This is a genomic window from Pseudoduganella sp. GW821-FHT12E03, from assembly GCF_058807115.1.
Genome location: NZ_JBXAQJ010000007.1, coordinates 1 through 44,232, shown reverse-complemented (window position 1 = coordinate 44,232; position 44,232 = coordinate 1). Strand labels below are relative to the sequence as shown.

Below are 44,232 nucleotides of genomic sequence, written 5' to 3'. Positions count from 1 at the left end.
ACCAGATTCATCAAGAATGGCCTGATCCGGAAACGGTTCAGGCCATTTTTGTTTGCGCCGCCGCAGCATACCGGAGCACCGCCCGGGTCAACATGGTTTCCCGTAATCACTAACGAGGCCGCCATGCACAGCGAAAAACTGATGGTCCACCTGCTGCCCATCCTGGTCCGCAGCCGCAACGACATCCTGCCCTTATTGCGGAAACACGCCGGCGGGCACTCCCAGGCCGTCCTGCGCAACGACGAGGCCATGCGCACGCTGGCCGCCTTCTCCTATCGCGCCCTGCCCTTTCCGGTGCGCCTGCTGGTCAAGGAAGAAGCCTTCGCTGGCTTTGTCCTGCAATACCGCGACAAGATCATGGATGCCCTGCTGGCCGAGCCGGACAGCACGACAGCGGCAACTTGCGCTACCCTGCCATTGTCAACCACCTCGGCAACGAACCATATGGACTACAACGGACTGCAGGGTTGCCTCGCCTTTTTGCAGGAAGCAGAGCGCCTGAAAGACACCCTGCGCAGCGGCCACACGTCAAGCGGCCGGCGCGAAAGCACGGCTGAACACAGCTGGCGGCTGGCCCTGTTTGCCATGTTGCTGGAAGACCAGTTGCCGGGGCTGGACTTTGCCCGCATCCTCAAATTGTGCGTGATCCACGACTTGGGCGAAGCCATCCACGGCGATATCCCCGCGATCGACCAGACACCCGGCGCGCCGGACAAATCCGCCCGCGAACGGGCCGACCTCGCCACCTTGGCAACGCCGCTGCCGCCCCACTTGCGTGCGCAGCTGCTGGCGTTGTGGGATGAATACGATGCGGCGGCCACGCCCGAAGCGCGCATCGTCAAAGGTCTGGACAAACTGGAAACCATGATCCAGCACAACCAGGGCAAAAATCCCCCGCACTTCGATTACGCCTTCAACCTCGGCTATGGCACCCAGCACACGGCCCGGCACCCGCTGCTGGCCGCGCTGCGCGAACTGGTCGACACCACCACCCGCGCGCGGGCAGCCGGGCAAAGCGCCGCCTGAGCCGGCGCCCGGGCCCGCTTCTTGCAAGAGTTTGGCAGGTGCGCCATCACGAGTGGCGCCGCCGGCGTGCGCGCACCAAACAAGCGCATGGCCGCACCAGAATCAACCAAGGAGTTTCCATGTCTACCCCGCGCCGACCCGGCCATGTCGTTTTGATTGTTGACGACGCCCCTGAAAATCTTGCCGCCCTGCACGACACGCTGGATGAGTCCGGCTACACCGTGCTGGCCGCCACCAGCGGCATTGCCGCACTGGACCAGGCCAGCCGCGAATTGCCCGACCTGATCCTGCTTGACGCCACCATGCCCAACATGGATGGCTTTGAAACCTGCCGCCGCCTGCGCGCGCAGCAAGCCACCCGCAACATTCCCGTGATCTTCATGACCGGCGCGGTGGAAACCGGCGAGACCGCCGCCGCCTTCGATGCGGGCGGCACCGATTACATCACCAAGCCGATCCGGCAAAACGACATGCTGGCGCGCGTGGCGGCCCACATGCCGGCCGCGCGCAAGCTGAACCAGGCGCGCAACGCGATGGATGCGTTTGGCAATGCGCTGCTGGCGGTCACGCCGCACAATGGCCGCATCGTGTGGCAAACCCCGCTGGCGCGCCAATGGATGCAGGAATACTTCGCCCTGAAAGGCGCGGGCGGCGGCTCCGAATTGCGCACCATGCCGCTGGCGCTGGCGGCCTGGCTGGCCGCCACGGCGCAGGCGCGCCGCCAGGGGCACGATTATCCGCCGCTGTCGGTGATGCGGGGCGCGTCGCGGCTGGAATTCACCGCGGCCGATCTCAGCAATCATGAGCAATGGATGATCGTGCTGCGCGAAGAATCCGAGTGCGCGCAGGTGCAGGCGCTGATGGCGCTGTTCCGGATGACCATGCGCGAGGCGGAAGTGCTGCACTGGCTGTCGCGCGGCCGCACCACGCAGGATATCGGCTCGCTGCTGGGCGCCACGCCGCTGACGGTGGAATCGTATATCGCACAGATTTGCAGCAAGCTGCATGTCGATACGCGCGGCGCGGCGGCGGCGCTGGCGATGGAGCGCTTGCGGGCCGGGATGGCGGAAGCGCTGATCTGACCGATACGGCATGCGTGATCAGCGACGCTGGCACGGCGGCTTCCGCAGAGCGGAAACCGCCCTACGCCACTTTACCTTGGGGCCAGGCCCTGTATTGTCGATTCGTTTTGACCGTCAGCGCCTGGCGGTGATTCAACCTTGCGTGATCTGCGTGATCTGCGTAAAGCCCTCGACGATTTCATCGGCAGCATCGGGCCGCACCACCCGCGCGACTTCCTTGCCGTCGCGCAGGAAAATCAGCGTGGGCCACAGCTTCACGCGGAACGAGCGCCCCAGCACGCGCCCCGGGCCGTCTTCGACCTTGAAGTGCGGCACCTGCTCAAAGCCCTGGTACGCCTGCGCCAGCAAGGGCAAGGCGGCGCGGCAATAGCCGCACCAGTTGGTGCCGAATTCCAGCAGCGCCGCGCCCTGCAACCCATCGATCTCAGTGCGCGCCGGCGCAGTTTCTTGATAAACCGTTTCCATCATGTGTCCTCCCGCAGGTCCATCTTCTACGATTTACCCTTCAGGCCGGCGCACGCATCGGCGCGCTGCTTGCCCGCTATCTTGATGTGGTTGTCGTATTCGCCCTGCCCTGGCGCCTGTTCCACATAGCCAATACTGCGCACCGCGAGTTTCGGCTCGGTGGCCGCCAGCCAGCGCGGCACGCCGAAGTCCTTGCGCACATGGCCATTGCCGGCAATCAGCACCACATCGCGCGGCTGCTGCGCCCGCACCAGCTTGGCCATCCAGATATCGCGCGCAATCTGCGCGTTGACCATGCCCGGCACCATTTCATCGGGCAGCATGCCGCAATGGCCGGCGACGATTTCCTTGCGCTGTCCCTGCACGATATCGGCCGGCAGCGCGTCCTTCAATTTATAAGCAGCAATGGTGTCCGCATCGAATGACGACGCCACGCCGTCGCGCACCACTTTCGAGGCGTCAGCGCGTGACAGGTTGGCGGCAATCAGCGGCAACTGGTAACGCAGCGCCATGTCGATCAGGGGTTTATATTGTTGCCAGTCCCAGCGCGGCGATTGCATCACCAGGATCACGCACTGCGCATCGCGGCAATCCTTTTGCGCCTTGTTCAGCAAGGCCTGGTGTTCGCGGTCGAACTGTTCCATGGCGATGGCGGGACGCCAACCGGCTTCCACGCGCTGGCGCAATTGCTCATAGCGCAGCTTGTGGCCATCGGCGTTGTCGTGCACCTCGCCCAGCAACAGCACCTGGGGATTGCCGGTTTCAGCGGCAAGGCGGTTGCCGGCACAGCCGGACAACGCCAGGATGGCCGGCGCCAGCACCGCCATGGCCGCCAGCGGCTTGAAGGGATATCGCGGATTCATCGGGACTCCTGTCAGTGGCCCACTAGTATGCCGTATTGGCGTAAATATTGCTTTCAAAAAGGGCATGACCCGCCCACATCCCTCCACCGCCGAGCCGCCGCAGCACATCGTCAAGATCCGGCGCGACTACAACACGTGGGTCGCCAGCGAAACCATGGAAGATTACGCGCTGCGGTATACGCCGCGCTCGTTCCGCAAATGGCCGGTCTTCCGCGTCGCCAATACCGCGCTGGGTGCGATTTCCTTCCTGGTGCTGGAAGCCATCGGCGGCACCATTGCGATCCAGTATGGTTTCGTCAACGCCTTCTGGGCCATCCTCGCCGTCGGCCTGATTATTTTCCTGACCGGGCTGCCGATCAGTTATTACGCGGCGCGCCACGGCCTCGACATGGATTTGCTGACGCGCGGCGCCGGCTTCGGCTATATCGGCTCGACCATTTCCTCGTTCGTCTACGCGTCCTTCACGTTCATCCTGTTTGCGCTGGAAGCGGCCATCATGGCGTATGCGCTGGAACTGTATTGCGGCTTGCCGCTGTGGCTGGGCTACCTGGCCAGCGCGCTGGTGGTGATTCCGCTGGTCACGCACGGTGTCACCCTGATCAGCCGCATCCAGATGATCACGCAGCCGGTCTGGCTGCTGCTGCAAGTGCTGCCGTTTATCGCCATCCTGGTCCAGCGGCCGGACTTGCCCGCGCAACTGGCGGCGTTTACCGGCGCCTCGCCCGGCAATGGCCAGTTCGACCTGCTGCGGTTCGGCGCGGCCAGCGCGGTGGGCGTGGCGCTGGTCACGCAAATCGGCGAACAAGTCGACTTCCTGCGCTTCATGCCGCGCCAGACCGCGCGCAACCGCTGGCAATGGCATGCCGGCGTGCTGGCCGCCGGCCCCGGCTGGATCGTGCTGGGGATCGCGAAGATGCTGGGCGGTGCACTGCTGGCGCTGCTGGCGATCGACCATGGCGTGGCGCTGGCGCAGGCAGCCAACCCGAACCAGATGTACCTGGCCGGCTTTGGCCTGGTGTTCAGCCAGGGCGGGCTGGCCGTGCTGGCCACCACGGTGTTCGTGGTGATCTCGCAAATCAAGATCAACATGACCAATGCCTATGCCGGCTCGCTGGCCTGGTCGAATTTCTTTGCGCGCCTGACGCACAGCCATCCGGGACGCGTGGTGTGGGCCGTGTTCAATGCGCTGATCGCCGTGCTGCTGATGGAACTCGATGTGTTCCAGGCGCTCGACCAGGTGCTGGGCCTGTATGCGAATATCGCGCTGTCGTGGATCGCCGCCGTGGTGGCGGACCTGGTCATCAACAAGCCGCTGGGCCTGAGCCCGAAAGGCATCGAATTCCGCCGCGCCTACCTGTACGACATCAATCCGGTCGGCGTGGGGGCGATGGCGCTGGCGTCCACCCTGTCGCTGGCCGCGCACAGCGGCTTGTTCGGCCCGCATGCGCAAGCCTTGTCCGCTTTTATCGCGCTGGCCACGGCGTTCATCAGCGCGCCATTGATCGCCTGGACCACCGGCGGCCGCTATTACCTGGCGCGTCCCGCGCCGGCCACCCGGAGCGCACAAACCTGCAGCATCTGCGAAAAGGAATACGAAGGCGAAGACATGGCGCATTGCCCCGCCTACCAAGGACCGATCTGTTCCCTGTGCTGCTGCCTCGACGCGCGCTGCAACGACAGCTGCAAGCCGCACGCGCGCTTTTCCGCGCAATGGGAAGGCGCCATGAAAGCGCTGCTGCCACGCTCGGCCTGGCGCTATATCACCAGCGGGCTGGGACATTACCTGTTGCTGATGATCGTCACCGTGCTATTCCTGGCCGGCGTGCTGGGCCTGGTGTACCTACATGAGGAAGGGGTCTTGCGCGCCTCCGCGCCGGCGCTGTTGCCGCAATTGCAGCTGGCGTTCATCAAGATCCTCGGCGCGTTGGCGCTGGCCAGCGGCATTGTCGCGTGGTGGCTGGTACTGACCAGCGAGAGCCGGCGCGTGGCGCAGGAAGAATCCAACCGGCAGACCGGCTTGCTGATGCGTGAAATCGAACTGCACAGCCGCACCGATGCGCAACTGCAGCAAGCCAAGAAACAGGCCGAGCAGGCCAACCAGGCCAAGAGCCGCTACATCGCCGGCATCAGCCATGAAATCCGCACGCCGCTCAACAGCATCCTCGGCTATGCCCAATTGCTGGACGGCGACGCCGCCATTCCCGAACACCGGCGCCAGGCCATCCGCGTGATCCGCGGCAGCGGTGAACACTTGCTGTCGCTGATCGAAGGCACGCTCGATATCGCCCGCATCGAAGGCGGCAAGCTGGGGTTCGATGTTCGCCCGTTGCCGTTCCCGGCCTTCATCCACCAGATCGTGCGCATGTTCGAACAGCAGGCGGCCGGCAAAGGGTTGACCTTCCGCTATGAAGCGCCGGGGGACATGCCGGCGCTGGTACGGGCCGACCGCAAGCGGCTGAGCCAGATCCTGATCAATATCCTCGGCAATGCCGTGAAATTCACCCAGCACGGCGGCATTGTGTTCCGGCTGCGCTATGCATGCGACATGGCGATCTTTGAAGTGGCGGACAGCGGTCCGGGCATCTTGCCGGAAGAAGCCGAGCGCATCTTCGAACCGTTTTCACGCGGCAGCGCCAGCGACCACAGCGCCGCCGCCGGCACCGGCCTGGGACTGCCGATCTGCAAAATGCTGGTGCAACTGATGGGCGGCGAGCTAACGCTCACCAGCACCCCGGGCGCGGGCGCCACGTTCCAGGTGCGGCTGATGCTGCCCCGCATCCATGAGGCGGCGCACGCCGCGCCGCAAGAACCAACGCGCACCGGCTATCTCGGGGCGCGCCGCACGGTGCTGGTGGTCGACAATGAAAAGGTCGACCGCGAATTGCTGGTGCATATCCTGGCGCCGCTGGGCTTTACGGTGGAACAGGCGGTCTCCGGACCGGAATGCCTGCGCCAGTACGCGGCGTGCCGCCCGCACCTGGTGTTGATGGACCTGGCCATGCCAGGCATGGATGGCTGGGAAACCAGCCGCCTGCTGCGCGACGTGCATGGCGCGGCGGCGCCGATTGCCATCGTCTCGGCCAATGCCTACGACAAGGGGCTGGACAACCCGGCCGGGATTCCCGCCGACGATTTTTTCGTCAAGCCGGTCAATGTGGCGGAATTGCTGGACTGGATAGGACGGCGGCTGCAATTGCAGTGGACGGTCGATGAGCAAACGGCGGCGGCGCGCAATTTGGCCGACGTGGTTGATGCAGCTGATGCAACCTATACAGCTGATGCAGCTGATGTAACCTATACAGCCGGTGCGGCCGGCGCGGCCGGCGCGGCCAATCCCACCGGTGCCGGTGCCGTCGACGCCGGTGCCGGTGCCGCTGCCGCCGGCGCCACCGAACGCGCGCCCTCCGCGCTGGCCATCCCGCCCGCAAACCACTTGCACGCGCTGCGCCAGCAAGTGGCCGCCGGCTATATGCGCGGCATTGTGCGCCAGCTCGACCACCTGGCCACACTGGACCCCGGCTATGCGCCTTTCATTGACGCCATGCGCGGTCACGCGGCCGGCTTCCGGCTCGACGCCATGGCGCAATTGCTGCATCAAGGAGAACCACCATGCATGCCGAAGCAACACCGTTAGTCCCGCCCCACCGTCACAGCCACGTGGTGCTGATCGTCGACGACGTCCCGGAAAACCTGGCCGTGCTGCACGACGCGCTCGACGAATCCGGCTATACCGTGCTGGTCGCCAACCATGGCGCCGCCGCCGTGGCGCGCGCCAACGACATGGCGCCGGACATCATCCTGCTGGACGCCGTCATGCCCGGCATGGATGGCTTTGAAGTGTGCCGCCGGCTGCGCGCCGGCATCGCCACGCGCCACATCCCGGTGCTGTTCATGACCGGGCTGACGGAAACCGAACATGTGCTGGCCGCCTTTGCCGCCGGCGGCACCGATTATGTGACCAAGCCGGTGCGGCAAAGCGAAGTGCTGGCGCGCATCGGCGCGCACTTGCAAACCTCGGCCCTGATGCGCCAGGCGCGCAGCGCGCTGGACTCCTTTGGCAACGCGGCGCTGGCGGTGACACCGCACGACGGCCGCATCGTCTGGCAAACGCCGCTGGCGCGCCAGTGGCTGCAGCGCTACTTCGACCTCGATGGCCCGGGCGTGCCGGAAACCCCGCCCGTGCTGGCGCAATGGCTGTCCGCCGCCATCGCCGCGCAGCGCGCCAGGCGCGAGCATGTGCCGCTGACCGTGCAGCGGGGCCAGGCGCGGCTGGTGTTCAGCGCCACCGAAAGCAGCGACGGCGAACAATGGATGGTGGTGTTGCGGGAAGAATCGGATGCGGCACAGGTGCAGGCGCTGATGGCGCTGTGCAAGCTGACCTTGCGCGAAGCGGAAGTGCTGCACTGGCTGGCCAAGGGCAAGACCAACCGCGACATCGGCGACATCCTCGGCACCAGCCCGCGCACCGTCAACAAGCACCTGGAACACGTGTTTGCAAAGCTCGGCGTGGAAACCCGCACCGCCGCCGCCGCGCTGGCCATGCAGCGGCTGCGCGGCGCCATGGCGGAAGCCGCGCCGGCCCGCTAGTGGGTCACTTGGCAACAGAGTCGACGTAGAGGTTGTGAATGATTCGCGGACGGCGAACCCGTAGGGCGGTTTCCGCGTGGCGGAAGCCGCCATGCATGCGCCACCGCTGGCGCACGCCGCAGCGGCCCGCATGCAATGGCGGCAAGCCTGCGGCTTACCACCCTACGATGTTCGGCTGAGCAGTTTATTCACAAGCACCGGCTTCTGCACCGCCGGCTACACCGCCAAATGCCGCCGCACGTGCTCGCCATCCATCTCGGCTTGCGCGCCTTCGGCCACCACTTCGCCGCGCGACAGCACGACAAACCGGTCCGCCAGTTCGCGCGCAAAGTCGAAGTACTGTTCGCACAGCAGGATGCCGATGTCGCCGCGCTCGCGCAGCAGGCGGATCACGCGCCCGATATCCTTGATGATGGAGGGCTGGATGCCTTCGGTGGGTTCATCGAAAATGATCAGGCGTGGTCTGGCCAGCAAGGCGCGGGCAATCGCCAACTGCTGCTGCTGCCCGCCGGACAAGTCGCCACCGCGCCGGTGCAGCATGTCTTTCAGCACCGGGAACAAGTCAAACACATCGTCGCGGATCGATTGCGCTTCCCGGCGCGGCAACACCGCCATGCCCATGGTCAGGTTTTCCTCGACCGTCAGACGGGCAAAGATTTCCCGCCCCTGCGGCACGTAGGCGATGCCGGCCCTGGCGCGCTGGTGCGGCTGCCAGTGCGTGATGTCGCGGCCATCGAACGCCACTTTGCCGCGCGCCACCGGCAGCACGCCCATCAGGCATTTCAGCAAGGTGGTCTTGCCCACGCCATTGCGCCCCAGCAACGCCACGCATTGTCCCTGCGGCACCGACAGCGACACGCCGCGCAAGGTATGCGCCGCGCCATAATACTGGTTGATTTGTTCCACTTGCAGCATAAACCGGCTCCTATCGTCCCAGGTACACTTCAATCACGCGCTCGTCCGCCTGCACCTGGTCCATGCGGCCCTGCGCCAGCACCGATCCTTCATGCAGCACCGTCACCTTGCCCTGCTGCGCAATCTCGGCGACAAAGCCCATGTCGTGTTCGACCACGACGATCGAATGCTTGCCGCGCAATTCATTGAGCAATTCCGCCGTGCGCGCGGTTTCAGCATCGGACATCCCCGCCACCGGCTCGTCGAGCAGCAGCAATTGCGGCTCCTGCATCAACAGCATGCCGATTTCCAGCCATTGCTTTTGTCCATGCGACAGCAGTCCGGCCAGGCGGTTTTCCTGGCCATGCAGGCGCACCAGCCGCAGCACCTCGGCCATGCGGTCGCGCTGCGCGGCATCGAGCCGCGCAAACAGGGTGCGGCGCACGCCCTTGTCCATGCGGATCGCCAGTTCCAGGTTGTCGAACACGGTGTGCTGCTCGAAGACCGTGGGGCGCTGGAATTTGCGGCCGATGCCGGCGCCGGCGATTTCCGGCTCGCTCATGCGCGACAAGTCCATGGTCTGGCCGAAATACGCGCTACCCGTGGTGGGCCGGGTCTTGCCGGTGATCACATCCATCATCGTGGTCTTGCCGGCGCCATTGGGGCCGATGATGCAGCGCAGTTCGCCCACTTCGATTTCCAGGTTTAACTTGTTGAGCGCGCGGAAGCCGTCGAATGATACCGTGACATCGTCCAGGTACAGGATCACGCCATGCGCGGTATCGAGCCCCTCGCGTTTGACGACGCTGTTCATGCGGCCTCCTTCTCAGACTTGGCGGCGCCTTCGGCCGATGCCGGGGATGCCGGGGTGTCCGGTGCGGCCGGCGCGGCTGGCCGGCGCTTGAGCAGGCCCAGGATGCCCGTTTGCATGAACAGGGTCACCAGGATGAACAGCAGGCCCAGGGCAAACAGCCACAGGTCCGGGAAGGCCGCGGTAAACCAGCTTTTCAAGCCATTCACGGTGAACGCGCCCAGGATCGGCCCGACCAGGGTGCCGCGTCCGCCGACGGCGGCCCAGATCACGATTTCAATGGAATTAGCGGGCGACATTTCCGATGGATTGACGATCCCGACTTGCGGCACATACAGCGCGCCGGCCAGGCCGCACAGCATGGCGGACAAGGTCCACACGAACAATTTAAAGCGCAGCGGGTCGTAGCCGATGAACATCAGCCGCGATTCCGCATCGCGCACCGCCTGCAGCACGCGGCCCAGTTTCGACGCGGCGATCCAGCGGCACAGCAGCAGCGCGCCGACCAGGCACGCCAGGGTCGCCAGGTACAGCACGGCGCGGGTTTCCGGCGCCGTCACGCTGTGGCCGAGGATGCGCTTGAAATCCGTGAAGCCGTTATTGCCGCCAAAGCCGGTATCGTTGCGGAAGAACAGCAGCATGAACGCATACGTCATGGCCTGCGTGATGATGGAAAAGTACACGCCCTTGATGCGCGAACGGAATGCGAAGTAACCAAACACGAACGCCAGCACGCCGGGCGCCAGCACCGCCAGTGCCAGGCAATACCAGAAGCTGTCCGTGCCCGCCCAGTACCAGGGATAGGCGCTCCAGTCGAGGAATACCATAAAGTCCGGCAAATGGCTCTGGTACACGCCGTCGCGGCCGATCGCGCGCATCAGGTACATGCCCTGCGCATAGGCGCCCAGCGCGAAAAACAGGCCATGGCCCAGCGACAGGATGCCGGTATAGCCCCACACCAGGTCCAGCGCCAGCGCGGCCAGCGCGTAGCACATGAATTTGCCGGCCAGGCCCATGGCATAGGCCGACACGTGCAGCGCATGGCCGGGCGGGAAGGCCAGGTGCAGCACCGGCAGCAGCGCGGCCAGCGCCGCCACCAGCACCACGGCGACCCACGCGGGCCGGGAAAACATCACATTGCCGCTCATTCGACACTCCTTCCCTTCAGCGCGAACAAGCCTTGCGGACGGCGCTGGATAAACACGATGATGAACACCAGGATGGCGATCTTGGCCAGCACGGCGCCCGCCAGCGGTTCCAGCAGCTTGTTGACTTCGCCCAGTCCGAGCGCGGCGATCACGGTGCCGGCCAGCTGGCCGACGCCCCCCAGCACCACCACCATGAAGGAATCAATGATGTAGGCCTGGCCCAGGTCCGGCCCCACGTTGCCGAGCTGGGACAGCGCTGCGCCGCCCAGGCCGGCGATGCCGGAACCAAGACCGAACGTCATCATGTCGATGCGGCCGGTGGGCACGCCGACGCAATCGGCCATGCGGCGGTTTTGCATCACGGCGCGCACGAACAGGCCCAGCCGCGTACGGGTCAGCACCAGCCAGACCGCGCCCACCACCAGGAAGGCAAAGCCGATGATGGCGATCCGGTTATACGGCAGCACCAGGGTACCCAGCACCGTGACGCCACCCGACATCCAGGCGGGATTGGCGACTTCCACGTTTTGCGCGCCGAACAGGGTGCGCACCAGCTGCATCAGCATCAGGCTGATGCCCCAGGTGGCCAGCAGGGTTTCCAGCGGGCGGCCATACAGCCAGCGGATCACCGTGCGCTCCAGCGCCATGCCGGCCAGCGCAGCCACCACGAACGAGGCCGGCAGCGCGGCCGCCAGGTACCAGTCCACCGCGCCCGGCCAATAGTGGCGGAACAGCGACTGGCAGCCATACGTGGTGTACGCACCGATCATCAGCAACTCGCCATGCGCCATATTGATGATGCCCATCAGGCCGAACGTGATGGCCAGGCCCAGCGCCGCCAGCAACAGCACGCTGCCCAGCGACACGCCATAAAACAGGTTGCCGATCAATTCCGTGCGCGCGGCGCGGGCATCGATGGTGTCCAGCGCGGCCTTGGCGGCAGCGCGCACGGCGGGATCGGGTTCGCCATAGGCGCCCCCCGCCGCATCGGCGGCGGGGACACCGGTTGCGCCGCCGGCCGTACCAGCGGCGGGGACACCGGTTGCGCCGGCGGCCGCACCGGCGGCATGGGCCGCATTCACGGCGCTGGCGACGCTGGCGCCGCCGGCCGCAGGGATCGTGCCGGCGGCGCTGTCCGGCGCATGCGCTGGCGTGCTCCCCGCACTCCGCGCCACCATGGCCTGCAGCAAGCGCCGCGCGGCGGGGTCCATGCTGTCCGCCAGCACTGCGACGGCCTGCTTGCGGGTGGCGGCGTCGGGCGCGCGCAAGTCCGCCATGGCCAGCAGCGGGCGCAGCAGCGCGCTGATTTCCGCATCGGTTTCCGCCTTCGCGGCCTTGCGCAGCAAGACGGTCTGGCCGGCATCCGGCTCGCTGCCCTGCAAGGCGCGCGCGGCGGCCAGCCGTTCGGCGCGCTGCGGCGACAGCAGCGCCAGGCCGGAGAGCGCGGCATCGACCGCGCCACGCAAGCGGTTGTTGACGACAATGCCGTCCAGCCCGGCCGGCATGACGGCCGGGGCAGCGGCCGAGGTGACACCCGGCTTTGCTTCCGGCAGCGCTGGCGGTTTGCCGGTGGCCGCGTCCAGGATGGATGGGCCATCGACGATGTAGACCTTGCCATCGGGCGTGGCATACAGGGTGTCATTCTTCAGTGCCTGCAGCACGCGGGCCGCGTCGCCATCGGCTTGCGCCGCAATGTCGGACACGGCTTGCATGCGCGCATCGGGATCGTCGCCCGCCAGTGCCTGCAAGGCGGCGGGGGCGACGGCGGCATGCGCCGCCGGCCCTACGCTGCCTTGCAGGACCAGCGCGGCACTGCACAGCAGGTAGCGCCAGGATTTCATCAGTGGTCTCCCCGTGGTCACATGCTTTGCTTGCCTTCGTTACCCTTGATGAAGGGGCTCCATGGCTGCGCGCGCAGCGGCTGTTTGGTTTTCCATACCACGTTGAACTGGCCGTCGCCCTTGATCTCGCCGATCATCACCGGTTTGTGCAAATGGTGATTGGTGGCGTCCATGGTCAAGGTAAAGCCCGACGGCGACTGGAACGACTGGCCGCCCATCGCGGCGATCACCTTGTCGGTATCGGTGGACTTGGCTTTTTCCACCGCCTGCGCCCACATGTGGATGCCGACATAAGTCGCTTCCATCGGGTCGTTGGTGACGGCGCTGGCGGCGTTCGGCAGTTTTTTCGCGACGGCGTACGCTTTCCATTTCTTGATGAATTCCACGTTGGCCGGATTCTTCACGGACTGGAAGTAATTCCACGCGGCCAGGTGCCCCACCAGCGGCTTGGTGTCGACGCCGCGCAATTCTTCTTCGCCCACCGAGAACGCCACCACCGGCACGTCGGTGGCTTTCAGGCCGGCATTGCCCAGCTCTTTATAGAACGGCACGTTGGAGTCGCCATTGATGGTGGAAATCACCGCCGTCTTGCCGCCCGCCGCGAATTTCTTGATGTTGGCGACGATGGTCTGGTAATCGGCATGGCCGAACGGCGTGTACGCTTCATCGATGTCGCTGTCTTTCACGCCTTTGCTTTTCAGGTAGGCGCGCAGGATTTTATTGGTGGTGCGCGGATACACATAATCCGTGCCCAGCAACACGAAGCGCTTGGCGCCGCCGCCCTCCTTGCCCATCAGGTATTCCACGGCGGGGATCGCTTGCTGGTTCGGTGCGGCGCCCGTATAAAACACGTTCTTTTCCAGTTCCTCGCCTTCATACTGGACCGGGTAGAACAACAAGCCGTTCAATTCCTTGAACACCGGCAGCACCGACTTGCGCGACACCGAGGTCCAGCAGCCGAACACGGCGGCGACCTTGTCATTGGCCACCAGCTGGCGCGCTTTTTCCGCGAACAGCGGCCAGTTCGAGGCCGGGTCGACCACCACCGGCTCCAGTTTCTTGCCCAGGACCCCGCCCTTGGCATTGATTTCATCGATGGTCATCAGGGCCACGTCTTTCAGCGACGTTTCAGAAATCGCCATGGTGCCCGACAGCGAGTGCAGGATGCCGACCTTGATGGTATCGGCGGCGTGGACCGGCAGTCCGGCCGCCAGCAGGGCGGCGGCGGCGGCAATGCGGGTAACGAAGGTACGGCGTGCTTGCATGGTGTCTCTCCTTATGGTCCGAAGGTGGGGTCAGTACTGCAGTTGCAGCGCAACCGCGAATGTCGACAGGCTGGGCGCGCTGGTGGCCTTGGTGCGGCGATACAGGGCGGTCAGCTGTGCGTTGTAGCCATCGATGAGGTAATGCAGGCCGGCGTCGGCCTGGCGGGTATCGATGTTGGTATCGGGTGAGAATTTCTGGAAGCGCACGAACGGTTGCAGCTTGCCGGCGCCGGCCGCGAACAGGTAGGCGGCGCCGGCCGAATACGCCTTGCCCTGTTCGGACTTGATGACGCCGTCGGTGTCATAGTCGTAGTACGCGGCTTCCACCGAGACGGCGCCGCCCGGCACGCGTTTTTCCAGCAGGAAGTCGACGTTCCACGAGGTGTAGTCGCCCGTGCCGGCCGTGGTCAGCACGCCTTTCGATTGCTGGCGCGCCGCGAAACCGATGGCCAGGATATCTTTCGCGCCGAGGTAATTACCGGTGCCGTAATAGCCGGGTTCCGCGTCCCAGAAATCGTATTGCACCCGGCCCGCATACATCAGGCTGTCCGAAGCCTTGACGCCGGCCGCCTTGGCCTGGTTTTGCGTCAGCGCGCCAATACCGAAGGTGTGGCCTTCGAACGCGCCGAACGAATAACCGAGCTTGCCATCGGCGGCATTACCCCATGCCACCACGCCATCGTCGCGGCCACGGAAGATGCCGCCGTTGTAGCCATAGCGCGACGCCACGCCGGCCCAGTAACCGCCGCCCAGCGAATAATAAGGACCGGCCATGTTGGCGCGGTCGCTGGGCGACAGCAGGCGGCCGGCCCAGATGTTGAGTTCAGGTGAAATGGCAAACTGGCCGGCGGCGTCCAGCACGCGCACCTGGCTGCCATCCCATTCGGTATTGAGCATGCCGCCAATTTGCTGGTTCAGCTTGGCGCCGAAGAACAGGCGGGCGCTGTCCAGGTTGAAGTCATTCGAACGCGACGCGCCGTTCGGCGCCGCGTCTTCCATGCTGGTATAGCTGGCGCGCATGCCAAAGCCGACGCTGACCGACTGGCCGGCGCCGAACGGGATGGTGGCGCCCGCCTGCGCGGCGTAGGGGGCTGCGGCCAGCGCAGACAGCAGCAGGAACGCTGGGGATAACGGTGTTGCCTTCATTCCGGGCCTCTCTCGTGTAGTGGTGATGTAATGACACGAGAGTAACCACGCAATGCTGCACTGCACATACGTCAACTGACGTATGCCGGCATCCGGCAATCCTGCTTTAGGGCTGGCGCGCCGCGCGCAGCAACGCCGCCGGTCCCGCCGCCAGTGCGGCGGCGGCCAGCAGCAACGCGGCGGACACCAGCACGGCATGGCGCGTGCCGGCGATGGCGTCCAGCGCCACCGGCGATGCCGCCAGCGCACCATACGCCGCCACACCCAGCGCGCCGCCTACTTGCCTCGCGGCATTCAACACGCCGGACGCGGTACCCGCCATGCGCGCGTCCACCGCCGACAAGACCGACGTCGTCATGGGCGGCACCGCCAGTCCCATGCCGGCCGGGATCAGCACCAGCCCGGGCACCATGGCCGCCACCGGCGCCTCCGCGCCGATCCCGGCCAGCGCCAGCCAGGCATAACCGGCGGCGGCAATCAGCGCGCCGGCGATCATCGGTACGCGGGTGCCGTAACGCGCCACCACCTTGCCACTGGCCAGGTTCGACAGGATGAAGGTGCCGGTCAGCGGCAGGAACACCACACCGGCCTGCATCGCCGTCATGCCGCGCAATTGCTGCAAGTACAGGCTGAAGATGAACACCACGCCGTAATACGCAAAGTTCACCAGTACGCCGAATACCACCGCGCGGCAAAACGCGCCGCTGGCAAACAGCGGCAGCGGCAACATCGGCGCCGTGCTGCGCGACTCCACCAGCACAAACAGCGCGCCCGCCACGGCGGCCAGCACGAAGCAGCCCAGCACCAGCGGGTGCTGCACGCCCAGCGCATGCACTTCGATCACGGCGCCGACAAAGGCAACCAGCGTCACGATGGCCAGCAACTGACCCGGCCAGTCGAAGGCGCGCCGCAGGTCCTTGCCCGCGCCATCGGCCACGCAGCGCACGGTCAGCCAGAACCCCGTGAGACACAGCGGCAGGTTGACCCAGAAGATGCTGCGCCAGCCCGCCAGTTCCAGCAAGGCCGCGCCCAGCACGGGCCCGGCGGCAATCGAGACGCCGCCGGCCGCCGTCCACCAGCCCACCGCCTTGGCCAGCAAGGCCTTGTCATGGCCGTAGGCGGCGTTCAGGATCGCCAGCGAGCTGGGCACCAGCAAGGCGGCGCCCACGCCCTGCACCGCGCGGGCCAGGTTCAAGGCCATGACGGTCGGCGCCAGCGCGCATGCCAGCGACGCCAGGGTGAACAGGGCAAAGCCGCCCAGGAAGATACGGCGCGCCCCGGATTGGTCGCCCAGCACGCCGGCCGACAGCAGGAACACGGCAAAGCCCAGGGTGTACGCATCGACCACCCATTGCAGTTGCGCCACGTGGGCATCGAGTTCGGCGGCAATGCGCGGCAGCGCGACATTGACGATGGTGACGTCGAGCTGGACGATGACGAAGGCAAAACTGCAGGCCAGCAAAATCAGCGGCGACGGCGCGGATGACGGGGCAATGTGTGCGGTTTTCATAGCGTCACTGTAGCCGCCTTTACTCATCCCATAAAATGAATAATACTGATTAAAACCATCTCAAATAGAGAACACTATGGATTTGTCGGCATTGCGGATTTTTAAGGCCGTGGCGGAAGAAGGCAGCGTGACGCAAGCCGCGGCCCGGCTGCATCGGGTGCAATCGAATGTCTCGGCACGGCTGAGCCAGCTCGAAGAAGGCCTCGGCGTGGCGCTGTTCCACCGGTCAGGGCGGCGCATGCTGATCACCACCGAGGGTGAGCGCTTACTTTCTTATGCGGACCGATTGTTGCACCTGGCGGAAGAAGCGCAAGCCGCCGTGGCCGGCGCGGGCCAACCGGCCGGTGTGCTGCGCATCGGCGCGATGGAAACCACGGCGGCTGCACGGCTGCCGACAGTGCTGGCGGCCTTCCACGGCGCCTATCCAGACGTGGATTTGCAGCTGGACACGGCGCCCACCGATCCCCTGATCCAGAGCGTGCTGAACCATAAACTCGATGTGGCGCTGGTGGCCGCGCCCGTCGAGCGCGAGGAACTGGCGCAACAGGTGGTGTTTGAAGAAGAACTGGTGCTGTTGACGGGCCATGCCCATCCGCCCGTGACGTCGCCGCACGACGTGGCGCGGCGCGCGATGCTGGCCTTCCGCAGCGGATGCGCTTACCGGCGGCGGCTGGAAACGTGGTTTGCGGAAAACAATGTGCCGCTGGCGCGGGTCTCGGAATTCGGCACCTTCGAAGCGATTATCGGCTGCGTGGCGGCCGGCATGGGCGTCGCCGTGATGCCCAGGGAAATCATGCAGTTACGGGACTATCGTGGCACGGTGGCCATGCATCCGTTGCCGGACCACATCGCCCGCGTGCAAACCCTGCTGGTATGGCGCGGCGATGTGTTGCACCACCCGGCGCGCACGGCATTTGCCGCCTGTTTTTAAAAGCCGCACACGCTGGAAACATTGCTGAGCGCCACGCCGCTGGCGATGGCGCGGCCGGCACAGCCGACCTTTTGCCAGCCATTCTCGGTCAGCGCGATACTGCCAACCGTGACCGCCAGGAACAGTCCGACGAGGATCAGTACGCCTTTGAGGAAATCGTTATTCATGGGCCTGACATTGTCACGCAGCAATTAAACTACGCGCCATTGCTGCGTGCCCCCGCAACGCTAGGCAATCGGCGCCAGCACATAGTCAAACGTGTAATAGTGCTTGCCGTCTTCTATGCGTATGTCCAGTTTACCACTGAGCCCCGTCAAGTCGCCGCTACCGGAATCCGGCACCACCAGCACACTGAGGCTGGGGGTGCCACGGTCCATGATGCCGTTGTGCTGCAGCGTAAAGCCGCCTTTCAGGCCGTCCAGCACGCCCTCGACCCGCTCCATCGCGACATAGCCGGCCGAGTTCGGGCGCGAACCCATAAAGCTCAGCATTTCGCCATTGCCGCTGGCCGCCAGCGCGCCGTGGTAACGCTTGTCCAGCACCATGCGGCCCAGGCCGAAGCCGGACGCGCCGACCGACATCCGCTCCGGCGCCATGGTGACGTCGAATTCTCCAGTAATGACAGGCATGGCAGGCTCCGTGAATGAAAACAGGTTGATGCAGATCCGGCTGGATCAGGCAGGTTCGCAGGCAATCGCATGCAGTTTACTGATGGTGCTCCAGTTGCGGGTGGTCACGCCATCGCCCAGCAATTTTCCCATGGCGGCCGCCACCCGGCTGGCCAGCACGCCGTCCGCACACCACAGGTAGGCGGCCCAGCGGCCCAGCGCAAACGCTTCCGGTTCCCAGTGCTGGTTGGCGAGCGGCGCCAGCAAGGTCCGGTCCGCCGGATTGTTCAAGACCGCCACCAGCAGACGCGACGGATCGCCGGCCACGCCATGCAAGCTGTTATCTTCCACCACATGCGCCAGTTGCTCGGCGTCCAGCACGGTGACCCTGGATGCCACGCCCAACTTTAAAACCAGGGCTTCTTCGATTTCCGTGGCGGCATCGGCCGTGCGCGCCTGGGGGCAGTCATAGACGACGTTGCCACTATTGAGCAGCGTCTTGACGCCGGTAAATCCCAGCCCGGTGAGCAGCGCCCGCAAGTCCGCCATGGCCACGCGCTTGGCGCGGCCAACGTTAATTCCTCGCAGCAATGCTATCTGTCTGCGTGTCCCCATACTGATTCTCCTGATGTTACGAGCGGTAAGTATGCGGCAGATGGCATGGGGGTGGCGCGCCGCTTGGGCCGCGGCGCGGATCAGGCATGCAGGCGGGCATCCGCATGCGGTTCGGGATGGTCGCCCTCGGACGGTGTCACGCGGGGAATGCGCAACACGAAACTGGCGCCTTCGCCCAGCACGCTGGTGACGGAAATGGTGCCGGCAAATTGCTTGGCGATCAAATTGAAGACGATATTTAAGCCCAGGCCGGTGCCGCCCTGGCCGCGCCGTGTTGTGACGAACGGGTCGAACACCTTGTCCAGCATGTCGGGCGGAATGCCTTTTCCGTTGTCGACCACCTGCATTTCAATCGAGTCGCCTTCCGCTTTAACGTTGATACCGATATGGCCTTCGGTGTCCGGATCGAACGCGTGTTCGACGCAATTCAGGGTCAGGTTCGTGATGACTTGCGCCAGCGCTCCCGGGTAACTGTCGAGCACGATATCAGACGGGCATTCGATATCGACCTGGATATGGGTCTTTTTCAGCTTGGGTTGCAGGCTGGACACCACTTCGCCGATATATTCACGCAATTCAAACCGGCGCCGCGCTTCGCTGACCTGGTCCACGGCAATTTGCTTGAAGCTGTGGATCAAGTGCGCGGCGCGGTACGCATTGTTCATGATCAGCCGCGTGCTTTCCTCGGCGGTTTCCAGGTACTTCAAAATATCAGACTTTTTAATGGCCCCATCGGCCACGGACTTGTGTACTTTCTCCGTGGCTTCCATCAGGATCGACGCGGATGTCAGCGCAATTCCGACCGGCGTATTGATTTCATGCGCCACCCCCGCCACCAGGCTGCCCAGCGAGGCCAGGCGCTCGGCCTGCAGCAGCGACTCTTGCGTGCGCTGCAAATCCGCCATGGCCTTCGCGGTGGCGGCGGCCGCGCGCCGCGCTTCATCTTCCGCTTCGCGGGTGCGGGCAATGATGGCCTTCACCCGCCGCTGGATCGCATTGAAGCCGCGGATCACGTCGCCCAGTTCATCGCGGCGGTTATCCGGCAATTCGCCCACTTCATCGGAACCACGCGTGGCCAGGTCGTGCAATCCGTCACGCAATTGCTTCAGGGGATCGAAGACGATGCGCAGGCTGAGCGCCAGCGCCGCCACCAGGATCAAGTCCAGCAGCAAGACTTCAATAACCTTGCGGCGCACCTCGGCCGCCAGGGTGGCGTCGATTTGCGCGCGGCTGAAATTGACCACCACCCGGCCGACAATCACGGGTTTCGGTGCATTGCCTGCCGCGCCGGCATCGCGGTAAGCGAGGTCGGCCACCACCGGCGCTCCGGCGATCTGGCTATCCTGTTCGATGGCGACTATCGCGCCGGCTTCCTTGCGCAATTTGCCGGAAAATAAACCAACCGACGTATCGTAGACCCGGATCGCCACCAATTCCGGCGGCAACATTTCAGCGGCAACAATATTATCGACTTTGGCTTTATCGAGGTCCCACAGCGCGGACGGCAGGCTGGTTTGCAGGCGTGTCAGGACGCCCTGGCGCAGGCGCAGGTTGCTGGTTTCCAGTTCATGGCTGAGGCTGTACTGTGCGTACGTACCCGAGATCGCCAAGACCAGCGTCACGATGACGACGAACAGGAACGTCAGCCTACCCTGAATACCAAACATCACGACTCCCTGAGCCTATTTAATGGCAAGGTCCCAATGTACCTTTAAGCCTAGCTTCTTGGCAAGATTTAACACTGTGCGGGGCCCCTGCAACGCCACGCCCTTGCATTGCAGATACACGACGAGACACACGGTAAACCCGATGGTAAGATCGGTCAAAGACTGAGGAGACCGCAATGACAGCCAGTTACCAGCACATGCCGCTGGCCCAGGTGGAGCCGGGCATGGTCTTGTCCGACGAATTACTGGACGTGCAGGGTCATGTTTTGTTGCCACAGGGCACAGTCCTGACGCAAGCGATGATCACGCTAATGCCGCGCCACGGCATTGCCATGTTGCCCATAGCGGTCCCGGAAGAACCCACGGAAGAAGAAGTTGCCGCCAGCCAGGAACGGCACTTGAAACGGCTCGATCACCTGTTCCGCAAAAATGACCCGGACAGCGACCAGGACTGGGCTACCGCCCTGTTGCGCCGCTTTGTCACGGATTACCGCCTCGGCTCGCTGCCTGCTGAAGAATGAACCTATGCTGAAATACGACGACATTGTTAATAACCTGGAAGACTTGCCGTCATTGCCCGCCGTGGTGATGGAGTTACTCAACAGCATAGACCAGGAAGACGTGGATATTTCCGTGCTGGCAAAAAAGGTCTCGCACGACCAGGCGCTGACCGCGAAAACCCTGCGGCTGGCCAATTCCTCGCTGTATGGCTTGCAAGTGAAAGTCACGACCATCCAGCAAGCTATTACCTTCCTGGGTTTCCAGACCACGCGCAACCTGATTACCGCCGCGGCGGTCACCGGCTGTTTCGCGGAAAAGCAATGCAAGGGTTTTGACCACAAGGCGTTCTGGCGCCACTCGATTGCCAGCGCCGCCTGTGCCCGCGTGTTGGCGCGGCAAATGCGCTTCAACCAGGATTACGCCTTCACGGCCGGCTTGCTGCATGACATCGGCCGGCTGGTGCTGGTTGCCTGCTTCCCGAAAGACTACGAAAAGGCGGTCACTTACCGCGACGAGCACGATTGCTACATGATTGAAGCGGAACGGGCGGTGCTGGGGATTGACCATGTGGAAGCCGGCATGGCGCTGGCCGGGCACTGGAATTTTTCCGATACGATGAAACTGGCGATTGCCCACCACCATACGCCGGAAGCCCAGGGAGCGGGCTTTTTATCCGCCATCATTCATGTGGCGGACGCGATTGCCCATGCACTGGACCTGGCGCAAATGCCGGACGGCCTGGTGCCACCGGTATCGACCGTGGCCTGGACCGCGCTGGGCCTGGATGAAGAAGTGTATTTACAACTGTTCCGTGAAACGGAATTGCAATACGAAGAAATTGCACTGGTGCTGCTCAGCTGAGGTATGCCCCGCTGATGCCTGATCCGCTACTGGCCGGCCCCCTTGGACCGGCCCAGGTAGCGCGGCGCATCGCAATGACAACCCATGTGTCAGTGCGACATGCCGCTGTCCGCCGTTTCCTGCAGTTCCTGTTGCGGACGGTCTTCTGGTTTTGGGCGGCCCTGCGCATCGGACAAGCGGTACTTGGTCCGGCGGTCGCCCATCAAGTCGCGCAAATCGCGAATGCTCATGCCCGTGACTTCATGCATGCGGATCAGCAACGACGCGCCCACCGGCAAGCGGTGATGGCGGATTTTGCTGATGACTGGCGGCGCCACTTCCAGCATGCGCGACAGTGCCGCGTCATTTTTCAGCTGCATTTTTCCAAGCAGCATGTCCAGCAAATGGTTTGGATTGTAGCTTTCCTGGGAAGCTAAAGCGTGGTGTCCCATGGTAGTCCTCGTCTAAGTGAGTTGTCGAGATTCTGGAGGTATTGCAATTCAAATAATATGCTTGCTCCAGCCCGTTTCAGCCAAGTCGCGACTAGCGGAAGTTGGGAGTTATCAACGATTCGCTAGAATTCTTAGCAACAATGCCATTTCAACACACGAGAATATTCCGTGGCGCACGAAAGGACAGCAGGAAATTATTACGAGGGAATGACGGCGCCGAATAGTGAAACGCGGCGCCGTGGATGAAGCGGAAATCAGGCGGTGGTGTTGACGTTCTGGCCGATACGCGATGCCAGCGGACTCAGGGTCTGACTGGCCAGCAGCGATTCTTGCTGTTGCTGGCGAGAATTATCCGCTTCCTGCGATTGGCGGGCCTGTTCCGCCCGCTGCGCCTCGGTGGCTTGCTGTGCTTGCTGCGTCGCATCCGCCTGCAACTGGTCGGTGCGCTGCTGTTCCTCGAGGCGGGCCTGGCGCGCCTGCTCGGCGCGCTGGTCGTTGACCACGCTGGTGAGTTGTGCGGGGCTGCTGCCCACGCCTGAAACGGATCCGACGGCCATGGCGCTCTCCTTAATATTTCGACTCTAGGGCATCTTGCGCGAAAGGCAATGCCAGAACATTAACAGGCGGGGAAAATGCTCCCTAAATGCCGCCTGCATGGCGCTGTGGCCGCGCGGTTACGTTAAACTAACGCTTTGCAGTATAACCCACTCTTTTAGACCACATGGGCGCAGGGCCTTCAGGCCGGGTCCCCACAAATCTCTTCTCCTTTGAAAACCAAGACTCCCGTACAGCCGCATTACTTCATCCCCGAGCCGCTCGACAATTCGCGGCTGGCGCACCTGTGCGGTCCGCTCGATGAAAACCTGCGCCAGATTTCCGCAGCGCTGGATGTGACGATTTTCCGCCGCGGTGAAAAGTTCATCGTCAGCGGCACCAATGCCGAACGCGCGGTGCAAATCCTTGAACAGTTTTACGCCGTGGCGCAAAAAGTCGTGCCGGTGGAAGAAGTGCAACTGGCGCTGGTGGAACAGCGCGCCGGACTGGCGCCGCCGATCGAACCCGACCAGGAAGAGCCGCCCTTCAATGAACCGGACATCACCAGCCCGGTGCTGAAAACCCGCCGCAGCGACTTGCGGGGCCGCACGCCGCACCAGATCAAATACCTGCGCAATATCCTCGACCACGACATTTCGTTTGGCCTGGGGCCGGCCGGCACCGGCAAGACCTACCTGGCCGTGGCTTGCGCGGTCGATGCGCTGGAGCGCGACGCCGTCAAGCGCATCATCCTGACCCGCCCCGCGGTGGAAGCGGGCGAACGCCTGGGCTTCCTGCCGGGCGACCTGGCGCAGAAAGTCGACCCGTACCTGCGCCCGCTGTATGACGCGCTGTACGATTTGCTGGGCTTCGACCGCACCCAGAAAATGTTCGAGAAAGGCGTCATCGAGATCGCACCGCTGGCCTACATGCGCGGCCGCACCTTGAACCACGCTTTCGTCATCCTCGACGAGGCGCAAAACACCACGGTCGAACAAATGAAGATGTTCCTGACTCGGATCGGCTTTGGCAGCAAGGCCGTGGTGACCGGCGACACCACCCAGATCGATTTGCCGAAGCACGCCAAGAGCGGCCTGGTCGACGCGACCCACGTGCTGCGCGACGTGCGCGGCATCGCCTTCACGCAATTCACCAGCGCCGACGTGGTGCGCCACCCATTGGTGGCGCGTATCGTCGACGCGTATGAAAGCGCGCACAATGCCAGCGCGGAAATCGCGCCCCTGCTGCACCCTGTTAAACCCGCCCTCAAACATGTCCGAAAAAAATAAATTGACGTTGTCGGTGCAATACGCCGACACCCGCCTGCAGGAATCCATCACCCGCCCCTTGGTCCGCAAGTGGATCAAGGCGGCGCTGTTCGCCCCGGCGGAATTGACAATCCGCTTCGTCGATGCGGCGGAAGGCCAGGAATTGAACCGCGAATACCGGGGCAAGGATTACGCCACCAATGTGCTGACGTTCGCCTACAACGAGGGCGAGGAAGTTGCCGACGACGAGCCCACCCGCGCCGACATCATCCTGTGCACCGACGTGCTGCAGCGCGAAGCGGCCGAGCAAAAGAAATCGGTCGAGGAACACACCGCGCACCTGATCGTGCACGGCGTGCTGCATGCGCAGGGGTATGACCACCTCGATGACGACGAGGCGGAGGAAATGGAAGGGATCGAGACGGAAATCCTGCAAGGGCTGGGGTATGCCGATCCGTACGCGGAGCAACCAGCCTAGTCCAGGACAATACTTGGCGGAAATGCCATTTACGGACCGGCGGGGGCATTTAGTGTATGCTATAGCACTTCGAAACAACCGGCACCCGCCTGCCATGCAAGAGCACTCTAGTGGCGTCAAGACTGACGCCAAACCCCACCGGTCGCTGTTTGAGCGACTCACTGCACTGATCTCCCCCGAGCCCGAGAACCGCGCGGAACTGCTCGAAGTCCTGCACGATGCCCACGAACGCAACCTGATCGACGCCGATGCGCTGTCGATGATTGAAGGCGTGTTCCAGGTATCGGACTTGTCTGCCCGCGACATCATGATTCCCCGCTCGCAAATGGATGTCATCGACATCTCCAAGCCGATCGACGAATGGATGCCGGAAGTGCTGCAAACGGCGCACTCGCGCTTCCCGGCCATCGAAGGCGAACGCGATAAAGTGGTCGGCATCCTGCTGGCCAAGGATTTGTTGCGCTACTACGCGGAAGAATCGTTCGACGTGCGCGACATGCTGCGCCCGGCCGTGTTCATTCCCGAATCGAAGCGCCTGAACGTGCTGCTGCGCGACTTCCGCGCCAACCACAACCACATGGCCATCGTGGTTGATGAATATTCGGGCGTGGCCGGCCTGATCACGATCGAAGACGTGCTGGAACAGATCGTCGGCGACATCGAAGACGAATACGACTTCGACGAGGAAGAAGACAATATCCTGTCGATCAAGGAAGGCCGTCAGGGTCCGCGCTGGCGAGTCAAGGCGCTGACCGAGATCGAACAGTTCAACGATGAACTGGACACCAGCCTGTCCGATGAAGATGCCGACACCATCGGCGGTTTCGTCGTCAAGCACCTGGCGCGCATGCCCCACAAGGGCGACAAATTCGCCATCGACAATCTGCGCTTTGAAGTCTTGCGCGCCGATGCACGCCAGATCCACGTGCTGCTGGTGGAAAAACTGCCGCCGTCGATCGACGAGCAGGACTGATGCGTTTCAGGCGCGCCGCTCCCGGCGAGATTTCCATTCCCCGCTCTACCCGCAGCCGCATGGCCATCGCCGCGCTGGCCGGCGCGGCCAGCGTGTTCTCGTTTGCGCCGTTTGGCTGGTGGCCGCTGCAATTCATTTGCCTGGCGCTGCTGTTTTACCAAGTGCTGCGCGCCGACACCATCAAAGCCGGCACGCTGGTCGGCTGGGCCTTCGGCTTTGGCTGGTGCCTGGCCAATACCCACTGGCTGTACATCGTGCTGAACCGCTTCAACGGCTTACCGGCGCTGCTGTCGGCCGCCGCCGTGACCTTGCTGGCGGCCGGCATGGGCCTGTATGCCGGCATGGCCATGTATTCGGCGCTGTGGCTGCGCCGCCGCTGGGCCCTGCCGCTGCCGGCCGCCAACTTGCTGGTGCTGCCCGCCATGTGGGCGGTATTCGAATGGGTGCGCGGCTGGCTGTTTACCGGCTTCCCGTGGGCCGCCTCCGGTTATGCCCACCATGCCTCGCCGCTGGGCGGCTATGCGCCGGTGATCGGCGTGTATGGCGTGTCCTGGCTGGCCGCGCTGTGCGCGGGCGCCCTGCTGCTGGCCATGCACCGCGTGCGCTGGGCCGCGCTGGGCAAGGCGGCGGCCATCCTGGCGCTCGGCTTTGCGCTGCGCGGCGTAGACTGGACCGCCCCGGTGGGCCAGCCGATTTCTGTGCGCCTGATCCAGGGCAATACGCCACCGCTGCAAAAGTTCGACGCCTCGCACACCGAAGCCACTCTGCGGCGCTACCACGCCACCATCACCGGCGAAGCGGCGGATTTGATTGCCACCCCGGAAACCGCCGTCATGCTGTTCCCGCACCAGTTGCCGCCTGATTACCTGCCCGGCCTGGGCCAGTTCGCCAAGCGCTCCGGCAGCCACCTGGTGGTGGGCATCCCGCTGATGGACAGCCCGGTACAGTATTCCAACAGCGTGATCGGCATCCCGCCGGAATCCGGCTTACCGACCTACCGCTATGACAAGCATCACCTGGTGCCGTTCGGCGAATTCATCCCGCCCGGCTTCCGCTGGTTCACCAACCTGATGCAAATCCCGCTCGGCGACCAGACCCGGGGCAAGGCGATCCAGCCGCCATTCCAGGTCAAATCGCAGCGCATATTGCCGAATATCTGCTATGAAAACGTGTTTGGCGAAGAAATCGCTGGCCAGTTGGCGGCCGATACCAACCCCGCCACCATCCTGCTGAACGTATCGGAGCTGGCGTGGTATGGCGAATCGATCGCCATCCCGCAGCACGTGCAAATGTCGCAGATGCGTTCCATGGAAACCGGCCGCCCGATGCTGGCCGCCACCAACAGCGGCGCCACCGTGGTGATCGACAGCCACGGCGCCATCACATCGAGTCTGCCGTATTACCAGGCCGGCGTGCTGAAAGCGTCGGTGCAGGGCATGGCGGGCGCCACGCCGTACATCGTCATGGCCAACAAACTGTTCCTGTTGCTGGCGGCGCTGGCACTGGGCGGGGCCTGGTGGTGGAGCCGGATCGAGGCCCGGAAATCCGCAAAAAACCACGTAACGGGGGTCTGATCCCTTCCGCCCCCGGCAAAACCCGCTAAAATTAGCCGTTTTGGCGATTCAATAACGCTCGCAACCGTCCAGCGCAAAGATTAAACACGATGCTTACCTTTCAACAGATTATCCTGACGCTGCAATCCTACTGGGACAAGCAGGGCTGCGCCCTGCTGCAACCCTATGACATGGAAGTCGGCGCCGGCACCTTCCACACCGGCACATTCCTGCGCGCGATTGGCCCGGAGCCATGGCGCGCCGCCTATGTGCAGCCATCGCGCCGCCCGAAAGACGGCCGCTATGGCGAAAATCCGAACCGCCTGCAGCACTACTATCAGTACCAGGTGGTATTGAAGCCGGCGCCGGAAAATATCCTGGACCTGTACCTGGGTTCCCTGGCGGCGCTGGGCCTGGACTTGAAACAGAATGACGTGCGCTTCGTCGAAGACGACTGGGAAAGCCCGACCCTGGGCGCCTGGGGCCTGGGCTGGGAAGTCTGGCTGAACGGCATGGAAGTCACGCAATTCACCTACTTCCAGCAAGTGGGCGGCATCGACTGCAAACCGGTGCTGGGTGAAATCACCTATGGCATCGAGCGTTTGGCCATGTACCTGCAAGGCGTGGAAAACGTCTATGACCTGGTCTGGACCGAATGGGAAGAAAATGGGCAGACCAAGCGCCTGACCTACGGCGACGTGTTCCACCAGAATGAAGTGGAGCAATCCACCTACAACTTCGAGCATGCCAACACGGACCTGCTGTTCGCGCAATTCGCCAATCACGAATCCGAAGCCAAGCGCCTGATCGAGCTGCAACTGACCTTGCCGGCCTACGAACAGATCATGAAAGCGTCGCACAGCTTCAACATGCTGGACGCCCGTGGCGCCATTTCCGTGACCGAGCGCGCCGCCTATATCGGCCGTGTGCGCACCCTGTCGCGCCTGGTCGCGCAAGCCTACTACGATTCCCGCGAACGCCTCGGATTCCCGATGCTGCCGAAAGAGTAAGAATATGAACCAGACCCTGTTAATCGAACTGCTGACCGAAGAATTGCCACCAAAGGCGCTGTCCAAACTGGGCGCCGCGTTTTCCACGGTCATCGTCAACGGCCTGAAGGCACGCGGCTTCCTGGAAGACGGCAGCGTGGCGACCACCTACGCGACCCCGCGCCGCCTGGCGGTTGCCATCTCCGACGTGCGCGCCATGTCGCCGGACAAATCCATCCGTGAAAAAGTGCTGCCGGTGACGGTCGCGCTGGACAAGGATGGCAACCCGACCGCGCCGCTGGCCAAGAAACTGGCCGCGCTGGGCTTCCCCGACCTGCAAGTGTCGGACCTGGAACGCGCCCAGGACGGCAAGGCCGAGAGCTTCTTCTACACCTATACCGCCCCCGGCTCGAAGCTGGAAACCGGCGCCCAGGCCGCGCTGGAAGAAGCGCTGGCCAAGCTGCCGATCCCGAAAGTCATGAGCTACCAGCGCCCGGACGGCGCCACCGTGCAATTCGTGCGCCCGGCGCACAGCCTGATCGCGCTGCATGGCGAGACCGTGCTGCCGCTGTCCGTGCTGGGATTGCACGCCGCGAAAATCACCGATGGCCACCGCTTCCTGACCGAGCCGGGCCAGCGCCAGGTGGAAGTGCAGCACGCCGACGCCTACGCCGCCACCCTGGCGGACAAAGCCAAAGTCATTGCCGGCTTCGACGACCGCAAGGAACAGATCCGCACCGCCCTGCTGGCGCAAGCCGGCGACGACCTGGTGTTGATGCCGGAAGCGCTGCTGGACGAAGTCACGTCGCTGGTGGAATGGCCGGTGGTCTATGAATGCCGCTTCGAGGAAGAATTCCTGGCCGTGCCGCAGGAATGCCTGATCCTCACCATGCAGACCAACCAGAAATACTTCGCGCTGACCGACAAGGCAGGCAAGCTGCGCTCGCGCTTCCTGATCGTGTCCAACATCGCCACCGGCACGCCGGCCGCCATCATCGGCGGCAACGAGCGCGTGGTGCGTCCGCGCCTGTCCGACGCGAAATTCTTCTTCGAGCAAGACAAGAAGAAAACCCTGGAATCGCGCCTGCCGATGCTGAAAAACGTGGTTTACCACAACAAGCTGGGCACGCAGGCCGAACGCAGCGCGCGTGTCACCGCGCTGGCCGGCGCCATTGCGGGCAAACTGGGTTCGGATGTCGCCTTGGCCGAACGCGCGGCGCGCCTGTCGAAAGCCGACCTGCTGACCGACATGGTGGGGGAATTCCCGGAGCTGCAAGGCATCATGGGCACCTACTATGCGCGCCACGATGGCGAGCATGACGAAGTTGCGCTGGCGGCCAGTGAACACTACCAGCCGCGCTTTGCCGGCGATGCATTGCCTGCATCAAGCGCCGGCCTGGCCGTGGCGCTGGCGGACAAGCTGGAAACCCTGGTCGGCATCTGGGCCATCGGCCTGCAGCCAACCGGCGACAAGGATCCGTTCGCACTGCGCCGCCATGCCCTGGGTGTGCTGCGCATGCTGATTGAAAAGCGCTTGCCACTGACGATTTCCGGCCTGCTGGCCGACGCCGTGGCGCAATTTGGTACCGTGGCCGGATTCAAGGACCCGTCGGACGACGTCACCGCCTTCATGCTGGACCGCCTGCGCGGCATCCTGCGCGAGCGCGGCTTCACGCCGAATGAAATCGAAGCCGTGGTGGCACAGAATCCGGACCGTCTGGACGATATCGTGCAGCGCCTGGAAGCCGTGCAAGCCTTCGCGGCCTTGCCGGAGTCGGCCTCGCTGGCCGGCGCCAACAAGCGCATCACCAACATCCTGAAAAAGAATGAAGAGGCACTGGCCCAGGTGGCCGGCGGCGTGAAGGCGGAACTGCTGCAGGATACGGCCGAGAAAAACCTGTATGCCGCGATCACCCGCGTGCAGCCGGAAGTCGACGCCGCCTTTGCCAAAGGCGATTTCGCCGGCACGCTGAAGACGCTGGCGCAACTGCGCGACGACGTCGATGCCTTCTTCAACGACGTGATGGTGATGGCGGAAGACGTTGCGCTGCGCAACAACCGCCTGGCCTTGCTGTCGTCGCTGCACGGCATGATGAACCGCGTGGCCGACATTTCCAAGCTGGCGGCGTAACATGGGCGTGACGATGAAGTTGATCATCCTGGACCGGGATGGCGTGATCAACCATGACTCCCCGGACTTCATCAAATCGCCCGCCGAGTGGATCCCGGTGCCGGGGTCCCTGGAAGCGATCGCGCGCCTGAACCAGGCAGGCTACCGCGTGGTGGTGGCATCGAACCAGTCCGGGATCGCCCGTCAATTGTTCGATATCGCCACCCTGAACGCGATCCACCAAAAGCTGCACACCTTGGCGCAGCAGGCGGGCGCGGAGATCGAAGCGATCTTCTTTTGCCCGCATGCGGCGGCCGACAATTGCGATTGCCGCAAGCCGAAACCCGGCATGTTCGCGGAAATCGCCAAGCGCTACCAGGTCAGCCTGAAGGGCGTACCGACCGTCGGCGACTCGCTGCGCGATTTGCAGGCCGGCTTCGTCAGCGGCTGCACGCCGTACCTGGTCTTGACCGGCAAAGGGGAAAAAACCCATGAAACGGGCGGCCTGCCGCCCGGCACCATGGTCTTCCCCGACCTGGCGGCCACGGTCGACCACTTGCTGAAAGCCCCTCACGGGGTCAATTGATTTTCCGGAGAACCGCGTTGCACCAAGCCTCCCTTTTCCTGCGCTCCCTGCTGTTTACCATCATCATGGCCATCGCCACCATCATCTGGTCCGGCGTCTGCATGCTGGTGGCGCCGCTGCCCTATAACAAACGCTACTGGGTGGTCTCGCGCTGGAACGTGTTTATCATCTGGTGCGCGAAAACCATTTGCGGCATCGAATATGAAATCAAGGGCGCGGAAAACTTCCCCGATGCGCCGGCCATCGTGCTGTCGAAGCACCAGTCGGCATGGGAAACCATTTTCCTGCTGGCGAACCTGCCACGCCCGCTGGTATTCGTGTTCAAAAAGGAAATCCTGTACATCCCGTTCTTTGGCTGGGGCATTGCCATGCTGCGCATGATCCCGATCGACCGCAAGGCCGGCAAGCATGCATTTAAACAGGTGGTTGCACATGGAAAGCGCCGCCTGAAAGACGGCCAATGGATTATCATGTTCCCCGAAGGCACGCGCATTCCGGTCGGCCAGGCCGGCAAGTACAAGAGCGGCGGCACGCGGCTGGCGGTGGAAACCGGCGCCTGCGTGGTGCCGATCGCGTTGAACTCGGGAGAGTGCTGGCCCAAGAATTCGTTTATCAAGCGGCCGGGCAAGGTGACGGTTTCCGTCGGCAAGCCGATACCGTCCGAAGGTGAAACACCAGACAGTCTGATGGAGCAGGTGGAACAGTGGATCGAATCAGAAATGCGCGTCATTTCGCCCCACGCTTACAGCGCTGGCTAGACAGCCTCTCCGGCACGTCACAGCCGCCTGCCAGTCCGGGCAACCAGCTGGACATGTTCGGCGCCGAAGCACCGGCGCCGACGTTGGCTATGTGCTCCACATCGCGCCCGGCGCCGCCAGATCCCTCGACCTGGCAGGCGCCCCACTCCAGTACGCCGGTCCCGCAGCTCTCCACGCCAGCCACCTTCGATTCGCCTCCCGCATCACCAGCGCCATCCGGGCCGTCCCCCGGGCTGCACACCGCAGCGCCGCTTGCCTCCCCTTCCGCAGCATCCGCCCATACCGCGCCATCGTTACCATCATTGCCACCGTTATCGCTTGCACCGCCAGTGCCGCTGCGCGCGCCGGCGCCCGTGGCGCCGCCGGCAGAACAACTGCCACGCCGCCAGTTGCTGGTGGGTGGCTATGTGCTGGAATATGCCTTGCGCCGCTCAACGCGCCGCTCGATCGGCTTCATGGTCGATGACGACGGCTTGCGCGTGACGGCCCCGCGCCGGGTGTCACTGACCGATATCGACAACGCCATCCGGGCCAAGCAGCACTGGATTTTGTCGAAGCTGGAAGAACGGCGCGAACGGCGTGCGGCGCGGCTGCAAAAGCCGCCGATGGAATGGATCGATGGCGCGCAACTGCCGTACCTGGGCACGGACATCAAATTGCGGCTGTACACCGCCACCCGCAACCGCACCGATTACAACCCGGACACGCGCGAATTGCATATGGGCCTGGTACAGGGCGCCACGGAACTGCTGCTGAAGGAACGGGTCAAATCCTGGATGCAGCAACAGGCGAAAATCCTGTTTGAACAGCGCCTGGACCTGTATGCGGCGCGGCTGGGCGTGCAATATAGCGCGTTCGCGCTATCGTCGGCCGGATCACGCTGGGGCTCCTGCACCGTGCAGCGCATGATCCGGCTGAACTGGAAACTGATCCATTTCTCGCTGCCGCTGATTGATTACGTGGTGGCGCACGAACTGGCGCACATCCTGGAAATGAACCACAGCCCACGCTTCTGGGCTGAAGTGGGCCGGATTTACCCGGCCTACGACGAAGCGCGCGAATTGCTGCGCAAACGCGCGCAGGAATTGCCGCCGCTGTTCAGTTAGCACAAGCATGGCGGCTTCGCCTGCGGCGAAACCGCCCTACAGCCATCCCGCTTCCCTGGCCATGCGATACGCCTCGACCCGGTTGCCGGCGCCGCACTTGCTGATGGCTTCCGACAGGTAATTGCGCACCGTGCCTTCCGACAGCGACAACTGCTTCGCGATGTCCGCCCCGCTGCGCCCTTCCCCCGCCAGCCGCAGTACTTGCCGTTCCCGTTCACTGAGCGGGTCGGGCGCGCCGCTCCAGCTTTCCAGCGCCAGTTCCGGCGCAATCGCCAAACCGCCGCCATGCACGGTACGGATGGCCTGCGCCAGGGTTTCGGCCGGCGCATCTTTCAGCAGGTAGCCACGGACACCGGCCGCCATCGCGCGCCGCAGGTAACCGGCGCGGGCAAACGTGGTGACGATCGCCACCCGCACACCCGGACAGGCTTCACGCAGCGCGGCTGCCAGTTCCAGTCCCGTCATGCGCGGCATTTCGATATCGGTCAGCACGATATCGGGGCGCAGTTGCCGGCACAGTTCGAGCGCGTCTTCGCCATTGCGGGCCTGCCCCACCACATCGATATCGCCTTCCAGTTTCAGCAGCGCAGCCAGCGCGCCCAGCAACAGCGCCTGGTCTTCCGCAATCACGATGCGGATCATCATGTCATTCCTTCGCCATCGGCCATCGGCAGGCGCAGCTCCAATGTCACGCCTTGTTCCACGGCCAGCGACAGCCAGCCACCCAATTGTTCCACCCGCTCGCGCATGCCGCGCAAGCCATTGCCCTGCACGAGTCGCGCCGCCATGCCGGCGGCGGCGCCATCGTCGCGGATGCGCAGCACCAGCATGCGGTCTTCTTGCGCCAACCGCACGGTGCAGGCTTTCGCACCGGCATGGCGCAAGATATTGGTGACGGCTTCGCGCAAGGCCAGCGCCAGCACGTTTTCCGCCACCGCCGGTATCGCCAGCGGCTGCACGTCCGTATCCAGGGTCACTCCGGCCGCGCACAGCGCGGCTTTGGCCCGCGCCAGCTCGTGCGCCAGTCCCGTTTCCCGGTAGCCGCTGACGGCGGCGCGCACTTCCGCCAGCGCCTGGCGCGCACTGGCTTCGATATCGCGGATTTCGTTGCGGCAGGCGGCGGGGTCGCGTTCCAGCAGCCGTCCCGCCAGTTCCGCCTTCAGTGTGATCAGCGACAGCGTATGGCCCAGCAAGTCGTGCATGTCGCGGGATATGCGCTCGCGCTCCGCAATGCGCGCCAGGTGTTCCACCTCTTCCTGCTTCTTCAGCAATTGCTCGCGCGAGCGCTGCACCCGCGCATCCATGATGGTGGCGATGCCGACCGGTGTACCGGCCGCCAGGGTCGGCATCAGGAAACTGAGGGGCAAATCCACCAGCAGCGCCACCGCCGCGGTCGAGAGCAGGATCGCCGCCAGCGAGCCATACGCGACCGCTTGCCGGTCGAAGTGGGAGCACATGGCGCCGGCAAAAATAAAGAACGTGCAGGCGCCGAAATTGAACGGCGCCCATGCCAGGCCCAAAGCAAAGGTGAACAGGATGTACGGGACGACGGCGCGGTTATAGACCCAGAAGCTGCCAAAATACACGGGAAAGAACAGCGCCAGGGTCAGCACCAGCGCCGCCAGTTCCAGCGCGGACGGTGGCGCATAAAAATACTTCCAGCCGAAGAACGCCAGCGACACCAGCCACAGGTACGGTGCGCGCCCCAGCCGGGGCGGCACCCAGGGGCCCCGCAAGGCTTGCCTCAACGCTACGCGGGTTTCCCGCCAGGCCGCCGCCGCCATCACACTCACTGCGCCAGCAACCGCACGTCGGCGATCTCGAAGCGGTAGCTGCCCGTCTTCGGTCCGGCGTTAAACGCGATCATGGAAATCGCGCTGGCGTCGACACCCTTGAAATCGGCCAGCGTCATCGACACTTCGCGCCAATCGCCGCCAGCCTGAAACGGCAGGCTGGCCGGGATATTGTTCCCGCTCGACATGACGGCCACGTTGTATTGCTGGCCATCGCCGCGCACGCGGAATTTCAGCACCTTGGCCGAACTGAGGTTGGCGGCCTGCATCGGCTGGCGGCCCGGCATGAACGCCAGCCCCGCCCAAGGATAGGCAAAACCGGCCGCCACGTTGGCGTTGACCTGCGCCGCATCCTCGACCAGCTTGATGTCCACCGACGATTTACCGCCGAGGAACGCGTCATGCGACGGCATCCAGCCGGCGCCGAACGGGCTGCCCATCTTGTCCTTGCCAAACAGGCTGATACGGCCGTCGGCCGGCAGCGCCAGGCCGGAGCCTGGCTGCGCTTCCAGCGCCACGGCGGCCAGTTGCTGCTTGCGCAGCGGCGCCACCGATTCGCCATCTTTCCACACCTCGACGATGCGGCGCGTGGCGGCAAGGTCCACCGACGGGTCGCCGTCCACCAGCAGCAAGTCCGCCTTGTAGCCTTTGGCAATGCGGCCGCGCTGCGGCAACTTGAAGGCCTGTGCCGGCACGGAGGTGGCGGCGGCCAGTGCCTGCAGCGGCGTCAGGCCGGCCTGCGCCAGCGATTGCAGTTCATGATGCATGCTGGCGCCATACTGGGTGCCATTGTTGCCGGCATCGGTCCCGGCCAGCACCGGCACCCCGGCCTTGGCCAGCGCCGCCGTCACGGCTTGCGGCGCCGCCATCAATTCCGGCTTGGCCTGCTTGCTGTACGGGTTGGCCAGTTGCTGCTTTTGCGCCTTGTCGAGCAGGCTGTTGAACGCTGCGTCGCCCAGGATGTCGGCCGCGCGCAATCCGGCGATGCTCTCCATCACGCTGAAGGTGGGGATCACGAACGCTTTTTTGGTTTTCGCCAGTTGCGTAAAGCTGTCCAGTTCTTCCTGGCTGATGCGGTTGCCGACAAACAAATGCACCAGGCCATCCGCGCCGGCTTCCAGCGCGGCCCGCGCGTCGGCCAAGGTGCTGATGTGGACCACGGCCAGCTTGCCGCGCTGGTGAGTGGCCTCGATCAGCGCTTTCACGGTGGCGAGATCGAGCGACGCAAAGGCGCGGCCCGCGTGGCCATGCTCCATGACGATCTTGATGAAGAACGAGCCTTCGGCCAGGCGCGCATCGACCCACGCCTGCGCTTCTTCCGGTTTGGTCAATGTCGGGATCGCCATGCCGTATTCGGTGCCGTGGCCACCCGGCGCGGTGGCCAGCGTACCGGCCGAGAACAGGTCGGCCTGACCCGCATTGTCGCCGCGCGCCATTTTCGCGCTGACATCCTTGACCACCTGCACGCCGGTGAACATGTCGATCTGCGTGGTCACGCCGAAGTACAACGGCAAATCCAGGTAGCGGTAGGCATGCACGTGCGCATCGATCAGACCAGGCAACAGGGTGCGGCCTTTGCCGTCGATCACGGTGGCGCCGGCGGGCGCCTTGCCCTGGAAATTATCATCGGCAATGCGGTTGCCATCGACCAGCACCGAACGGCGCGCATGCATTTTTTCGCCATCGAATACGCGCACATCCTGCACCAGCCAGGTGGCGGCCAGCGCCGGAGTGGACAAGGCGGCCAGGCCACAGGCGAACAGCAGGGATTGCAAACGGCGGTGAACCATGTTCTGTCTCCTTGGGTTGGTATGGGAGGCAGTATGGATTTTTTTACATCACCTGAACAGAATAAAATGACACAATTTTGGCATGACAAATGTCACATTGTGTCATTCCAGCCTCATGCCGCCGCCTGCATCAGGGCCGGCAACAGCGCCAGCGTGCGCTGCGTGGCGCCCCTGTGCCGGCCCGCGAAGTCACGCGCCCGCCCGCCCATGGCCAAGCGCTCGCCATCGTCGTGCAACAGGCGCGCGGCCTGCGCCATCAGCGCATCGGCACTGGCGATCCGCAACGCGCCGCCGGCCGCCAGCGCATCGTCCGTCACTTGCGCAAAATTGAAGGTGTGCTCGCCGATCAGCACCGGCTTGCCCAGCGCGGCCGCTTCAATCAAGTTCTGGCCGCCCAGCGGCTGCAGGCTGCCGCCAATGAAGGCGACGTCGCACAGCGCGTAATAGGCGAACATTTCCCCCATCGAATCACCCAGCAGCACCTGCACGCCCGGGTCCACGGCACTGCCAGGCTGCGCCAGCGCGCTGCGGCGCTGGACCGCGAAGCCGCGCTGCGCCGCCATCTCCGCAACCGCATCGAAACGCTGCGGGTGGCGCGGCACCAGCAACAGCAGCACGCCGGCAGGCAAGGCTTGCGCCTGCAACGCGCGCTGGTACGCATCGAGGATCAAATCTTCCTCGCCTTCACGGGTACTGGCGCACAGCAATACGGGCCGCGCGCCAACCTGGGCCCGCAATTGCGCGCCCAGCGCCAGCGCGGCCGGCGGCACCTGTACATCGAACTTGATGCTGCCGGTGACATCGACGTTGGCTACGCCCAGCGAGCGCACCCGGCCGGCATCTGCTTCGGTTTGCGCCGCCACCAGGGAGATACCCCGCGCGGCGCCCCGCATCAACCCGCCCAGGCGCTGCGCCTTGCGCAGCGACCGCTCGGACAGGCGCGCATTGGCCAGCACCACCGGCACGTGCGCCTGGTTGCAGCACGCGATCAACGATGGCCACACTTCGGTTTCCATCAAAATGCAGATGCGCGGCTCGAAATGGCGGATAAAGCGGCGCACCATGCTGAAGGTGTCGTACGGCAGGTACGATTGCACGACCCGGGCGCCATGCTTGCCGAACAATTGCTTGCCGGTGGCGCGTCCGGTGGGCGTCATGTGCGTCAGCAGGATGCGGCTGCGCGGATAGGCCGCCAGCAGCGCTTCGACCAGCGGTTCGCTGGCGCGGGTTTCGCCAACCGATACCGCATGGACCCAGATCGTGTGCGGCTCATCATTGGCGGCCCGGTCGCGGTACAGGCCGAGGCGCTCATTCCAGTGCTGGCGATAGCCGGGCTCCTGCGCGCCGCGCCGCCACAGGCGGCCCAGCGCCAGCGGCAAGGCCAGCCACCACAGCAACGAATACAGTCGGACCATAGGCGCTTCCTCAGTGACGGCCGGCAGTGAGCAGGCTGCGCGCGGCAGCCAGCACTTCCGCCACCGGCGGCGGTGCGCCGCGGTCGCCCAGGTTGATGATTTTCGGCGACCAGTTGCCCTCGGTTTTCCAGCGTGGCGAATCGGCATAGATTTCCACGGTGGGACGGACAAAGGCCGCGGCAATATGGGTCAGGCCGGTATCGACGCCGACCGCCAGCGCCGCATGGCGCGCCAGCAGCACGGCATCGGCCATTGTCAGTTGCGGCAACACGCGCGCATTGGGCAGGCTGGCCGCCAGTGCTTCGGCTTCCTGCTTTTCCTTCGCGGAGCCCCACGGCAGCAAAATCGGCATCGGCGCCAGCGCGGCGCCCAGTTCGATCCAGTTGGCGGGCGCCCACTTCTTGGCGTCACGCGCGGTGCCATGGAAGAAGACGCAATAGGGTCCCGCCGGCATCCAGTCCGGACGCGCATCGTGCGGCGACACGTCCGGCAAGCCGAAATCGGCCGGGTCATCCACGCTGTAGCCCAATGCAGCGCCCACCACCAGGCGGCCGCGCGCCACCGCATGCGTGCGCGGGTCGAGTTTGACGCTGCGCGTGTGGAACACGCGTGAAATGCCTTCGTAACCCGACCCCTCGCTGCCGTTGCCCAGGCCAACCTTGTGGCGGCCTTTGGCCGCGCCCATGATGATGCCGGTCTTCAGCAAGCCCTGGGTGTCGAACACATAGTCATAGCGCTGCGCGCGCAGGGTGGAAAAGAAGGCGCCGATTTCCGCGCGGGTGGCCGGATTGCCCAGGCTTTTGCGCCAGCGCCGCAGCGCAAACGGGATGATGGTGCGCACCCGGGCGTTCATGCGCACCAGGCTGACATAGCCCTCTTCCACCACCCAGTCGATATTCGCGTTCGGGTAATGGCGCGCGATATCGGCCACGATCGGCATGTTGTGCAACACGTCGCCCAGCGAGGAAACGCGCACCAGCAATATGTTCAACGGCTGCATACCATGCAAATTGCCCCGGCTGCTCATTTTCGTTACCGGGATCAGAATGGCAATTCGGCGTCCGGCTTGGCCGCCAGGATCACGTCACGGAACTGGCCCTGGATGCGCGCCAGCGCTTCCGGGGTTTCCGCTTCAAAGCGCATCACGATCACCGGCGTGGTGTTCGACGAACGCGCCAGCCCAAAGCCATCCGCATATTCGACCCGCAAGCCATCGATGTCGATGATGCGCTCGTTGCCCGGGAAGCGCGCGTCGCTGCGCAGCTTGTCCATCAGCGCGAAGTTTTCGCCCTCATTCAGGTGCAGGTGCAGTTCCGGCGTCGAATCCGACTGCGGCAGCGCGTTCAGCAGCGCGGACGGATCGGCGTGTTTGGTCAGGATTTCCAGCATGCGCGCGCCGGCATACAAGCCGTCGTCAAAGCCATACCAGCGGTCCTTGAAGAAGATATGGCCGCTCATTTCGCCGCCCAGCGGCGCGCCGGTTTCCTTCAGCTTGGCTTTCACCAGCGAGTGGCCGGTCTTGTACATCAGCGGCACGCCGCCGCTCTTTTCAATGTACGACGCCAGGTGGCGCGTGCACTTCACGTCGTACAGGATTTGTTCGCCCGGATGGCGTGACAGCACGTCTTCGGCGAACAGCATCATCTGGCGGTCCGGGAAAATGATCTGGCCATCCTTGGTGACGATGCCGAGGCGGTCGCCGTCGCCGTCAAAGGCCAGGCCGATTTCCGCGTCAGTCTGCTGCAGGCAGCGGATCAGGTCTTGCAGGTTTTCCGGGTGGGCCGGATCAGGGTGGTGGTTCGGGAACGTGCCATCGACGTCGCAGAACAGTTCAATCACGTCGCAACCCATGCCGCGATACAGGTCGCCGGCGAAGGCACCCGCTACGCCATTGCCGCAATCGACAGCGATCTTGATCGGGCGGGAAATTTTCACGTCGCCGATGATGCGCTGCAGGTACTCGGCCTTGATGTCATGCGTGCTGTACGAACCCGGCTGGGCGGCCAGCTTGCCGCCATCGGCCAGGATGCTGTCGTACAGGCCGGCAATGGCGTCGCCATAAATCGCTTCGCCCGCCAGCACCATCTTGAAGCCGTTATAGTCCGGAGGATTGTGGCTGCCGGTCACCATGATGCCGGATGGCGCACCCAGCACCTGGGTGCCGAAATACACCATCGGCGTGGCCACCACACCGAGGTCGATCACATCCACACCCGCCGATTGCAAGCCTTGCGCCAGCGCTGCCGCCAGTTCCGGACCGGACAGGCGGCCATCGCGGCCAATCACGACTTTGCTCTGATCCTTGGCGCGCGCCGCCAGGCCGAATGCGTGGCCAATCTGGCGCGCGACATTGGCATCGAGCGTTTTACCCACGATGCCGCGGATGTCATAAGCTTTGAAAATGGATTTCGAGAGTGTAGTCATAATCTGGATGTAGACGCGCCCGCGCCCGCGCCTGGCGCCTGGGCGCCAGACGGCGGAGGGATGCTGTGGGATGGCGGCTGGCAGGACGGCCCAGCCGTAAACTACGGGTATAGTAAGTGCGATAACTGTGGCAGGCAAGTCCTGCCTGCCTTGCTGTTCTTAAAGCTCAGGTTCAGGCGGCGATCCGCAAGCCTTCGATATCGTTGCCGGCTTCCACCCAGTCCTTGACCCACTTCGGTTGACGGCCGCGGCCAGTCCATTGCTGGGCGCCATCCGCAGGGTTGCGGTAGCGCGGCGCCACTTCCGCGCCAGGCGCCTTGATTTTGGCCCCCGCCTTGACGCCAGCCATCAATTCTTCCACTGTGGAACCAACGCTTTTTGCAATCGCCTGGATTTTTTCAATGGCTTGCGCCCGTTCCTGGGTTTCGCGTTGCGTCAATTCCTTTTTTAATTGCTCTTGCAATTCACGCAATTGAGCAACGGACATATTCGACAGATCCATAAATATCCCTTAAAAAAAGTGAGGTTGGAATTCTGCCCGAAATATACACGAAAAACCGGCTGCGTTAGTGTTTCTTGTGGCGCATCATCCAGCGCGGCGCTTTGAACCGGACGATACGCGCATATAACCACAGGTACGTCACCATAAACAGCAGGCAAAATACCATCAGCAGCGGCGTATTGTTCCAGAACATGGTGGCGGGGATCACCGCCATCAATGAAAACGCCCACAAATACGGAGAGGTCAGGGAATTACGGCGCAATAATGCACGCCCATCCTTACGCCCGATCGCCCATTGCACAATGCGGCGGTATATCAGGCTATGCAAATGAATCCCATCCGGCATGGTGGGTGATTTACCCCGCACAAACATGCGGCGGTAAGCGGAAAACAATGTTTCAAATGCAGGATAGATCAACAACAGCGCGGCATACCAGGTCGACACTTGCGGGTTACGGATTACCAGCAGCAAGGCCAGTTCGCCCAGCATAAAGCCGATGAAATAAGCGCCGCCATCGCCCAGGAATATCAGGCCAATCGGGTAATTCCAGACTAAAAAGCCGGCCGTGGCGCCCGCCACGATCAATGCCGCCACCAAGACAAACATATCATTGACTTGCAGCGCCACATAACCGAGTGACAGCAACATGCAAATCGTGACAACGCTGGCCAAGCCATTGAATCCGTCAATGATATTGACCGCATTGGCAATACCGGCCACCGCCAGCACCGAAACGGGTAACGCCAGCCAGATCCAAGGAATTGCCCAGGTCGAGAACGGCAGGTCGAGGCGGTCGATACGGGCATCGAGCAGGAAATAAGCCGCCAGCCCGGCGGCCATGGTCAAGACCAGACGCCGGGCCGCACTGACATTGCCAGTGTAATCTTCAACGATGCCACCGGCAAACGCGATCAGCGCGCACGCCAGCAACGACATCATCCAGCTGGTCATCGCCGGGACGCGCCAGATCGAAATGCAGGCCGCCAGCACGACGGCAAAGAAAATGGACAGGCCGCCGATACGGGACACCGCATGCGCGTGATTTTTCTGCACGCCGCGGAAATCGGTATCCATCGCAGGGCCATGCAGCTTGGCTTCCTTGATCACCAACAGGGTCAGCAGCGCGGAAGCGACAAAGCTTATAAGGAAAGAAAACATTATTTATTATAAATTCGGGCCGGTAACACAAGGTACGGACCCTGCGAGGCTGGGATTTTAGCAAATCCCGCCGCCCCGCTCAGTCATGCTTACGGTTTGAAACAGCTCAACGCATGCACAGGTGCAGCGCATCGCGCCAATGCGGCAATGCGCACAGGCTGTGCACCAGCTTCTGCGACGACATGACGGAATAGGCTGGCCGCGTGGCCGGGGTCGGGTATTCCGCGCTGGAGATCGGCACCAGATTGCAGCTTATGGCGGCTTCTTCCAGGATGGCTTGGGTGAATTCAAACCAGGTGGTCTGGCCCTGGCTGGACAAGTGATAAATGCCGCCATGCGCGTCCCACCATGCCGCACCGCCCGCCTTGGCCTGGGCCAGCACGGTGGCCGTACTGTCGGCAATGGTGCGGCTCCACGTGGGGGCGCCATGCTGGTCTGCCACAATGCGTAGCTCATCGCGCTCGCGCGCCAGTTTCAGCATCGTCAGCAGGAAATTCTTGCCGCGCATGCCATATACCCAGCTGGTGCGGAAAATCAGATGGCGGACGCCGGATGCCACGATCGCTTGTTCGCCAGCCAGCTTGCTGGCGCCATAGACGTTGACGGGACCGGTCACGTCGGTTTCCACCCGCGGCGCCGGGTCAGTCCCGGGGAATACATAATCCGTCGAATAATGCACCAGCGCCGCGTCCAGCCGTTTGGCTTCTTCGGCCATCACGGCCGGCGCTTCCGCATTGATGCGGTAGGCCAGCTCCGCTTCGCTTTCCGCCTTGTCGACCGCCGTGTACGCGGCCGGATTCACGATCAGGCCCGGCTGGACGTCGCGGATCACCGCCCGCACCTGGTCCAGGTTGGCCAAGTCCATGCGCGCGCGGTCCACCGCGACCACTTCGCCCAACCCTTGCAAGCTGCGCTGCAGTTCATAGCCGACCTGGCCGGAGCATCCCGTCAACAGGATCTTCATGCAAATACCTCGGCCTCGGCCAGCGGTACGCCAGCCTTGTCCTTGGCCGACAGCAGCGGTTCGCCATCGAGCGGCCATTCAATGCCGATGGCCGGGTCATTCCAGATCACTGAACGTTCATAAGCAGGCGCATAGTAATCGGTGGTCTTGTACAGGAATTCAGCGATGTCGCTGGTCACGACAAAACCATGGGCAAAGCCGGCCGGTATCCACAACTGGCGTTTATTTTCAGCCGACAATTCCAGTCCATACCACTGGCCGAATGTGGGTGAGCTCTTGCGCAAATCCACTGCCACGTCGAATACCGCGCCAGTGGTTACCCGCACCAGCTTGCCCTGGGCCTGCTGGATCTGGTAATGCAGGCCGCGCAGCACGCCTTTGGCGGAACGCGAATGGTTGTCCTGCACGAAGTCCACTTGCACGCCAGTTTGCTCGGCAAACCGCTGTGCATTGAAACTTTCATAGAAAAAACCGCGCTGGTCGCCAAACACTGTCGGCTCGATCACCAGCAAATCTTCCAATGGCGTCTTGATCACATTCATCGTGGGATAACCTTGTCTTCTAAAATTTGTAACAGATATTGGCCATAATTATTCTTCTTCAATGGCTCGGCCAGTTTTGCCAATTGCGCCGCATCGATATAACCTTTGCGGAACGCGATCTCCTCAGGGCATGCGACTTTCAATCCCTGGCGCTTTTCAATAGTCGCGATGAATTGCGACGCATCCAGCAGGGATTCATGGGTGCCGGTATCGAGCCACGCCATGCCACGCCCCATCAATTCCACCTTTAACTGGTCTTGCTGCAGGTAGACGTTATTGACGTCGGTAATTTCCAGTTCGCCGCGCGCGGACGGTTTGATGCTGGCGGCAATATCGCACACCTGGCGATCGTAGAAATACAGTCCCGTGACGGCATAATTCGATCTCGGCGCCTTGGGTTTTTCTTCAATGGTCAATGCCTTGCGGTCCGCATCGAACTCCACCACGCCATAACGCTCCGGATCGTGCACGTGGTAGGCAAACACCGTGGCGCCATCCGGACGCATGGCGGCGGAACGCAGCAAGGCATCCAGGTCATTGCCGTAATAAATGTTATCGCCCAGGATCAACGCCGACGGATCGTTGCCGACAAATTCCCGGCCGATGATGAACGCCTGCGCCAGCCCATCGGGCGACGGCTGGACCGCATAGCTGAGCTGCAAACCCCACTGGCTGCCATCGCCCAGCAATTCCTGGAACCGGGGCGTATCCTGCGGCGTCGAAATAATCAGGATTTCGCGCATGCCGGCCAGCATCAGGGTGGTCAGCGGGTGGTAAATCATCGGCTTGTCGTAAATCGGCAGCAATTGCTTGGAGACGCTCATCGTCACCGGGTACAGGCGCGTGCCGGAACCGCCGGCCAGGATAATGCCTTTGCGGCGCGGAAGGTTGGCGGTCATTTGGCGTCCCGGTCGTTGTAGTTGGTTTCCACCCATGTGGCATAGGCGCCCGATTGCACGTCGTCCACCCAGGCCTGGTTCTCGAGATACCACTGCACGGTCTTGTTGATGCCGGTCTGGAAGGTTTCAGCCGGTTT

42 protein-coding genes and 1 pseudogene are annotated in these 44,232 nt (G+C 63.5%); 16 read left to right on the top strand and 27 right to left on the bottom strand.

The window, feature by feature from the left end; genetic code table 11:
- Positions 1 to 444: 444 nt before the first annotated feature.
- Together AC1RRC_RS18370 and AC1RRC_RS18365 are read left to right on the top strand one after the other, a co-directional pair.
- On the top strand, positions 445 to 1,026 hold the full coding sequence (locus AC1RRC_RS18370) for an HD domain-containing protein (protein WP_493057305.1): 582 nt from the start codon (positions 445 to 447) through the stop codon (positions 1,024 to 1,026).
- Positions 1,027 to 1,145: 119 nt separating this feature from the next.
- A complete protein-coding gene (locus AC1RRC_RS18365) occupies positions 1,146 to 2,108 on the top strand; it encodes a response regulator (RefSeq protein ID WP_493056970.1) in 963 nt (320 codons plus the stop codon).
- Positions 2,109 to 2,240: 132 nt separating this feature from the next.
- Here AC1RRC_RS18365 and AC1RRC_RS18360 read toward each other — a convergent pair whose 3' ends face one another.
- Both AC1RRC_RS18360 and AC1RRC_RS18355 read right to left on the bottom strand, forming a co-directional pair.
- Entirely contained in the window at positions 2,241 to 2,573 is a 333-nt protein-coding gene (locus AC1RRC_RS18360; protein ID WP_493057304.1) for a thioredoxin family protein, read from the bottom strand.
- A 26-nt stretch (positions 2,574 to 2,599) separates the two neighbouring features.
- A complete protein-coding gene (locus AC1RRC_RS18355) occupies positions 2,600 to 3,436 on the bottom strand; it encodes a ChaN family lipoprotein (protein WP_493056969.1) in 837 nt (278 codons plus the stop codon).
- A 64-nt stretch (positions 3,437 to 3,500) separates the two neighbouring features.
- Here AC1RRC_RS18355 and AC1RRC_RS18350 point away from each other — a divergent pair, with 64 nt between their 5' ends.
- Together AC1RRC_RS18350 and AC1RRC_RS18345 are read left to right on the top strand one after the other, a co-directional pair.
- Entirely contained in the window at positions 3,501 to 7,070 is a 3,570-nt protein-coding gene (locus AC1RRC_RS18350) for a hybrid sensor histidine kinase/response regulator (protein ID WP_493056968.1), read from the top strand.
- A complete protein-coding gene (locus tag AC1RRC_RS18345) occupies positions 7,046 to 8,023 on the top strand; it encodes a response regulator (RefSeq protein ID WP_493056967.1) in 978 nt (325 codons plus the stop codon). The genes AC1RRC_RS18350 and AC1RRC_RS18345 overlap by 25 nt, the downstream gene beginning before the upstream one ends.
- A gap of 216 nt (positions 8,024 to 8,239) precedes the next feature.
- Here AC1RRC_RS18345 and urtE read toward each other — a convergent pair whose 3' ends face one another.
- From urtE to AC1RRC_RS18310, 7 genes are all read right to left on the bottom strand, one after another.
- Entirely contained in the window at positions 8,240 to 8,938 is a 699-nt protein-coding gene (gene urtE / locus AC1RRC_RS18340; protein WP_493056966.1) for an urea ABC transporter ATP-binding subunit UrtE, read from the bottom strand.
- A gap of 10 nt (positions 8,939 to 8,948) precedes the next feature.
- Positions 8,949 to 9,731, bottom strand: coding sequence for an urea ABC transporter ATP-binding protein UrtD (gene urtD / locus AC1RRC_RS18335; RefSeq protein WP_493056965.1), 783 nt, complete (start codon positions 9,729 to 9,731; stop codon positions 8,949 to 8,951).
- The gene (gene urtC, locus AC1RRC_RS18330; protein WP_493056964.1) at positions 9,728 to 10,876 is read right to left on the bottom strand and encodes an urea ABC transporter permease subunit UrtC; all 1,149 of its coding nucleotides are present in this window, start codon (positions 10,874 to 10,876) and stop codon (positions 9,728 to 9,730) included. Before urtC ends, urtD begins: the two co-directional genes overlap by 4 nt.
- A complete protein-coding gene (gene urtB, locus AC1RRC_RS18325; protein WP_493056963.1) occupies positions 10,873 to 12,717 on the bottom strand; it encodes an urea ABC transporter permease subunit UrtB in 1,845 nt (614 codons plus the stop codon). The genes urtC and urtB overlap by 4 nt, the downstream gene beginning before the upstream one ends.
- Positions 12,718 to 12,734: 17 nt before the next feature.
- Complete coding sequence (urtA, locus tag AC1RRC_RS18320; protein ID WP_493056962.1) at positions 12,735 to 13,982, bottom strand: urea ABC transporter substrate-binding protein; 1,248 nt, start codon at positions 13,980 to 13,982, stop codon at positions 12,735 to 12,737.
- A 30-nt stretch (positions 13,983 to 14,012) separates the two neighbouring features.
- Positions 14,013 to 15,128, bottom strand: a complete 1,116-nt coding sequence (locus AC1RRC_RS18315; RefSeq protein WP_493056961.1) for a porin — start codon at positions 15,126 to 15,128, stop codon at positions 14,013 to 14,015.
- A gap of 106 nt (positions 15,129 to 15,234) precedes the next feature.
- On the bottom strand, positions 15,235 to 16,638 hold the full coding sequence (locus tag AC1RRC_RS18310; RefSeq protein ID WP_493056960.1) for an MFS transporter: 1,404 nt from the start codon (positions 16,636 to 16,638) through the stop codon (positions 15,235 to 15,237).
- A gap of 76 nt (positions 16,639 to 16,714) precedes the next feature.
- Between AC1RRC_RS18310 and AC1RRC_RS18305 the strand changes: the two genes are divergently transcribed.
- Positions 16,715 to 17,569, top strand: a complete 855-nt coding sequence (locus AC1RRC_RS18305; RefSeq protein WP_493056959.1) for a LysR family transcriptional regulator — start codon at positions 16,715 to 16,717, stop codon at positions 17,567 to 17,569.
- Here AC1RRC_RS18305 and AC1RRC_RS18300 read toward each other — a convergent pair.
- The 4 genes from AC1RRC_RS18300 to AC1RRC_RS18285 all read right to left on the bottom strand — a co-directional run bounded on the left by AC1RRC_RS18300 (position 17,566) and on the right by AC1RRC_RS18285 (position 20,459).
- Positions 17,566 to 17,736, bottom strand: a complete 171-nt coding sequence (locus AC1RRC_RS18300; RefSeq protein WP_493056958.1) for a hypothetical protein — start codon at positions 17,734 to 17,736, stop codon at positions 17,566 to 17,568. The two genes, AC1RRC_RS18305 and AC1RRC_RS18300, sit on opposite strands and share 4 nt — an antisense overlap.
- A 60-nt stretch (positions 17,737 to 17,796) precedes the next feature.
- Positions 17,797 to 18,198, bottom strand: a complete 402-nt coding sequence (locus AC1RRC_RS18295) for a DUF3224 domain-containing protein (RefSeq protein ID WP_493056957.1) — start codon at positions 18,196 to 18,198, stop codon at positions 17,797 to 17,799.
- Between the two features lie 45 nt (positions 18,199 to 18,243).
- Positions 18,244 to 18,792, bottom strand: coding sequence for a DUF1697 domain-containing protein (locus tag AC1RRC_RS18290; protein ID WP_493056956.1), 549 nt, complete (start codon positions 18,790 to 18,792; stop codon positions 18,244 to 18,246).
- Between the two features lie 80 nt (positions 18,793 to 18,872).
- On the bottom strand, positions 18,873 to 20,459 hold the full coding sequence (locus AC1RRC_RS18285) for a sensor histidine kinase (protein WP_493056955.1): 1,587 nt from the start codon (positions 20,457 to 20,459) through the stop codon (positions 18,873 to 18,875).
- Between the two features lie 176 nt (positions 20,460 to 20,635).
- Between AC1RRC_RS18285 and AC1RRC_RS18280 the strand changes: the two genes are divergently transcribed.
- Together AC1RRC_RS18280 and AC1RRC_RS18275 are read left to right on the top strand one after the other, a co-directional pair.
- On the top strand, positions 20,636 to 20,980 hold the full coding sequence (locus AC1RRC_RS18280; RefSeq protein WP_493056954.1) for a hypothetical protein: 345 nt from the start codon (positions 20,636 to 20,638) through the stop codon (positions 20,978 to 20,980).
- Positions 20,981 to 20,984: 4 nt separating this feature from the next.
- Entirely contained in the window at positions 20,985 to 21,821 is an 837-nt protein-coding gene (locus AC1RRC_RS18275; RefSeq protein ID WP_493056953.1) for an HDOD domain-containing protein, read from the top strand.
- A gap of 89 nt (positions 21,822 to 21,910) precedes the next feature.
- On the opposite strand, the gene AC1RRC_RS18270 is transcribed toward AC1RRC_RS18275, so the two are convergent.
- The gene (locus tag AC1RRC_RS18270) at positions 21,911 to 22,252 is read right to left on the bottom strand and encodes a hypothetical protein (RefSeq protein WP_493056952.1); all 342 of its coding nucleotides are present in this window, start codon (positions 22,250 to 22,252) and stop codon (positions 21,911 to 21,913) included.
- 254 nt (positions 22,253 to 22,506) lie between these two features.
- Positions 22,507 to 22,809: a hypothetical protein gene (locus AC1RRC_RS18265; protein ID WP_493056951.1), complete on the bottom strand. Its 303-nt coding sequence runs from the start codon at positions 22,807 to 22,809 to the stop codon at positions 22,507 to 22,509.
- Positions 22,810 to 23,019: 210 nt separating this feature from the next.
- Between AC1RRC_RS18265 and AC1RRC_RS18260 the strand changes: the two genes are divergently transcribed.
- From AC1RRC_RS18260 to AC1RRC_RS18220, 9 genes are all read left to right on the top strand, one after another.
- Complete coding sequence (locus tag AC1RRC_RS18260) at positions 23,020 to 24,075, top strand: PhoH family protein (protein WP_493056950.1); 1,056 nt, start codon at positions 23,020 to 23,022, stop codon at positions 24,073 to 24,075.
- Complete coding sequence (gene ybeY / locus AC1RRC_RS18255; protein WP_493056949.1) at positions 24,059 to 24,532, top strand: rRNA maturation RNase YbeY; 474 nt, start codon at positions 24,059 to 24,061, stop codon at positions 24,530 to 24,532. The genes AC1RRC_RS18260 and ybeY overlap by 17 nt, the downstream gene beginning before the upstream one ends.
- Before the next feature lie 94 nt (positions 24,533 to 24,626).
- Entirely contained in the window at positions 24,627 to 25,505 is an 879-nt protein-coding gene (locus tag AC1RRC_RS18250) for a CorC family transporter (RefSeq protein ID WP_493056948.1), read from the top strand.
- Entirely contained in the window at positions 25,505 to 27,079 is a 1,575-nt protein-coding gene (lnt, locus tag AC1RRC_RS18245) for an apolipoprotein N-acyltransferase (protein ID WP_493056947.1), read from the top strand. Before AC1RRC_RS18250 ends, lnt begins: the two co-directional genes overlap by 1 nt.
- Positions 27,080 to 27,168: 89 nt before the next feature.
- A complete protein-coding gene (gene glyQ, locus AC1RRC_RS18240; RefSeq protein ID WP_493056946.1) occupies positions 27,169 to 28,068 on the top strand; it encodes a glycine--tRNA ligase subunit alpha in 900 nt (299 codons plus the stop codon).
- 4 nt (positions 28,069 to 28,072) lie between these two features.
- On the top strand, positions 28,073 to 30,178 hold the full coding sequence (glyS, locus tag AC1RRC_RS18235) for a glycine--tRNA ligase subunit beta (protein WP_493056945.1): 2,106 nt from the start codon (positions 28,073 to 28,075) through the stop codon (positions 30,176 to 30,178).
- 13 nt (positions 30,179 to 30,191) lie between these two features.
- Positions 30,192 to 30,743, top strand: coding sequence for a D-glycero-beta-D-manno-heptose 1,7-bisphosphate 7-phosphatase (gmhB, locus tag AC1RRC_RS18230; RefSeq protein WP_493056944.1), 552 nt, complete (start codon positions 30,192 to 30,194; stop codon positions 30,741 to 30,743).
- A gap of 17 nt (positions 30,744 to 30,760) precedes the next feature.
- Positions 30,761 to 31,501 (top strand): lysophospholipid acyltransferase family protein, encoded by a 741-nt coding sequence (locus AC1RRC_RS18225; protein WP_493056943.1) that lies wholly within the window; start codon positions 30,761 to 30,763, stop codon positions 31,499 to 31,501.
- A 329-nt stretch (positions 31,502 to 31,830) separates the two neighbouring features.
- Complete coding sequence (locus AC1RRC_RS18220) at positions 31,831 to 32,607, top strand: M48 family metallopeptidase (protein ID WP_493056942.1); 777 nt, start codon at positions 31,831 to 31,833, stop codon at positions 32,605 to 32,607.
- A 36-nt stretch (positions 32,608 to 32,643) separates the two neighbouring features.
- Here AC1RRC_RS18220 and AC1RRC_RS18215 read toward each other — a convergent pair whose 3' ends face one another.
- From AC1RRC_RS18215 to AC1RRC_RS18160, 12 genes and pseudogenes are all read right to left on the bottom strand, one after another.
- Positions 32,644 to 33,252, bottom strand: coding sequence for a response regulator (locus AC1RRC_RS18215; RefSeq protein ID WP_493056941.1), 609 nt, complete (start codon positions 33,250 to 33,252; stop codon positions 32,644 to 32,646).
- Positions 33,249 to 34,343, bottom strand: a complete 1,095-nt coding sequence (locus tag AC1RRC_RS18210) for a sensor histidine kinase (RefSeq protein ID WP_493056940.1) — start codon at positions 34,341 to 34,343, stop codon at positions 33,249 to 33,251. Before AC1RRC_RS18210 ends, AC1RRC_RS18215 begins: the two co-directional genes overlap by 4 nt.
- Before the next feature lie 53 nt (positions 34,344 to 34,396).
- On the bottom strand, positions 34,397 to 36,190 hold the full coding sequence (locus tag AC1RRC_RS18205; protein WP_493056939.1) for a CIA30 family protein: 1,794 nt from the start codon (positions 36,188 to 36,190) through the stop codon (positions 34,397 to 34,399).
- A gap of 113 nt (positions 36,191 to 36,303) precedes the next feature.
- Positions 36,304 to 37,605: a lipid IV(A) 3-deoxy-D-manno-octulosonic acid transferase gene (gene waaA, locus AC1RRC_RS18200; protein ID WP_493056938.1), complete on the bottom strand. Its 1,302-nt coding sequence runs from the start codon at positions 37,603 to 37,605 to the stop codon at positions 36,304 to 36,306.
- Between the two features lie 10 nt (positions 37,606 to 37,615).
- The gene (gene waaC / locus AC1RRC_RS18195) at positions 37,616 to 38,605 is read right to left on the bottom strand and encodes a lipopolysaccharide heptosyltransferase I (RefSeq protein WP_493056937.1); all 990 of its coding nucleotides are present in this window, start codon (positions 38,603 to 38,605) and stop codon (positions 37,616 to 37,618) included.
- A 41-nt stretch (positions 38,606 to 38,646) separates the two neighbouring features.
- The gene (locus AC1RRC_RS18190) at positions 38,647 to 40,029 is read right to left on the bottom strand and encodes a phosphomannomutase/phosphoglucomutase (RefSeq protein ID WP_493056936.1); all 1,383 of its coding nucleotides are present in this window, start codon (positions 40,027 to 40,029) and stop codon (positions 38,647 to 38,649) included.
- A gap of 172 nt (positions 40,030 to 40,201) precedes the next feature.
- Positions 40,202 to 40,531: an H-NS histone family protein gene (locus AC1RRC_RS18185; RefSeq protein ID WP_493056935.1), complete on the bottom strand. Its 330-nt coding sequence runs from the start codon at positions 40,529 to 40,531 to the stop codon at positions 40,202 to 40,204.
- A 64-nt stretch (positions 40,532 to 40,595) separates the two neighbouring features.
- Positions 40,596 to 41,690, bottom strand: coding sequence for a glycosyltransferase family 4 protein (locus AC1RRC_RS18180; RefSeq protein ID WP_493056934.1), 1,095 nt, complete (start codon positions 41,688 to 41,690; stop codon positions 40,596 to 40,598).
- Positions 41,691 to 41,796: 106 nt separating this feature from the next.
- Positions 41,797 to 42,654: a dTDP-4-dehydrorhamnose reductase gene (gene rfbD / locus AC1RRC_RS18175; RefSeq protein ID WP_493056933.1), complete on the bottom strand. Its 858-nt coding sequence runs from the start codon at positions 42,652 to 42,654 to the stop codon at positions 41,797 to 41,799.
- Positions 42,651 to 43,196: a dTDP-4-dehydrorhamnose 3,5-epimerase gene (gene rfbC / locus AC1RRC_RS18170; protein WP_493056932.1), complete on the bottom strand. Its 546-nt coding sequence runs from the start codon at positions 43,194 to 43,196 to the stop codon at positions 42,651 to 42,653. Before rfbC ends, rfbD begins: the two co-directional genes overlap by 4 nt.
- On the bottom strand, positions 43,193 to 44,095 hold the full coding sequence (rfbA, locus tag AC1RRC_RS18165) for a glucose-1-phosphate thymidylyltransferase RfbA (RefSeq protein WP_493056931.1): 903 nt from the start codon (positions 44,093 to 44,095) through the stop codon (positions 43,193 to 43,195). The genes rfbC and rfbA overlap by 4 nt, the downstream gene beginning before the upstream one ends.
- Positions 44,092 to 44,232 (bottom strand): annotated as a pseudogene (locus AC1RRC_RS18160) (dTDP-glucose 4,6-dehydratase); the annotation flags it as partial. The pseudogene AC1RRC_RS18160 and the gene rfbA, both read right to left, overlap by 4 nt.

What these genes read in the sequence shown, in the direction of transcription:
- urtE (WP_493056966.1), bottom strand. Translation starts at nt 8,938, where the DNA reads ATGCTGCAAGTGGAACAAATCAACCAGTATTATGGCGCGGCGCATACC.
- AC1RRC_RS18270 (WP_493056952.1), bottom strand. Translation starts at nt 22,252, where the DNA reads ATGGGACACCACGCTTTAGCTTCCCAGGAAAGCTACAATCCAAACCAT.
- AC1RRC_RS18355 (WP_493056969.1), bottom strand. Translation starts at nt 3,436, where the DNA reads ATGAATCCGCGATATCCCTTCAAGCCGCTGGCGGCCATGGCGGTGCTG.
- AC1RRC_RS18315 (WP_493056961.1), bottom strand. Translation starts at nt 15,128, where the DNA reads ATGAAGGCAACACCGTTATCCCCAGCGTTCCTGCTGCTGTCTGCGCTG.
- lnt (WP_493056947.1), top strand. Translation starts at nt 25,505, where the DNA reads ATGCGTTTCAGGCGCGCCGCTCCCGGCGAGATTTCCATTCCCCGCTCT.
- AC1RRC_RS18345 (WP_493056967.1), top strand. Translation starts at nt 7,046, where the DNA reads ATGCATGCCGAAGCAACACCGTTAGTCCCGCCCCACCGTCACAGCCAC.
- urtA (WP_493056962.1), bottom strand. Translation starts at nt 13,982, where the DNA reads ATGCAAGCACGCCGTACCTTCGTTACCCGCATTGCCGCCGCCGCCGCC.
- AC1RRC_RS18360 (WP_493057304.1), bottom strand. Translation starts at nt 2,573, where the DNA reads ATGGAAACGGTTTATCAAGAAACTGCGCCGGCGCGCACTGAGATCGAT.
- AC1RRC_RS18265 (WP_493056951.1), bottom strand. Translation starts at nt 22,809, where the DNA reads ATGGCCGTCGGATCCGTTTCAGGCGTGGGCAGCAGCCCCGCACAACTC.
- AC1RRC_RS18280 (WP_493056954.1), top strand. Translation starts at nt 20,636, where the DNA reads ATGACAGCCAGTTACCAGCACATGCCGCTGGCCCAGGTGGAGCCGGGC.
- AC1RRC_RS18305 (WP_493056959.1), top strand. Translation starts at nt 16,715, where the DNA reads ATGGATTTGTCGGCATTGCGGATTTTTAAGGCCGTGGCGGAAGAAGGC.
- AC1RRC_RS18190 (WP_493056936.1), bottom strand. Translation starts at nt 40,029, where the DNA reads ATGACTACACTCTCGAAATCCATTTTCAAAGCTTATGACATCCGCGGC.
- glyS (WP_493056945.1), top strand. Translation starts at nt 28,073, where the DNA reads ATGAACCAGACCCTGTTAATCGAACTGCTGACCGAAGAATTGCCACCA.
- AC1RRC_RS18185 (WP_493056935.1), bottom strand. Translation starts at nt 40,531, where the DNA reads ATGGATCTGTCGAATATGTCCGTTGCTCAATTGCGTGAATTGCAAGAG.
- AC1RRC_RS18365 (WP_493056970.1), top strand. Translation starts at nt 1,146, where the DNA reads ATGTCTACCCCGCGCCGACCCGGCCATGTCGTTTTGATTGTTGACGAC.
- AC1RRC_RS18290 (WP_493056956.1), bottom strand. Translation starts at nt 18,792, where the DNA reads ATGGGGACACGCAGACAGATAGCATTGCTGCGAGGAATTAACGTTGGC.
- rfbD (WP_493056933.1), bottom strand. Translation starts at nt 42,654, where the DNA reads ATGAAGATCCTGTTGACGGGATGCTCCGGCCAGGTCGGCTATGAACTG.
- rfbA (WP_493056931.1), bottom strand. Translation starts at nt 44,095, where the DNA reads ATGACCGCCAACCTTCCGCGCCGCAAAGGCATTATCCTGGCCGGCGGT.
- urtB (WP_493056963.1), bottom strand. Translation starts at nt 12,717, where the DNA reads ATGAAATCCTGGCGCTACCTGCTGTGCAGTGCCGCGCTGGTCCTGCAA.
- AC1RRC_RS18310 (WP_493056960.1), bottom strand. Translation starts at nt 16,638, where the DNA reads ATGAAAACCGCACACATTGCCCCGTCATCCGCGCCGTCGCCGCTGATT.
- waaA (WP_493056938.1), bottom strand. Translation starts at nt 37,605, where the DNA reads ATGGTCCGACTGTATTCGTTGCTGTGGTGGCTGGCCTTGCCGCTGGCG.
- AC1RRC_RS18295 (WP_493056957.1), bottom strand. Translation starts at nt 18,198, where the DNA reads ATGCCTGTCATTACTGGAGAATTCGACGTCACCATGGCGCCGGAGCGG.
- AC1RRC_RS18205 (WP_493056939.1), bottom strand. Translation starts at nt 36,190, where the DNA reads ATGGTTCACCGCCGTTTGCAATCCCTGCTGTTCGCCTGTGGCCTGGCC.
- glyQ (WP_493056946.1), top strand. Translation starts at nt 27,169, where the DNA reads ATGCTTACCTTTCAACAGATTATCCTGACGCTGCAATCCTACTGGGAC.
- rfbC (WP_493056932.1), bottom strand. Translation starts at nt 43,196, where the DNA reads ATGAATGTGATCAAGACGCCATTGGAAGATTTGCTGGTGATCGAGCCG.
- ybeY (WP_493056949.1), top strand. Translation starts at nt 24,059, where the DNA reads ATGTCCGAAAAAAATAAATTGACGTTGTCGGTGCAATACGCCGACACC.
- AC1RRC_RS18350 (WP_493056968.1), top strand. Translation starts at nt 3,501, where the DNA reads ATGACCCGCCCACATCCCTCCACCGCCGAGCCGCCGCAGCACATCGTC.
- AC1RRC_RS18300 (WP_493056958.1), bottom strand. Translation starts at nt 17,736, where the DNA reads ATGAATAACGATTTCCTCAAAGGCGTACTGATCCTCGTCGGACTGTTC.
- waaC (WP_493056937.1), bottom strand. Translation starts at nt 38,605, where the DNA reads ATGCAGCCGTTGAACATATTGCTGGTGCGCGTTTCCTCGCTGGGCGAC.
- gmhB (WP_493056944.1), top strand. Translation starts at nt 30,192, where the DNA reads ATGAAGTTGATCATCCTGGACCGGGATGGCGTGATCAACCATGACTCC.
- AC1RRC_RS18215 (WP_493056941.1), bottom strand. Translation starts at nt 33,252, where the DNA reads ATGATGATCCGCATCGTGATTGCGGAAGACCAGGCGCTGTTGCTGGGC.
- AC1RRC_RS18275 (WP_493056953.1), top strand. Translation starts at nt 20,985, where the DNA reads ATGCTGAAATACGACGACATTGTTAATAACCTGGAAGACTTGCCGTCA.
- urtD (WP_493056965.1), bottom strand. Translation starts at nt 9,731, where the DNA reads ATGAACAGCGTCGTCAAACGCGAGGGGCTCGATACCGCGCATGGCGTG.
- AC1RRC_RS18180 (WP_493056934.1), bottom strand. Translation starts at nt 41,690, where the DNA reads ATGTTTTCTTTCCTTATAAGCTTTGTCGCTTCCGCGCTGCTGACCCTG.
- urtC (WP_493056964.1), bottom strand. Translation starts at nt 10,876, where the DNA reads ATGAGCGGCAATGTGATGTTTTCCCGGCCCGCGTGGGTCGCCGTGGTG.
- AC1RRC_RS18250 (WP_493056948.1), top strand. Translation starts at nt 24,627, where the DNA reads ATGCAAGAGCACTCTAGTGGCGTCAAGACTGACGCCAAACCCCACCGG.
- AC1RRC_RS18285 (WP_493056955.1), bottom strand. Translation starts at nt 20,459, where the DNA reads ATGTTTGGTATTCAGGGTAGGCTGACGTTCCTGTTCGTCGTCATCGTG.
- AC1RRC_RS18370 (WP_493057305.1), top strand. Translation starts at nt 445, where the DNA reads ATGGACTACAACGGACTGCAGGGTTGCCTCGCCTTTTTGCAGGAAGCA.